This is a genomic window from Exiguobacterium sp. s133 (assembly GCF_018618595.1).
Taxonomy (GTDB): Bacteria; Bacillota; Bacilli; order Exiguobacteriales; family Exiguobacteriaceae; genus Exiguobacterium_A; species Exiguobacterium_A oxidotolerans.
Map to the genome: position 1 here is coordinate 57,672 of NZ_JACSMK010000009.1, position 57,671 is coordinate 115,342.

General features: G+C 41.4%; 58 protein-coding genes and 3 pseudogenes (2 of these 61 cut by a window edge). 23 read left to right on the plus strand and 38 right to left on the minus strand.

Features of this window, described 5'->3' with window-relative positions; genetic code table 11:
* From KNP96_RS12130 to KNP96_RS12155, 6 genes are all read left to right on the plus strand, one after another.
* Positions 1-416: the 3' portion of a lecithin retinol acyltransferase family protein gene (locus KNP96_RS12130; protein ID WP_214770759.1), read on the plus strand. The gene continues 157 nt to the left of window position 1, outside the view; only the last 416 of its 573 coding nucleotides appear in the window; its start codon lies beyond the left edge, outside the window; it ends in the stop codon at positions 414-416.
* Between the two features lie 206 nt (positions 417-622).
* Positions 623-1,309 (plus strand): hypothetical protein, encoded by a 687-nt coding sequence (locus KNP96_RS12135; RefSeq protein WP_214770761.1) that lies wholly within the window; start codon positions 623-625, stop codon positions 1,307-1,309.
* A gap of 766 nt (positions 1,310-2,075) precedes the next feature.
* On the plus strand, positions 2,076-2,273 hold the full coding sequence (locus KNP96_RS12140; RefSeq protein WP_214770763.1) for a hypothetical protein: 198 nt from the start codon (positions 2,076-2,078) through the stop codon (positions 2,271-2,273).
* 270 nt (positions 2,274-2,543) lie between these two features.
* Positions 2,544-3,137: a hypothetical protein gene (locus tag KNP96_RS12145; protein ID WP_214770765.1), complete on the plus strand. Its 594-nt coding sequence runs from the start codon at positions 2,544-2,546 to the stop codon at positions 3,135-3,137.
* A 1,088-nt stretch (positions 3,138-4,225) separates the two neighbouring features.
* Positions 4,226-4,693, plus strand: coding sequence for an HNH endonuclease (locus KNP96_RS12150; RefSeq protein WP_214770767.1), 468 nt, complete (start codon positions 4,226-4,228; stop codon positions 4,691-4,693).
* Between the two features lie 16 nt (positions 4,694-4,709).
* Positions 4,710-5,930, plus strand: coding sequence for a DGQHR domain-containing protein (locus KNP96_RS12155; protein WP_214770769.1), 1,221 nt, complete (start codon positions 4,710-4,712; stop codon positions 5,928-5,930).
* Positions 5,931-6,419: 489 nt separating this feature from the next.
* Here KNP96_RS12155 and KNP96_RS12160 read toward each other — a convergent pair whose 3' ends face one another.
* Positions 6,420-7,067, minus strand: a complete 648-nt coding sequence (locus KNP96_RS12160; protein ID WP_214770772.1) for a hypothetical protein — start codon at positions 7,065-7,067, stop codon at positions 6,420-6,422.
* Positions 7,068-7,487: 420 nt separating this feature from the next.
* Between KNP96_RS12160 and KNP96_RS12165 the strand changes: the two genes are divergently transcribed.
* The 8 genes and pseudogenes from KNP96_RS12165 (at position 7,488) to KNP96_RS12200 (ending at position 14,005) form a co-directional block, all read left to right on the plus strand.
* Positions 7,488-7,715, plus strand: coding sequence for an MBL fold metallo-hydrolase (locus KNP96_RS12165; protein ID WP_285801458.1), 228 nt, complete (start codon positions 7,488-7,490; stop codon positions 7,713-7,715).
* Positions 7,716-8,217: 502 nt separating this feature from the next.
* Positions 8,218-8,859 (plus strand): hypothetical protein, encoded by a 642-nt coding sequence (locus tag KNP96_RS12170; protein ID WP_214770776.1) that lies wholly within the window; start codon positions 8,218-8,220, stop codon positions 8,857-8,859.
* A 502-nt stretch (positions 8,860-9,361) separates the two neighbouring features.
* Positions 9,362-10,206: pseudogene (locus KNP96_RS12175) on the plus strand (ComEC/Rec2 family competence protein).
* Entirely contained in the window at positions 10,203-10,427 is a 225-nt protein-coding gene (locus KNP96_RS12180; RefSeq protein ID WP_214770778.1) for a DUF3006 domain-containing protein, read from the plus strand. The pseudogene KNP96_RS12175 and the gene KNP96_RS12180 overlap by 4 nt, the downstream one beginning before the upstream one ends.
* Positions 10,428-10,448: 21 nt before the next feature.
* Positions 10,449-11,009 carry a DUF5067 domain-containing protein gene (locus KNP96_RS12185; RefSeq protein ID WP_214770780.1) on the plus strand — a complete coding sequence of 187 codons (561 nt, stop codon included), beginning with the start codon at positions 10,449-10,451 and terminating at the stop codon, positions 11,007-11,009.
* Between the two features lie 206 nt (positions 11,010-11,215).
* Positions 11,216-12,010 carry a hypothetical protein gene (locus KNP96_RS12190; protein WP_214770782.1) on the plus strand — a complete coding sequence of 265 codons (795 nt, stop codon included), beginning with the start codon at positions 11,216-11,218 and terminating at the stop codon, positions 12,008-12,010.
* Between the two features lie 20 nt (positions 12,011-12,030).
* On the plus strand, positions 12,031-13,503 hold the full coding sequence (locus KNP96_RS12195) for an SIR2 family protein (protein ID WP_214770786.1): 1,473 nt from the start codon (positions 12,031-12,033) through the stop codon (positions 13,501-13,503).
* Positions 13,504-13,525: 22 nt separating this feature from the next.
* The gene (locus KNP96_RS12200) at positions 13,526-14,005 is read left to right on the plus strand and encodes a TIR domain-containing protein (protein ID WP_214770788.1); all 480 of its coding nucleotides are present in this window, start codon (positions 13,526-13,528) and stop codon (positions 14,003-14,005) included.
* Positions 14,006-14,085: 80 nt separating this feature from the next.
* Here KNP96_RS12200 and KNP96_RS12205 read toward each other — a convergent pair whose 3' ends face one another.
* From KNP96_RS12205 to KNP96_RS12230, 6 genes are all read right to left on the minus strand, one after another.
* Positions 14,086-14,247, minus strand: a complete 162-nt coding sequence (locus KNP96_RS12205) for a hypothetical protein (RefSeq protein ID WP_214770790.1) — start codon at positions 14,245-14,247, stop codon at positions 14,086-14,088.
* 84 nt (positions 14,248-14,331) lie between these two features.
* Positions 14,332-15,795: an ArdC-like ssDNA-binding domain-containing protein gene (locus KNP96_RS12210; protein ID WP_214770792.1), complete on the minus strand. Its 1,464-nt coding sequence runs from the start codon at positions 15,793-15,795 to the stop codon at positions 14,332-14,334.
* Positions 15,796-15,800: 5 nt separating this feature from the next.
* The gene (locus KNP96_RS12215) at positions 15,801-16,079 is read right to left on the minus strand and encodes a hypothetical protein (protein ID WP_214770794.1); all 279 of its coding nucleotides are present in this window, start codon (positions 16,077-16,079) and stop codon (positions 15,801-15,803) included.
* Positions 16,076-16,531 (minus strand): hypothetical protein, encoded by a 456-nt coding sequence (locus KNP96_RS12220; RefSeq protein WP_214770796.1) that lies wholly within the window; start codon positions 16,529-16,531, stop codon positions 16,076-16,078. Before KNP96_RS12220 ends, KNP96_RS12215 begins: the two co-directional genes overlap by 4 nt.
* 11 nt (positions 16,532-16,542) lie before the next feature.
* On the minus strand, positions 16,543-17,703 hold the full coding sequence (gene mobP2, locus KNP96_RS12225) for a MobP2 family relaxase (protein ID WP_214770799.1): 1,161 nt from the start codon (positions 17,701-17,703) through the stop codon (positions 16,543-16,545).
* Positions 17,696-17,947 (minus strand): hypothetical protein, encoded by a 252-nt coding sequence (locus tag KNP96_RS12230; RefSeq protein WP_214770802.1) that lies wholly within the window; start codon positions 17,945-17,947, stop codon positions 17,696-17,698. Before KNP96_RS12230 ends, mobP2 begins: the two co-directional genes overlap by 8 nt.
* Before the next feature lie 136 nt (positions 17,948-18,083).
* Between KNP96_RS12230 and KNP96_RS12235 the strand changes: the two genes are divergently transcribed.
* A complete protein-coding gene (locus KNP96_RS12235; RefSeq protein ID WP_214770805.1) occupies positions 18,084-18,230 on the plus strand; it encodes a hypothetical protein in 147 nt (48 codons plus the stop codon).
* Between the two features lie 221 nt (positions 18,231-18,451).
* On the opposite strand, the gene KNP96_RS12240 is transcribed toward KNP96_RS12235, so the two are convergent.
* The 15 genes and pseudogenes from KNP96_RS12240 to KNP96_RS12310 all read right to left on the minus strand — a co-directional run bounded on the left by KNP96_RS12240 (position 18,452) and on the right by KNP96_RS12310 (position 32,601).
* Positions 18,452-19,291, minus strand: coding sequence for a hypothetical protein (locus KNP96_RS12240; RefSeq protein WP_214770808.1), 840 nt, complete (start codon positions 19,289-19,291; stop codon positions 18,452-18,454).
* The gene (locus KNP96_RS12245) at positions 19,292-19,849 is read right to left on the minus strand and encodes a hypothetical protein (protein WP_214770811.1); all 558 of its coding nucleotides are present in this window, start codon (positions 19,847-19,849) and stop codon (positions 19,292-19,294) included.
* Between the two features lie 13 nt (positions 19,850-19,862).
* A complete protein-coding gene (locus KNP96_RS12250) occupies positions 19,863-20,969 on the minus strand; it encodes a lysozyme family protein (RefSeq protein WP_251135783.1) in 1,107 nt (368 codons plus the stop codon).
* Positions 20,969-22,912, minus strand: a complete 1,944-nt coding sequence (locus tag KNP96_RS12255; RefSeq protein WP_214770813.1) for a VirB4 family type IV secretion system protein — start codon at positions 22,910-22,912, stop codon at positions 20,969-20,971. Before KNP96_RS12255 ends, KNP96_RS12250 begins: the two co-directional genes overlap by 1 nt.
* Before the next feature lie 7 nt (positions 22,913-22,919).
* A complete protein-coding gene (locus tag KNP96_RS12260; RefSeq protein ID WP_214770815.1) occupies positions 22,920-23,555 on the minus strand; it encodes a hypothetical protein in 636 nt (211 codons plus the stop codon).
* Between the two features lie 4 nt (positions 23,556-23,559).
* A complete protein-coding gene (locus KNP96_RS12265) occupies positions 23,560-23,871 on the minus strand; it encodes a DUF5592 family protein (RefSeq protein WP_026831506.1) in 312 nt (103 codons plus the stop codon).
* Positions 23,872-23,875: 4 nt separating this feature from the next.
* Complete coding sequence (locus KNP96_RS12270) at positions 23,876-25,804, minus strand: pLS20_p028 family conjugation system transmembrane protein (RefSeq protein WP_214770817.1); 1,929 nt, start codon at positions 25,802-25,804, stop codon at positions 23,876-23,878.
* Positions 25,805-25,819: 15 nt separating this feature from the next.
* On the minus strand, positions 25,820-26,248 hold the full coding sequence (locus KNP96_RS12275) for a hypothetical protein (RefSeq protein WP_214770819.1): 429 nt from the start codon (positions 26,246-26,248) through the stop codon (positions 25,820-25,822).
* A 16-nt stretch (positions 26,249-26,264) separates the two neighbouring features.
* Complete coding sequence (locus tag KNP96_RS12280) at positions 26,265-26,519, minus strand: hypothetical protein (protein WP_214770821.1); 255 nt, start codon at positions 26,517-26,519, stop codon at positions 26,265-26,267.
* Positions 26,520-26,531: 12 nt separating this feature from the next.
* The gene (locus tag KNP96_RS12285) at positions 26,532-28,901 is read right to left on the minus strand and encodes a VirD4-like conjugal transfer protein, CD1115 family (RefSeq protein WP_214770823.1); all 2,370 of its coding nucleotides are present in this window, start codon (positions 28,899-28,901) and stop codon (positions 26,532-26,534) included.
* 22 nt (positions 28,902-28,923) lie between these two features.
* On the minus strand, positions 28,924-30,015 hold the full coding sequence (locus KNP96_RS12290) for a hypothetical protein (RefSeq protein WP_214770826.1): 1,092 nt from the start codon (positions 30,013-30,015) through the stop codon (positions 28,924-28,926).
* A 92-nt stretch (positions 30,016-30,107) separates the two neighbouring features.
* Complete coding sequence (locus KNP96_RS12295; RefSeq protein ID WP_050678812.1) at positions 30,108-30,332, minus strand: hypothetical protein; 225 nt, start codon at positions 30,330-30,332, stop codon at positions 30,108-30,110.
* A gap of 14 nt (positions 30,333-30,346) precedes the next feature.
* A complete protein-coding gene (locus KNP96_RS12300) occupies positions 30,347-30,535 on the minus strand; it encodes a hypothetical protein (RefSeq protein ID WP_214770828.1) in 189 nt (62 codons plus the stop codon).
* 351 nt (positions 30,536-30,886) lie between these two features.
* Positions 30,887-31,375 carry a helix-turn-helix domain-containing protein gene (locus tag KNP96_RS12305; RefSeq protein ID WP_214770831.1) on the minus strand — a complete coding sequence of 163 codons (489 nt, stop codon included), beginning with the start codon at positions 31,373-31,375 and terminating at the stop codon, positions 30,887-30,889.
* Positions 31,376-31,662: 287 nt separating this feature from the next.
* A pseudogene (locus KNP96_RS12310) lies at positions 31,663-32,601 on the minus strand (IS30 family transposase).
* 449 nt (positions 32,602-33,050) lie between these two features.
* Here KNP96_RS12310 and KNP96_RS12315 point away from each other — a divergent pair.
* Entirely contained in the window at positions 33,051-33,455 is a 405-nt protein-coding gene (locus KNP96_RS12315) for a hypothetical protein (protein ID WP_214770834.1), read from the plus strand.
* 1,037 nt (positions 33,456-34,492) lie between these two features.
* Here KNP96_RS12315 and KNP96_RS12320 read toward each other — a convergent pair.
* A complete protein-coding gene (locus KNP96_RS12320; RefSeq protein WP_214770837.1) occupies positions 34,493-34,780 on the minus strand; it encodes a hypothetical protein in 288 nt (95 codons plus the stop codon).
* Between the two features lie 902 nt (positions 34,781-35,682).
* Between KNP96_RS12320 and KNP96_RS12325 the strand changes: the two genes are divergently transcribed.
* From KNP96_RS12325 to KNP96_RS12335, 3 genes are all read left to right on the plus strand, one after another.
* Positions 35,683-36,702, plus strand: a complete 1,020-nt coding sequence (locus KNP96_RS12325) for a tyrosine-type recombinase/integrase (protein ID WP_214770840.1) — start codon at positions 35,683-35,685, stop codon at positions 36,700-36,702.
* A gap of 167 nt (positions 36,703-36,869) precedes the next feature.
* The gene (locus tag KNP96_RS12330) at positions 36,870-38,339 is read left to right on the plus strand and encodes an ISL3 family transposase (protein ID WP_251135792.1); all 1,470 of its coding nucleotides are present in this window, start codon (positions 36,870-36,872) and stop codon (positions 38,337-38,339) included.
* A gap of 320 nt (positions 38,340-38,659) precedes the next feature.
* Positions 38,660-39,214: a hypothetical protein gene (locus tag KNP96_RS12335; protein WP_214770844.1), complete on the plus strand. Its 555-nt coding sequence runs from the start codon at positions 38,660-38,662 to the stop codon at positions 39,212-39,214.
* A 100-nt stretch (positions 39,215-39,314) separates the two neighbouring features.
* On the opposite strand, the gene KNP96_RS12340 is transcribed toward KNP96_RS12335, so the two are convergent.
* From KNP96_RS12340 to KNP96_RS12355, 4 genes and pseudogenes are all read right to left on the minus strand, one after another.
* Positions 39,315-40,064 (minus strand): adenylate/guanylate cyclase domain-containing protein, encoded by a 750-nt coding sequence (locus tag KNP96_RS12340; protein ID WP_251135784.1) that lies wholly within the window; start codon positions 40,062-40,064, stop codon positions 39,315-39,317.
* Positions 40,064-40,641 (minus strand): annotated as a pseudogene (locus KNP96_RS12345) (Pycsar system effector family protein). Before KNP96_RS12345 ends, KNP96_RS12340 begins: the two are co-directional and overlap by 1 nt.
* A 132-nt stretch (positions 40,642-40,773) precedes the next feature.
* On the minus strand, positions 40,774-41,064 hold the full coding sequence (locus KNP96_RS12350; RefSeq protein ID WP_214770846.1) for a type II toxin-antitoxin system RelE family toxin: 291 nt from the start codon (positions 41,062-41,064) through the stop codon (positions 40,774-40,776).
* A gap of 3 nt (positions 41,065-41,067) precedes the next feature.
* The gene (locus KNP96_RS12355) at positions 41,068-41,388 is read right to left on the minus strand and encodes a hypothetical protein (RefSeq protein WP_214770848.1); all 321 of its coding nucleotides are present in this window, start codon (positions 41,386-41,388) and stop codon (positions 41,068-41,070) included.
* Positions 41,389-42,447: 1,059 nt separating this feature from the next.
* Here KNP96_RS12355 and KNP96_RS12360 point away from each other — a divergent pair.
* Positions 42,448-43,314, plus strand: coding sequence for an IS3 family transposase (locus KNP96_RS12360; RefSeq protein WP_214770850.1), 867 nt, complete (start codon positions 42,448-42,450; stop codon positions 43,312-43,314).
* A gap of 125 nt (positions 43,315-43,439) precedes the next feature.
* Here the strand turns inward: KNP96_RS12360 and KNP96_RS12365 are convergent, their stop codons facing one another.
* The 4 genes from KNP96_RS12365 to KNP96_RS12380 all read right to left on the minus strand — a co-directional run bounded on the left by KNP96_RS12365 (position 43,440) and on the right by KNP96_RS12380 (position 47,995).
* A complete protein-coding gene (locus tag KNP96_RS12365; RefSeq protein WP_214770852.1) occupies positions 43,440-44,021 on the minus strand; it encodes a VanZ family protein in 582 nt (193 codons plus the stop codon).
* 39 nt (positions 44,022-44,060) lie between these two features.
* Positions 44,061-44,453 carry a hypothetical protein gene (locus tag KNP96_RS12370; protein ID WP_214770855.1) on the minus strand — a complete coding sequence of 131 codons (393 nt, stop codon included), beginning with the start codon at positions 44,451-44,453 and terminating at the stop codon, positions 44,061-44,063.
* Positions 44,454-45,035: 582 nt separating this feature from the next.
* Positions 45,036-47,495, minus strand: a complete 2,460-nt coding sequence (locus tag KNP96_RS12375; protein ID WP_483297869.1) for a heavy metal translocating P-type ATPase — start codon at positions 47,493-47,495, stop codon at positions 45,036-45,038.
* 164 nt (positions 47,496-47,659) lie between these two features.
* Positions 47,660-47,995 (minus strand): ArsR/SmtB family transcription factor, encoded by a 336-nt coding sequence (locus KNP96_RS12380; RefSeq protein WP_251135787.1) that lies wholly within the window; start codon positions 47,993-47,995, stop codon positions 47,660-47,662.
* A gap of 150 nt (positions 47,996-48,145) precedes the next feature.
* Between KNP96_RS12380 and KNP96_RS12385 the strand changes: the two genes are divergently transcribed.
* Positions 48,146-48,691, plus strand: a complete 546-nt coding sequence (locus KNP96_RS12385) for a copper resistance CopC family protein (protein ID WP_214770861.1) — start codon at positions 48,146-48,148, stop codon at positions 48,689-48,691.
* A 179-nt stretch (positions 48,692-48,870) separates the two neighbouring features.
* Entirely contained in the window at positions 48,871-49,785 is a 915-nt protein-coding gene (locus KNP96_RS12390; RefSeq protein WP_214770863.1) for a copper resistance D family protein, read from the plus strand.
* A 313-nt stretch (positions 49,786-50,098) separates the two neighbouring features.
* On the opposite strand, the gene KNP96_RS12395 is transcribed toward KNP96_RS12390, so the two are convergent.
* From KNP96_RS12395 to KNP96_RS12410, 4 genes are all read right to left on the minus strand, one after another.
* A complete protein-coding gene (locus KNP96_RS12395; protein ID WP_214770865.1) occupies positions 50,099-50,521 on the minus strand; it encodes a disulfide oxidoreductase in 423 nt (140 codons plus the stop codon).
* The gene (locus KNP96_RS12400) at positions 50,514-51,131 is read right to left on the minus strand and encodes a DsbA family protein (RefSeq protein ID WP_251135788.1); all 618 of its coding nucleotides are present in this window, start codon (positions 51,129-51,131) and stop codon (positions 50,514-50,516) included. Before KNP96_RS12400 ends, KNP96_RS12395 begins: the two co-directional genes overlap by 8 nt.
* Before the next feature lie 157 nt (positions 51,132-51,288).
* On the minus strand, positions 51,289-52,203 hold the full coding sequence (locus KNP96_RS12405) for a cation diffusion facilitator family transporter (RefSeq protein ID WP_214770869.1): 915 nt from the start codon (positions 52,201-52,203) through the stop codon (positions 51,289-51,291).
* A gap of 557 nt (positions 52,204-52,760) precedes the next feature.
* The gene (locus tag KNP96_RS12410; protein WP_214770871.1) at positions 52,761-54,767 is read right to left on the minus strand and encodes a heavy metal translocating P-type ATPase; all 2,007 of its coding nucleotides are present in this window, start codon (positions 54,765-54,767) and stop codon (positions 52,761-52,763) included.
* Between the two features lie 413 nt (positions 54,768-55,180).
* Here KNP96_RS12410 and KNP96_RS12415 point away from each other — a divergent pair, with 413 nt between their 5' ends.
* The gene (locus tag KNP96_RS12415) at positions 55,181-55,684 is read left to right on the plus strand and encodes a PCYCGC motif-containing (lipo)protein (RefSeq protein WP_064506587.1); all 504 of its coding nucleotides are present in this window, start codon (positions 55,181-55,183) and stop codon (positions 55,682-55,684) included.
* A 37-nt stretch (positions 55,685-55,721) separates the two neighbouring features.
* Here the strand turns inward: KNP96_RS12415 and KNP96_RS12420 are convergent, their stop codons facing one another.
* The 3 genes from KNP96_RS12420 to KNP96_RS12430 form a co-directional block, all read right to left on the minus strand.
* The gene (locus KNP96_RS12420) at positions 55,722-56,402 is read right to left on the minus strand and encodes a response regulator transcription factor (protein ID WP_047392207.1); all 681 of its coding nucleotides are present in this window, start codon (positions 56,400-56,402) and stop codon (positions 55,722-55,724) included.
* A 319-nt stretch (positions 56,403-56,721) separates the two neighbouring features.
* A complete protein-coding gene (locus tag KNP96_RS12425; RefSeq protein ID WP_353048358.1) occupies positions 56,722-57,072 on the minus strand; it encodes a four-helix bundle copper-binding protein in 351 nt (116 codons plus the stop codon).
* A 70-nt stretch (positions 57,073-57,142) separates the two neighbouring features.
* Positions 57,143-57,671, minus strand: partial view of a multicopper oxidase family protein gene (locus tag KNP96_RS12430; RefSeq protein WP_064506586.1) — the 3' end only. 986 nt of this gene lie beyond the right edge of the window; only the last 529 of its 1,515 coding nucleotides appear in the window; the start codon falls outside the window, past its right edge; the stop codon is at positions 57,143-57,145.

Consider the following 57,671-nt stretch of genomic DNA (forward strand, 5'->3'; position numbering starts at 1 on the left):
CTGTCGGAGCTGTTATCTATTGTCAATTAGCGACCGCCGAACATTCGGGTATATACATAGGTAATGGAAGCGTTATTGAACTGGATGGTAGAGGACATATTAAAACAGTTAGTTTAAAAGAGTTTACTGGTAATTTGTTTAGTACGGATAAAGATATCTTTATTCCAGTGATTAAACATACGATGTTACCAATAGGAGATCCAGATGTAGCGGAAGAAGCGATCAAAAATTTATCTCAAAGAAGAAAATATAACCTTTTAGATGATAACTGTCATCAGTTTGTGACTGGATGTATGATAGGAAATCTTGAAAATGATTGTAACTTCTTATTCATGGTTAAAGAAGAATTTGCAAACTACTTTTTCTTAGAAGAATCTGATATTGTTTGGGTCCGTTGGAAATGGTACTTAGATTGATCTTGCATAAGGATGAGAGAGAAACCCGCTCTTTTTAAAGAAAAAAGATCATAATTCATACGTTCTGATGAGATTAGATTTGAACGTATGACGTTTCCAATCATCTAAATCGACGACGAAAAATATGATGTCTTTTACTAATAAGATAATTTTAAGCTCCTTATTTAGGATGAAATATCTAATTACATTAGAAAGGTGAGGATAAGATGAATAACATTACAAATAGCCACTCACCACTACTGATAAAAGTGTTGATATTGACGTTGTTATTATCAGTAACATTAATATTACCAAAATCAGCAAACGCAGCATCAAAGGAATATGAAGTTTACAAGAAGATAAAGACTGGGATGACAGTAGTTGAAGTAGCTAAATTAATTTACGGTAAGACCTACAAATCCCATCTGAAAAAAGAGTATGGAGCTACAATCTTTGATAAGAGACCTTTTTATCGCGACATTTCTGATAAGAGTAAAAATTACGAATTTGGATTTTATGCTCATGATAAGAATAGCAACAGTATGTATTCTCATAAAATTGGATTAGGTTTGTTTACTAAAAAAGATAATGAAGCATTATATGTAGGATGGAAAAGCTACTCTCCAGAAAATCCTTCCATGAAAAAGTTCTATGAGAATAAAAAACCTAATTATGGTATGACCATCAATCAAGTAGATAAGATTCTATCAGGTAAAGGACTAGGTGTGTTTGATCATCTATACACATCAGACTTAACGAAGTTTGGTTATGTAGACAAGAATAATAAAAATCTGTTTCCTAACAAAGAATCTTGGATATACTATAAAGCTCGAAGCTACAGTGGGAATACTGATTATTATCTATTTTTCAACTATGATTATAAAAAGAAGACATATATTTATGAAAAACAGTAAATCAAAGCACTGACCTTCGGGTTGGTGCCTTTTAGTTTTTCGAAAAGTACTCGAATGAAGGGGAAGATATATCATTTTTGATTGTTATAATTTCTATGTGCATATGGAGGAAAAATGGCTCCGTTTTTCTTTGAAACATGTACAAGCGGACACGGAATCGATTTGTGTCAAATCCAAGTGAGGAAAGAAACAAACCTGCAGGGGACGAATCCACAGCGGTCCAGAGAGATTTCGTAATAGGTGTTGAGAAGTTGTCACAGAAGAGTAGTAGAATCGCTGTGGGGAGGTCTATACACTTCTTAGATCATTGATTGAATCCTCAGATGTACGTTGCCATCTAATCTGTCTGTGTTAGTGAAGATAATTAAAGAGATTTCAGGCTCATGCGTCAGTCTATATGCTACATGACAGCAACACCCTCCTCGTCACTGCCTTCCTGATGAATCGATAAAGAGAGCTTCCATCACTAGCATGAAGCATCTCTTTGTTCCCGATCCTTGCGACGAAAGGCACGCAGCGTGGTAAGACCAGAAAAGTAAGTTTAGGAGTCTTAAACTGATTTAATCTGCACGTACCAGTTATTATGGAAATTCCTGTTCTGAACGATTCATTGTTTTCTAAAGGATGAAGTGGAAATAGTCCTAGATTTGTTTTTAACTCCTTCGTTGATTCAGCTATCGCCGTGCTTATCTCGACTAAACTGATTCGTACGATGTTCTTAACGACTGTATGCTGTATTCAAGCAAACTAAAGAGGAGTGACGAAAATGAGTACAACTTTGAAAAATGAGGAATCGAAGAAATGGATCGATATGATGGATCAGCCACAAAAGGTGACCGTCATCGATGCGCAAGTTCGATTAGTGCGAGAGGTAGATGGTTCTATCGAGCATGTGACCTGGTTCGTTAATATTGATGTACTGACCTCGTTTGTTCAGAAACATTATTTGGAACAGACCCATTAAAGGTCTGTTTTTTTATGGATTTTTTGTTAAAAGATATGACCTGTTAAAAAAAGTGTGGGAGGAAAATATGACCAACTTTATCCTGTTATTCACTGTATAATAAAGATAACTTACGAACAGATAATAGATAGACAAAGATAAAACGAAACTTGGACTTAAAGAATTTAATTTAATCGCTTATAGATTGAGAACACTAAATTCTTAGTGGTAAAAGTTGGTAATATGTAATATAATGTTTAACTAAATTTGACGAGTCGATGGTGAAATAACATGGATAATATGCTCGAAGAATCAAAATGGTTATATAAAAATTTACTTAATGAAAAGCAAAGGCAAATGATTGATAAAACTATTTTAAAGTTACAAGATGGTGATGAAGAACATTTATTATCTCCCCTTTGGGAAATAGATAAGGAAATCGGAGGGATAGGAGGGTACAATATGCCTAAAAATCCATTAGATAATCCTTTTCCTGGAGGTATTGAAAGAGAATTCTTTAGACCTTTGCAGTACGCAGCATGCGAATTAGAAAGAGGTATTACCTACGGTTGTCGTTACGTCGTACAATATTCAGGTATGCATTTAGAAGCTGTATCGAGACAATACATTATTAATCAACAAACACTAGGAACACTTCGTAACTTTAATTCTACTTTAGGAAAAGTAACTCACAAAATATCTTCATTAAGAAAATTAGATCCGATGGTGATCGAAGGTATGTTTAAGTTTGTTACGTTATACAATTTTTCAAAACACGATGTAAACCAAGACGATTCTAGAAAAAGACTTTTTTATCCAGAGGATGCCTTAGTAGCATACATTGCTGCTCGAAAAATCGGAAGGTATCTGTTTTCTAACACATGATTAAGAAAAGGGTAGGTAATACTTTATCGAACACAAAAAGCGAGGTTAACACGGCGAAGGCAAGTTGTTGAAGATTAAGAAGAAGGTCAAGGACTTCACGAACAGTGATTGGATTAATGGGTGCTTCATGCTGCACATGTCTTCTGTAAGAAAAATACATTTCTATTCACGGGAGACGCAGAGCTGAAGTTAAAGCGAAGACATCTACGAATGTGAAGTTGCTCAAGTACACGTCAACACCATTCGGAAAAATATTTATGAATATTCAACGACGGAAATTGTGAAAAAACTAAAACAGGTCAAGTCAAGTCAACGCTGCTACGAACAGATGAGAGTGGAGCGAAATTAATATATTAGTGGAGGAGCTATATGGAAAGACTTATACAAGAAGCTGGAGAGAAAGCTCTTCCGGTAAAGATTGGATTAGTTTTTTCTGGTGGAGGAGGAAAGGACGTATACCATGTTAGTGTACGGAAAGCATTGAAGGAGTATGATTTACATCTACTTCCATAACGGAAGTCGCTAAAGTATGGTCAGCAATTTCTCCAAATAAGATTCTATTGTTTAATGTATCAGGAATAAATCGGCTATTTGCAAACATAGTTTCGACTTACCGTTTCAAATCATAGAGATATTTAGGTATATTTTCGAGGAATGTCCATCCTTTATACATAATTCGTGAAACGTTCTTGATATATTTGATCGTCTTGAGCGGAAAAGCTTCACGTTCAAGTATTTTCTACTACTCGAGTGAAGTGTAAATTTTAATGAGAATTTGGATCTTTTCTGCGATAATGCTCTATTACTCTTCTTCACACCAAAACGGGCTTCATAATTTTTAGCGTTCTGCTCAAGATTCAAAGAGATGAAAGATGGAGGACGTATGAAAATCGTGAACTCATTAATTTACATAAAGAATTACTATTTAGTTTTATAGATAAATACATGATTTACTGTATAAAATGTTTATCAAATCTATACTTGAGGTAAATAACCTCAAGAGTCAAACCTCAAAAGACAAACCTCAAAATGATGATCTCAATCTAAGGGCCTCAGCAATCAAATCGTTTAGTTTTAGGAGGCATATCATGCATGAATTAACTTCATTTTTATCGAAATTCGACATTGATCAGGAAAAATTATTCATGAAAGTGTTTCCGGTAGTACAAGAATACGTGATTGATTCTATTCGACCGACTGAGGAACAATTGAGAAAATGGCGGAATTCTCCAAACGGACGAGAAGAATTCAGGGTCTATATGACATCGAAGTTCACCGTTCCCCCCACTCCTAGTGAGGTTCGGGTATTGTGGAATATTTACAACGGAAGAAAGCAGACATCACGCGACAAGAAATTGATCAGATGCTATATCGAAGCACAGAGAGAGGCAGTTTTTTGTGCACATTGTGGTCGAAAAGATGGAAGTTTTCATGTCGATCATATCGTCCCGTTATCGAGAGGTGGCACGGACGAATTGAAGAATCTTCAGCTCCTTTGCGCTCAATGTAACCTAAAGAAGTCTAATGGTTATGATGCTCGAAAGTCTTTTATCTAAGAATGGAGGGAAAATCGTGGCAAAAACGTATTCCATTACCCGTGATGATTTACTTGAGTTGTTAAGAAACCTCAAGTCGAGCTACGGAAATACATTCAAGTTAATGCTCGTCGAACTAAACCAAAAAAATGCCTATAAAATGAGAACAGGTAAGCTTCCTGTTAGTGCTACTCACGCTTTACTACGTCGCATTCCTCGAGACTATGATAACCCAGAAGGAATCCAGCGAGCATTGAAGGATTCGAAAGTGAGTAATATCGAAAAAATCGTAAAAGAAGACGAGTCTAAATACTCTTCGCCTAATGCAGTCGTCCTTAGTTTGGTGACTAGTCATGAGTACGTATCTTTGGAAACAGATCATACAAATAAAGAAATATCTTACTTCATCATTGATCTAGAAGGGTTTGAGAACGTAGTCACCGAAGCAGAGGTCGATGCTGATGGATATCTTTGTGATGAGAATATTTTTCCGGGTACTATGATTGATGGGCATCATAGAACGGCAGGTTTTTATCGAGCCACAAAACATGATATGGAACTCCCTGTCACTGTCTATGTGGACCTTCCATCTAAGGATATGGCCAAAGTGTTCGCAGACATCAATATCTATCAAGAGAAACCAAGTACTGTTCATTCTTTGGCTATGAAAGCTTTATCGGGTACTCTCAGTAGTGATGAAGAGATATCTCATAATATCGTGACGATGTTGAATCAAGAGGATTGGTCAATCTTGTACCGACGTATCAAAGATATCGATGGCCCGAGACCTAAGGATTATCCAAAATCGTATGTCACTAACAGTACGCTTGTTAAACTCGTCGAGGATCATGTTCTTAACGCGGTACCAGTAGGCCTTGCGGCGCATCGGATTGCAGAACTTCTAAATGACTATTTTGAGGCAGTAAGCAAAGTTTATCCGATTGCTTGGTCTGACGAGAAAAGTCACGTTCTGGTTAAGTCTATGGGGTTCCAAATAATGTTGCGGATATTCGATAAGGTATTCACAATGGTATACAAAGAAAGCATTCCGTCCAAGCAGGACTTCGAAAACTTCTTCGAGAGCTATATGAACCCTGCCAATGAATTGATTGTCCACGATAAAGCATTGGACCTAGATTGGAATAGCAAAGATTATGGAGGGTATTCGAGCGGAAAGGGTATCAACGACATTACCGCAGCGGTGCAAAGACATATCGTCAGCATCCATCACGAGATGACAGAGCAATCATCACGTTGATTCGAAATGTTTTTTCTGTTATATGACTGACTTGATACGCATATTAGATAAGTAAGTAGTTTCTAACCCTTTTTGATCGATCTATTAAATTTAAAAAATCAATCTTTCTTGGTGGTGAATTGTTATTCATCAATTAGACGGGCAAAATAATAAAAAAATCTTAAACGGCTTAAGTCCTGAATCCTAATGGACTTAAGCTGTTTAGTCGTTCTTGGTACTATTTTTCATTATAGAATCAGATGTATTGTTGAATCACATAACGGAGTTCGTTGTTATTCGAATGACCGACGCCATACTTCAGTTTCGTAACATCGGTTACCTATTTTTGATTCGGTCCTACCACTTGAAAATCACGATTTAAGATATTCTTTACCGTTTGCTGCGGAAGACTTCGGACATATTTTGATCGTTTTCGGCGGATCACCCAGTAGATTCGCATCAATCGACGGACACTTTTATTATTTCAACTACCTAATCCCAAAGGAAATATCACAGCCTAACTTTTTCTAAAAAATTAATACATTTACTTTTTAATATTAAAATCGATCCTACACTCCAATCTTCAAAAATTGCCGATTTAAATACAAGCTCAGGAGTAACTTGAGTATCATCGTATTCTTGCTCTCCGGCATTAATACGTCGTTCATATTCGTTTAAAATCCAATTTACTTTAGAGATAAAGTCCTCGCTTACATATATAGCATCGAAAAATTCTGAAGTGATTTCAAAATCTATATATAGTTGTTTTTCAAAACTTTTAGGAACATCACCAGAAACCTGGATGGTTCTTAAAGGTATAGATGAAGTTTTGAACCCGTTCTCATCGAAGGTTATATTGATATCTTCAAAAGATTTTATAATTAAAACTTCTGAATCTTCCTTTAAATTAAAAAATGTTGATTTGTTATTAAACTTACTTTCAAAATATTTTGGGTTCAAGGTTTCAATTATATATTTGTGCCATGCTGAATGGTAATCATTCATGTAATATTTTTCCGATCCCCAAAACCCTCCTTTTAAAGGCTTAGAAGGAAGATTTATTAAACTATTGAACTGACGAAAATTAACTGGTGTACAAAACTTATTTTCACTGTAATCAATTCCAAAAGATATAAATACTCTATTAAAATCAAACATAAATAACCTCCTACAATAGTCCATATTTTAGATAAAGCGCTTAGAAGAACTATTTCTTGTCTTGACGTTGTTTATGTACCTGTGATCCTCTTACGATATGTTGATATAAATTAAGTTTTCTCGATAAGGATGGAACTCGTTCTTCGTCAGCTTGATACCGTTCATTGTATCGTAGTGCCTGCTTATCGTAAATTGCTTCAGCGTAATACTTTTTGTGTATACTATTCTGTCATTCTTAAATAGTTTATCCACTAAGACAGACTACCGTGTGATACCAGTAATATTTGATCTTCGTTTTGATAATTCATTATTCCTTCTTTTTTATATTGTTATGTAATTTTTTTGTATTTATCAAAGAATGGATGACTAATCGCCATGGACAGTGGCAACAAAGCGAAGGGCGATTAGTTCGTCGTCTATCTGAAAAAACAGAAGGTCGGCGACATCGAGATGTTGATGTCGACGCATCAGGATGCCGATCACATCGGTGGACTCGATGAAGTCCTCGATTCATTCAATGTCAAGAGTTGTATATGCGCCGAAGGTCAAACATACGACGCAAAAAGCTTATGGGAACTTCCTGATGGCCGTCAAGCACGAGAATCTGAAAACCAAGACACCGAAGGCGTGAGTCTTGCTTCCTGTTAAAGATGTTAAGACGCAGTCCATAGCGCGGGTCAATGACTACGCGAACAGTAATCTAAACAACTAGAGTGCCGTGCTACGCGTCCGCCCATAAGAAGAATACTTTCCTGTTCACAAGAGACGCGGAACTGAAGTCGGAGCAGGGTATAATCGCGAAGAAGAAAACGTTGCGTATGGACGTTATGAAAGTCGGGCATCATGGTCAAAGCGACGCTTCTCAATTACACGTCAAACCGAAGTATGCCGTCATCATTGTTGGTAAAAACGCTTACGGACACTCTATGAACAAATTCGTGTAGTGAAGGCGACGATGCTACGGATGGATAAGAGCGGGACAATCGTCTTTGAAGGCACCGAATTATCATATACGGTCAAGAATTCAAAATAAGTAAACAAAAGAAATCATCGATTTAATAAAAGGGTTAATTGATTTGAAAAGTTATATAATTAATTCTCTAATACTTTATTTATTTTTAACAGTTAAATGAACTAAGGAGAATCGGTGATGTTTTTATTGAGAAACATAATGCTATTTTTTATTATTCTTATTAAATTCGAAAGTTATCTTATGAGAAAAAACAAAATAGGAATTAAAAATTTCGCAATTGTTTTTTTCATTTGGCTTTTAATTACTGCGATATTTAAACTTATCACAGGTAATATATTTAAATTTAATTTGGTTATTTTATCTTTTATAGCTCTAATAATTATTTTATTATTTATTTTTAATTTCGAAATTATGTCGACTAATTTAAAAAAAATATTTAATTCGTTTACAATAAAGTCTTATGTTGTTTGCCTTGGATTTATGAGCATTATATTTATTTTTATTATTCAAAGCTTGTTTTTTATATTAGATATAAATTTAAAAGAAGAACTATCAGAAAAAGAGAGTTTTTTTATAATCTATTTTTGTATTTTTATTGAATCTCTTACTTGGTTTACATATCATCTAGTGTATAAAAAAGTTGATATTCAAGAAATAAAGATTAAATTAGCAGCATATTCTGCTGTATTAGCTACGATTTTACTTATAATGGAATACTTTAAAGGCGATAATTTAAAGATACCTTTGAGCTTTATTGCTCTCAGTTACCTTTGGATTACGTATTTAATAGAACTTGAATCTAAAGAAAGAATAGATTAAGAAAATATTTAGAGGAATATTGTAATCATAGTTTTGACTGGCGTAGCTAATATTTGGACGAAAAATGAGGTCATTGTTCTACCGGTCAAGCCCAAAAGGTTAAACGAATGAAGAATAAAGGTACTCATGAGAGAATCATTTCGCTCAAGCTAATTTTAATGTTGCTTTGTTTCTATTGATGAAAAGTACTTTTTGTTGATGCAGTAATCATTATGATGGGAAAAAAGACCAACATCATAATAATTCCTCCTCTTCCAAATATTTATGCTAGTTTTATACCCGGAAGCGTGAAAGAAAAAGCGGTTCTTCTCAATCAAAAGAAAAAACGCTACTTTGTCTTCAGTCTGAACAGACCTCTTGAAGGTCTGTTTTTTTATGGGCTTCTTCGTTAAAATACTGCACCTAGTAACAAAAAGCAGTAGGTGGGAAATATCCCCAACTTTATCCTGATGTTCACTGTATAATGAAAATAACTTACGAATAGAGAATGGAGCGATGCAAGATGAAGAGAAAATGGATGGGCGCCAGCCTAGTACTCGCAAGTGTGGGCTTATTGGTAGGACCGTTACAGGGTGCGGAGGCCGCGACGCCGAAAATCAAAGTCCATTACATCGATGTTGGACAAGGTGATGCGATCTACATCAAGATGCCGAGTGGTGAGGATATCGTCATGGACGGCGGGAACAAGGGGAAAGGCGATGCACTCGTCGCTTATCTGAAGAAACAGAAGGTCGGCGACATCGAGATGCTGATCTCGACGCATCCGGATGCCGATCATATTGGTGGACTCGATGAAGTCCTCGACTCGTTCAAGGTCAAGAGTGTCTATGCCCCGAAGGTCAAACACACGACGCAAGCCTATAAGGATTTCTTGCTGGCCGTCAAACGCGAGAAGCTGACGATCAAGACGGCGAAAGCAGGAGTCTCGCTTCCTGTTAAAGGCGTGAAGGCGCAATTCGCGGACCAATCAAGGACTACGCGAATAGTGATTTAAATAACTGGAGTGCCGTGTTACACGTTGCCTATAAGAAGAATACGTTCTTGTTCACGGGAGACGCGGAACTGAAGTCGGAACAAGACATGATTGCGAAGAAGAAGACGCTTCGTGCGGATGTCCTCAAGGTCGGGCATCATGGGGCGAAGACCTCGACGAGTGCGACGTTCCTCAAATACGTCAAACCGAAATATGCCGTCATCAGTGTCGGCAAGAACGCATACGGACATCCGACGAACGAAGTCGTAACGAACCTGAAGCGGGCGAAGGCGACGATGTTGCGGACGGATAAGAATGGGACAATCGTCTTTGAAGGGAACGGATCGTCCTACACGATCAAGAAGTCGAAATGAGTAAGCGTAAAGGGATCATCTATCGCATTGAAGGAAAGTGGGTCGTCGTCGAGTTCGACGACGGGATGCGGGACATCCTTATTTCTCGCTTTCCGATGACGGTTGAATCCGGTGATGTCATCTGGATCGATGAGTACGGTCATATCGAGAAGGATGACCAAGAGCGGCAACGACTCTCCAACGAAATCGATGAGTTGATGGAAGAACTATGGGAAGACTAAAAAGGAAATGAGCTGAAGCAGATGAATAAGTTAGGACAAGCGGTCGTCATCGTTGGGCTAGGGTTATCACTCGTTGGATGTGGGACAGAAGAAGCAGCACAAGATTCACCTAAGAAGACGGCAAATCCGACCGAAAAAGTCGAGATAGTGGAAACGAAAAAAGAGGATGTTTATTTCAAGGATGATACTCTGAAAATCGATATGGCGACAGTCAAGATCCTTTCGACAGAAGTGCTTGAGCCAAGTAAAGAATACTTCCGCGAGAAGCCACAACTCGTCTTCACATACGAGACGACAAATGATAGTAAGGAACCATTGAATGGAATGACCACGTGGATTGCCTGCTTCGAAGCGACACAGGAAGGAACCGATACGATCAATAAGTTAGAGGTAGGCATGACGCCACAAGAAGAGAAGTATGCCTCTTATTTAGAACATCAACTCGATGACATCAAACCAGGTGGTACCGCGAAGGGAATCATGGCTTACGACATCGATGATCCACAAGAGGTCGTCACATTGAAAGCGACTCAAGGAATGGCTGGAAAAGAGCTAGGCGAAAAGGAGATTGAATTGCAATAGAAAAATAGTTACGACATCTGAATTAAAAATAAGTAGTTTTAAAATAACTTCTTTATTAATTTAATTCATTTAAATAATCAATTTGCTATTTAGGAACTAACGTTCTATTATTTAGTAAATCATCTTTAATCTTTTTTGTATTTAAATACATGATTTTATCTTTTAAATGACTTCAAAAATAGAAAATTCGTTGCGGAGGTAAAAAAATGTACTTGGCTTTTAATTTAAAAACAGCAGAGAAGTATAGACATTGGTTCACTCGCGGTAAACGGATATATGACAATCAGAAAATAACAATAAAAAATAACTTATCAAATTATCTATACAACGGAACTAACACTATAAATGGAAATAGTTTAGAAAGTGATTGGTTCCCACAACTTAATGATATAGATGTTTTCTTATCGCATTCACATAGAGATGAAGAAGATGTTATTGCTTTTGCTGGATGGTTAAATGATGTGTTCGGACTGACGGTCTTTATTGATTCCTGTATCTGGGGAAATTCTGAAGAATTATTGAAATTAATTGATGATAGATACTGTTTCGACGATAAAAGAGGATTTTATGATTACAATTTACGAAATTATTCGACAAGCCACGTTCATATGATGCTTTCAATGGCTCTTACAAAAATGATTGATCGATCAGAAATAGTTATTTTTTTTGAGTCTGAAAATTCTGTACAAAGAATTTCTAAAGAATCTTTTGATGTTACTAAATCTCCGTGGATTTACAGTGAGTTAGTCATGACGAATTTAATTAGACGAAAAAAACCAAATAGAAGTCACAGTACATTAATAGAGAAACGTGCATATGTTGAGGCAAATAGCCTGGATATTGCATACGATGTAACTGAATACCTGAATAAATTACTTCCTTTAAAAAAAGAAAATTTAGATTTATGGATAAAACAAGAAATGGAATTCGGGAAAAGAATCCATTCTTTAGATCTTTTATACGCACAGTACCGTAATTCAGATGAAGTATTGTTGGGCTGATAAGGAAGGCGGAGGTTAATATGCTTTTTTATAATGAAAAAGAAATTGACAACTTTATAAATGATTTTACCGATGAAATCGAGTATGGAAATGCAGCAATATTCGCAGGAGCTGGATTATCAGTAGGTGCTGGAGCAGTTAGTTGGAAAGATTTGCTGAGAGAGGCTGCTGAAAAGATTCAAATAGATGTAGATAAAGAGTACGACTTAGTATCTGTAGCACAGTATATTTATAATCAGTCTAATTCGCGAAATCAAATAACACGTTTAATAAAAAAACATATTAATACTCAAGGTGAAGTTACTAAAAATCACAAAATATTATCTGGTTTACCAATCAAGAATTATTGGACAACAAATTATGACGAATATATTGAAGAGAGCTTAAAGCTTGCAAATAAAAAGTATGATTCTAAGAAAAGTGTTCATGACTTATCTATCGATGTACAAAGATCAGATGTAAAAGTTTTTAAAATGCATGGAGACATAAATCGTGCTCATGAAGCTGTGCTGATAAAAGATGATTATGAAATATACGACAAAAAAAACGAACTTTTTACTTTAGCTTTGAAAAACGATTTAATTTCAAAAACTTTTTTGTTTATTGGATTTAGTTTTGACGACCCGAATCTTGAGACTATCTTATCGAAAGTCAGAATCATGTTGGAGGGTAATTTTAGAACACATTATTGCTTTTTTAAATTAATAAAAGAAAGCGATCCTGAATTTAAAGAAGAAAGAAATGAAGATATAAAGCGTGAAAAAGTAGCATATTCGCAGAATAAGCAATACTTACGTATTAAGGATTTAGAGAGATATGGAATAAAATCTATATTAGTAGATAGTTACGACCAAATAACTGAAATACTATTAAAAATCCAGAAAAAACATATGGCGAAAAATGTTTTTATTTCAGGAAGTCACAGCGATTTACTTAATAAAGAATGGAATATTATCCAAAGTCCTAGTGATTTTATTAGTGATCTTGCACTGCAATTAAATTTATCGGGATATCGAATTACAACTGGCTTAGGATTGTACGTTGGAAACGAAGTACTAAGTGGTGTGTTGTCAGGTATGGAAATCACACAAAACAATGACATAGATTCTGCTATAAAAATTCGTCCTTTCTCTCAAAAAGAGCATAGACATAAAAAAAAGAAATGGCATGAATACAGAAAAAATATTATGAAGGACTGCGGTGTCGTTATATTTATAATGGGTAACAAACTTGAAAAAGATAAGATTATTTATGCTGATGGAATAAAAAAAGAATTTAAAATAGCAAAAAAACGGAATAAAATTTTGATACCAGTCGGAGCTACTGGTTACCAAAGTAAACAATTATGGAAGAAGATAAATTCTAATATTGATGAATATTATCCTAATTCTACGAGTGAATTAAAAAAACTATTTAAGAAGTTGGACTCGAGCCATAATGATTCAACAAAAATTATTGATACTATCCTAGAAATTATTAAATATCATCAATAATGAAGAAAGAGAGTGAAGAATAATGTATAAAAAAGTTTTTTTTAGCTTTCATTATGAAAATGATGTAAGAAGAGCAAATGTCGTAAGGAATTCTGGTGTGTTTAGAAGTATTCAAGAAGCCGGATTTATTGATAAAGCAGAATTTGAAAAGATAAAACGAACTGGAGAAAACGCAGTGAAAAGGTGGATTGACCAACAGCTGAAAGGTACGTCAGTTACCGTTGTTTTGTTGGGAGAGGAGACTTTGAACAGGCCATATGTCAGGTATGAAATAGAAGAAAGTTATAGAAAAGGTAATACTATTATTGGTGTGAAAATAGGAAATATTAGAGATATGGTTACAGGATTGAAATCTATAAATCCAAGTACAGTAAAGATAATAGGTACAAATGTCCTTGGTGAAAGTTTAAGTTTCAATGAAATCGTTTCTGGAGTGTACGATTATATTAACGATGATGGATATAATAATCTTGGAAAATGGATTGCTAAAGCTTCTGTATAAAAAAATAGATATTTATTTTAATAACAAATATAGCAATAACAAAAAGACGAATCATTAGTGTTGATGATTCATCTTTTTGTTTATTTGTTAAGGATGGATCCAGCTTTTTTCTCAGCCGTTTTTTCATCCGTCCAATCCATCTCAGACAGCATACTGGCTTGCACTTTTTCGATTTGTTCACGTGTGTAGCCGAGCTGCTCCATCGCGATGATAGCATAAGCAATCGCTTGATTATTATTCAAATTACATCCTCCTCTTCATCCGTATTGTCAGTATTATCCTGCTCTTTCATATTACTTGAATTCGACTAAAAGAAGGAAGTGATTTTAGCGACTACGGAAATCTTGTTCCGGCACATTGAAGTGACGCGTCACAATTTGTCGTACCTTTTCTAAGTCGCGGTCTTCTGTCGAAACCATCTCGTCATACCACGCTTTCTCAAGTACTTGCTCTGTCTCTTTGCTGACGATCTCCGTCTTCAGGATATGATGTAACGGACTACTTGCTTCCTCAAGACCCTGGAAGTGTTGACTGATCGGTTCTTCTCCAGGAATAACCAATGTATAGGCAATCGTCTCGTGTTCGTCGAAGTCGCGGTCGTTGGCTTTCGCGAAGGGTTCGAAGAAGTCTGTCGCTCCATGGACGAGCATCATCGGCTCATCGAACGTCGAGAGATCCTGCTGCGTGTCTTGATTAGCGATACTCGTCAGGTAAGCTCCGACGTCTTCCGGGGTGTGTTGCATGATCCGCTCGAGCCGTTCGGCTAATGGCATCCCCTGATCCGTAATGTATGACTTGTTCTCGATATGTTCGATCATCTTGAGAGGCGATGCTTCCCGTTCAAGTACTTGCTCCTGCTCGAGCGAAGCATGGATCTCACGGATGAAATGACCGGATGTCTGATGGACTTCATGCAACAATTCTTCTTTATCGCGCAAGTCTCTCCCTTGTGTCCAGCTGGCGAGGTACGATAATGAAAACTCGTCTGTCGGAAAATCGAAATGAGCCGCAACCGTGTAGGCGACCATCTCCGCCTGGAATTCCTTCTCGTGCGGATTCAACTCGATTCCGCGCTCTTCGTTTCGTTCTGTGTTATGCAAATTCGCATGCGCGAGTTCATGGATCAGGACGATGACGTTCTCAATGTCCGAGTTCCGCGGATTCAGGGCAATCGCGTTCAGCTCTGGATAGAAGCACCCTTTCGCGGTCCCTAGTTCATGAATCGGCTGATCGAGTAACATCACGCCTTGTGTCTCAGCGATCCCGTTCAACGCACGACGAAATGACTGTGCTTCACGGATTGATCCATTTCGATGATACGAAGCAAACAGTTCAGAGACTTCGAGCCCCTTCTCACGAGCATCGGTTTGCGTGTACTCGAAGACGTGACCAATCTTATAGTACATCGCTTTCCACGTCGGAAGAGCACCTTCCTTGGCGCGCTTTTGTTCTGTCTTCGTTGCGTCCTTCCATGCTATCCAATCCGTATCTCGCTTAATGAAAGTAACGGGGGAGGGAACAAAAATCTTGATGCCTTTCTCTCCTTTTTGGACCTGGACGCCTTGCTTCTCCCAGTACGCATAGGAACCGACGGCACGGGCGCCTTGGAACTGTTCCTCGATTAATAGCATGTTCCGAGTCGAGTAGCGGTGGAATCGGCTCATGAAGTCTAGATGTTCCTTGATGCTCTCCTGACTGACGAAGTGAGAAGCGAGCTGCGTCTCCATCTTGTCGGTCAATGCTTGTACTTCCTTCTGATAATCCTCACGTGTTTTCTTCTTGTATGCCATGTGTCTCACGCTCCTTCATACGAAACGGGCGAATCAGCAGCACCTTCGAAATCTTCTAGTTCCTGCAGGGCAATCGGATCGGCAGCGAGTTGATCCAGTAGTAGATGACGACGATCACGTGATACCGGTAGCAACAACAGAGGATCTTCTTGCAAGATCTCAAGGAACGAATATTCGTCATATGAGACAGGGATGTCGTATCGCGCTTGATGAATCAAGACTGTGACGTAGGTCGGTTGCAGTTCGAGAAACGTTGCGAGTGTGAAAGCTTCCAGTTGTCTCATTTGTGGGTCATCCTTTCCTCATCCGAATGCTTATGCTGCTTTCGTTGGTCGATCCGTGATTTGACGGCCGTCTCCGCTGTCTCAAGGAACGAAGGACGGTATTCTGTCGTCGGGATGATATCCTCGATGCTTTCCGTCTGCATTAAGGCTTGCACCAGTTCAATCAATACCTGTGTTTGAAGGTCTGTCTGTTGGACGCTCTTTCGTAACGGAGAGAGACTCTTTGTGATTTGTTCTTCCCAGAACATGGTCAACTCTTGTTCGATCTGTTTTGATACGGAACGACTGATATAGTTCAAATCCCATTGCTTCTTGATCATCTCTTGATAGTCACGGATGATGTGATCGATTGCCGGACCAATCCCGGACAGTCGTTCCCGCTCGCGATACTCCTCTAAAAATTCAGCGGTCACGGCACTCATTCGGACTCGGACTTGCTTCGTCTCTTCCATTCCGGTTCACCTTACCTTTCGTATTGAACTTCCTGTTCGAGTTGTTCAAACGCGCGCTGATTCTTGATGTGGTCCCATTCATCGTTCATGTGTCGTCCGATTCGATAGAGCGTCTCTTGCATGATCCGTTCACGTCGAAACGTCGCTTGAATTCGTTGTTTGGGCGAAGATGCAACTTTCTTCGCAAGCTTCTGAGTTGGCTTGGACGACTCACGTATCTCGGACAGGACGGCGTTTCCCATTCGCTTGTAGAGATCCTCTTCTTTCGTCTTACGATAAGTTGATGCTTGGGATGCCGATCCATAACTCCGCTCGTAGAACGCGACCTCTGTATCGAGTTGTTGTTTAAATTCGCTGTGCTCTTTTTCGAAGTAGGTCGCAAGATACATGTCAGTAAATTGATTGAGTGAAGGACGCAGTTCCTTCATACCGTTCATGCTGTAATACCATTGCCGCTTGTCGTTCGGTAGTTGTTTCTGAATCGTTTTGTACTGCCGAACGAGTTCCGGGTGCAAGATTCGATTTGAAAGAGACTCTGTTGAGCGATTGTGCTTGTGCGCCAAAACCTCATCGCGGATGAAGGTATTCAGTTTTTCTTGTTCACGTGTCCGGTCGGCAAGCGTATGGACGACTTGTGCCCTCATCTTTTCAATCGTTTTTGGTTTCCGTTTACCGCGTTCGCGTGGATGGATCGTCTCGACTGTCGCGACATGGATATGGATGTTGTCCGTGTTGTAATGGATGGCGGCGGTCCATGTCGCGTGTAGCATCTGTTCCTTTTCGATCATCAGTGCAGTTGCGTTCCGTGTCGCCTGCATCAAAAGTTGCTCATCGATGTAGCGATTTTCTTTGACGCCGACTTCTTGTAACCACGCTTCGTCGAACGAGATGATATCTTGCCAGAGGATGCTGCCGTTCTCCTGCGCCCGTCGAAAGACTTCACGCAATTGCTCTCGTTCAGTCGCATTCAATCGATTTTGCGTCGCTGTGAACAGACCGCTCGATTTCAGTTCATCCTCCATATAATCGTGATAGTTCTCAAACTGTTGCGACCGAGCTTTCGTTTCCGGTCGATCGATGTAACTAAGGTACGTCGTATAGCGACGCGCACGTCGGGTTGCTTGAGGGAGTTTGAACTTCGACTTGATGATGACACCGGGCACCTTAGTCATCCTGCATCACCTCACGGAAGAGTTTAGTCAATACTTCGAGTTCGGTTGCGCTCCGCTTCAGGTGTAAGGTGTTCGCTTCGAGCTGTCGTTCGAGGCGTGCTACTTGCGTCGACTGGACGCCGTCCGCGCACCAGGTCGTTAGCAATCCTTTTAATAATTCTTGTCGGGAACACATCTGTTTCTCCGCTTGTTCGTCGAGTTGTTTGACGAGGACGGGGTCGATGTCGCGAATCAAGAGATTCATCTGTCTTCCTCCTTCCATCACGAAAGTGAGTCTCTACTTTCAAAGAAATGAAATTCTTTCCGAACAATTCATTCGTTCCTCCTGTCATTAGAAGTGAGAAAGCTGCTACCGCTCAGACAAGGAATGGAGGAAACATATGCAATCAATCATGGAACACAGTTATGCACTTGGAGAAGCCTTGAGCGTCTCCTTGATCGTCGAACTTCTGAAACATATCTGGTCGAAGATGCAACATCATGAGACAAAAAGGTTCGAAAAAAGTGACGTAATTGAATCGAGTTAAGCGTTGATAAAGATCAATAGGATTGTTAATAGTATGCTGGGTTTTTAAAAGGTTAAAACACAAAAACAGTTCAAAATCGTGAAAAAGAGCATAAGGGGAAACTGCTATCACTCAGCGTGCTAGCCTAGGCGGAGCCTATTGTTTCCCTGATATCATCAAAATCGCTAAAAGGTCACACCCTGTGCCACTAAAAATGGCATTTTGGCACGGTGTGTGCCACCTTACCATTTCAGTTCACGTGCTTTAATGCGCAACTGATCTTGTCGTTTCTCTTCTTGGCTGAGTTGTTTTTTCAGTTCCGTTTGTCGTAGAAGTGCTTCTTCTTTGTCCTGCTTCAGATTGAAGATTTCATCCTCACGTTCGACTGCTTCGTCGAGTGTCAGGTCAGGTAACGTGGCTTGTTTCGTCTCGATGTCCTGTTCGATTTGTTGGATGAGCGAAGCTTGTTCCATCTGTTCGTGCTTGATTGTTTCGATCTTTTTTTGACTTTGTGTGTGTTCGTCAGTGAGAAAAAGTTGCGCATAATCGTCCGCTTGTTGAGTAGGCAGTGACTTATTTGAGACACGACGCTGATCCATATAGAGTGATTCGACTAGCGCATCTTCTCGCTTCGTAGCACTCAGCTTCTCGAGTGACTGTTGTGGTTCAATGACATACAAGCGGAGTGCTAGCTGATCAAAGTCGCGCGGTACATCTTCGATTTCGAAGACGTAGTGTTGGTCCTGGTGATAGACGACGCGGACGCGCTGCTCATCCGTCGGTCGTTCCTTGTAAGCGATGCGAGTGACAAGTTTTGTCGCGTAGTCTTGGGGTTGATCGAACTGGAGGCGGACGCGCATTTGCTTCCGTTTCGCGTCATGCGACCAGTCGAGAAGCGTGACATTCTGTCCATTCTTCAACCGCTTTTCTTCACCAATCGGTGTCGCATTGATCTGTTGTTCCTCAGCAAAGAAGAGGGAGGAGAAACCAAAAAACAGAAAACCAATCAAGAAGAATAGGCCTGTTCCGAGATACAATCGCGACCAGTCACGGGTCAACGTCTTTCGCTTTCCTGGATGCATTTAGACACCTCCTGACGTGTGAAGACTCTTCATCTGATCGACGATGTAACGTCCGTCATGATGTGTAAAAGTCAGTTCAACCAGCTCATCCGACGTCTCTTCGTAACCGTTGGCATCAATCGTCAAGGTCCGTTGGAAGCGGACGAGGCAATGCTCCGGATCGTCATGGTTCGGAAAGACTTCGATGTCCGAGACGGAGGCGTTGAACTTGCCATCACTTCCGCTACTCGCGAATAACGTCCGTTTGATGGACTCCGACATATACTGGGCGGCTTGTCGTTTACGCGTGGGATAGGTCCCGTCTTCCCACGTGAAAGCAAACGTGATGAAGCGTTCCGCGCTCTTAGAGATGGTCGAATCGTGCTCTTGCTCCTGTCCGTCAGTGGGAACAGGAGAGTCCATCGTGGTCGTCTCTGGTTGCGAATCTTTTCTGTTTTTCTCTGTTGTCATGTGCGGTCTCTCTGATGCCGACGAACGGTATTGATAGACGTTGGCACTGACAGACAGTAACAGACAGAACAGCACGAGTCCTAAAAGATGACGACTCGTCAATGCCATGTTGCATCCCTCCTTATAGAGAAAAGAGTGGTGCCGGATCAATGTGTCCGGACCAATCACTCGTCTTGAATTCGATGTGCAGGTGGTTCCCGGTCGAACGTCCAGTCGAACCGCACATCCCGATTGCTTGTCCGGCTTCGATCTTCTGACCCGCCTTGACTTGGCGTGCGGAAAGGTGGGCGTAAGCGGTGATCCATTCTCCTTGTTTGATCTGGATGAGCTGCCCATAAGGTCCGCGTAAGCCGCTATACGTGACGGTACCGGAGCGGACGGCGTGGACGGTATCGGTATCGTGACAACTGAAGTCGATGCCCTTATGAACGTCCGTCTTTCCGAAAACGATTCGTGATCCGAATCCCGACGTCATCTGAAGCGGGATGTCGAGGGGCGCATGGAGTTTCCCTTTGATGGGTCCTGTCTTGCCTTCCGCCAGTACCGTCGGCGTCAGATACCGGAGGACGGCATCGACATATTCGATGTCACCGTAACAGGCTTGGTGCTCGATCGCGCTCGGACGATGGCACTGATAGATACCACTCTTCTTGACGTGTTGGTACATCATCTGTGAAAAGGAAATTGCGAGTTGCTTCGTGTAGCGTCCACCGTTTTCTTGGACATAATCGATGAAGCCACCCCCGAAGTTGTAGCTTTGGAGCGTCAACTTGACGTCTTTGTTCGCTTGTCGGAAGACCGATGCGAAGTGTTTCACCCCATAACGAATGCTCTCATCGGAAGAAGTGATGCAACCAATCCGTCCGCATTTGGATTCACTCGCTTGCATCGGATCGTTCCCGCGTCCGCCGCTCTCCTGCATCATCAACGCAAGGACGACGTTCGTCTGTCCCTCGAGTTGTTCCTTCTTTAATTCACGCGCAATCGCCTCGCGGTACTGTAAGACATCATCACTAACCTGTAAGCTGGTGTCCGAGTAAGCAATCGGTGTCTCCGTCGCCTGCTCATTCTCGATCCCGGTCAACGTATCGAGAATGCCTGCGACGATAATGATGAGCAGGAGGAGAAGGAGCGCGATACCGAGGGCAATCAGACGATACTTTAAGGTCAGGAGTCGCCATTTCATCCGGACGGCGACACGTGCCGATTGCCGGACTGTACTCCACATCAGGCACCACCTCCGAACAAGGTCAGCTCCTCGGGCGAGACATCGACATCGAAGATTAAGGTCTTCACGCCGGAGACACTAAGGACGATGCGTCCCGTCTCGAGCGATGGGATCAACCGCATCTCACTCTCAGTCAACTGGCCATCGAAGACGGTCTGGATCGTCGGGATGCTCTCTGCATCCTGCTCGCCGACGAACTTATACTGCGTCAGTTGGAACAACGTCTTGACGTTCTCGGCGTTCTCCGACTTCGAGCCGGTCGGGACGAAGTCCGTGATCAAGTGCGAGGCGAAGAAGATACCACCGAAGTATTTCCTTGCTTCCCGCATGAACTGTTGCAGGTATAGAATCGCCGGTTGGGCGATATCGCGCGTGTTGATCAGATGATGTGCCTCATCGATGACAATCAGATACTTGAAGGCGTCCTCAATCAATAGCTCGCCCTGGTTGTAGCTGCGCAGTTGCCCGGCACCATTGAGGATCATCCCGTCCCAGAGCATATTCATCAGGTTGAAGACCTGTGCCTGAAAGATTTCATCCTTCAGGTTAGTCAAGTTTCGTAGCGGAAACGAAACGATCGCTTCTTCGTCGAACCGCTCGATCGAGGAATGTCCATCGAAGATGTTGCCGTAGTTATGGACAAGATTCGTGATGGCGAGTTCGATGTTCTCTAGCCGTCTGACACGGTTCGTGCTGATGGTCTCGCGGATCGATGTCCGTGCTGCATCGGCATATAATTCGGAACGAACAAGCGTCAAAAAATCGGAGAAGACGGGGTAGGTGTTTGCTTGATGCGTCGTGATTGGGGCGTCACCGTCCTCGTTCCATAGCCCCTTCTCAAGATAGAGTTGCCGGAGCAGAATCTCGAACTCGTTTGATTCTTCCTGGGAGGCTGCCGGATTGATGTAGTGATAGAAGACCGCGATCTTCGACAAATGTTGCATGAACGATAGTGCTTCGTCCGCAGAACCGTCGGCGTGCGTCACCGTCTTATAGACATGGAGCGGATTGATCCGACCAGCGGAGCCGTCGAGCGCGATTTCCTTTCCACCAAGCTGTCGTACGAGATCGGAGAACTCGCCCGTTACGTCCAAGATGCGAACGTGATTGCCTTTGATTGCTTGATCGAGGACCGTCTTTTTGAGCAACGTCGACTTCCCGGAACCCATCTTCCCAATCATCAGCGCGTTGTAAAACTTCCGTTGTTTATCCTTATGGAACAAGTCGAAGATGACACTCCCGTTCGTGTCGGTCGTCCCGTAATAGGTACCGGTCGGATCCTGTAGCGATGTGAAGTGGAACGGATAACCACCCCCAATCGACAGTGATGGAATCTCTTTCCCGCGACGACGGTTCGGTAATTTTTGTTGTTGCTCATAGCTCAAGAACAGGCTCTGCCATTCCCACTCCTGTTCGTTGAGGAAGACGGCAGCACGGAAGTTCCGCGCTTCCAGTTCTTCCATTACGTCCTGGACCTGGCGTTCAAGTGCTTCGAGCGTTTTTGCTTTGACGTAGAGTCGGAGATGCAAGTACTTCATCGTCTCGCCTTGCGTGATCTGTTCATAGAGTTCGTTCAGTTCCTTATATGTCTCACGCGCATCAATCCGGTCGACATTATCTTTCGCATTCTCGAAGCGGGTGTTCTGCTCGGCCATCGACTTATTGATCGTCCGGATCATCTCTCGCTTGTCCGCTGTCCCGATGTCGAGCGTCGTCAGGACACCTGGCAGGTTAAGGATTGGCTCAAGCCAGAAATCATAGACGGTCGACTGATACTTATAGACATGGAGGCAGGCGAGATAACCGTCACCGGTCCGGACATAGTTCGGTTCGAAGCGGAGTCCGCCTTGCGGCTGGATCGCTTGGACGAATGTCGGATTGTAGCCGTCCTGTTGTTTAAGTGTCTCAGGATCCTGCTTTCGTAGAAAACGTGTACGCCACATGACGTCATCACTCCTTTCCGTCCTGGGTTGGTTTCGTATTCGGGTTGTGCAGTTGGAACAACACATGGATTTTCTGCTCGATCGTCAGTTCGACCATCGGGTTGCTGCGCCGAAGGAGTTTCGTTAATTGATGCTTCCGTTCCCGGAGCATTGCCTCGTCCGGAGCATAAAAAAAGAGGAGATAATCGCGATTCGTGCGATGCTCCTCAAGGTAGATCAGTTCTTGTTTCTTCTTTTGGAGGAAGGGACGATAGGCGGCAATCTGATTCTGCCGCAGCTGTCGTTCGATCCGTTGTTTCTGTTTTTCTAGATTAAGCGGTGTATTGAGCGGAATCACCTTCAATGGATGGACATACGCTTGTAAGAGATAGGCGAGGGAGAAGATGTCGTGGTCCTTCTCCGTCTCAGATAGTCCGTAAATATCCTTTGAAGTCAGTTGAATGATGTCGCAAAACGTCCCGTCCTGCATCTCGAACACATCGAGCGCTGTTGAGTCGATAATCGGCAAAATGGAGACGACTGACGGCGGGATGCGGACACGTTTTTCCTTGCGTGTTGGTGGTGTCGTCAACTCAACCTCGTCGAGCCAGGTAATATCGGTCATAGGACTTGTTTTCAATCGTGTATCTTCCGATAAACTCATCTGATCACGCTCCTTTCGAAGATTCATTCCGGTCGGCCAACGCGATATAGGTGTCTTTCTTCTTGATCAGTGCGTAATAGAGCACGTGGACCATCCGTTTCTCCGGGTTCGTCGTCGGTCGGATAACGAGAAAGAGTCCGAAGCCAACGAGGAAGCACGTGAACGGGAGATGCAAGACGTCCGGGATGAACGGAAGGGCAATCAACCGGACGATGATTAAGGCGACGAGAAACAGTAAATCATAGAGGTAGAGCATCTTATTGATTTTCAGTTCGGTCGTGACTTCGTTCGGAATCCGGTATTGGCGCTGTTGCATGTTCTCACTCCTTTTTCGGGTCTAGACGCGGAACATCCGTCGAGTACATTCGGGATGATTCCTGCGTCACACGTGTCTGGGCTTGTTCGACATGCTTGAGTTCTTTTTGTGTCGTGGTCTCGAGTGTCTGATAGATTGATTTTCGCTGACGCTGCGTTCCGGATGACGTCTCCTGCGAATCACTGGTTGACGGTGAGCTGCTGGAAGAGCTAGACGATGTGATGTTCGGAGACACATTCTCTGTTGTTTCTACAGAATGAGCGGACGTACTAGCATTCGTTTTGTCGAATGGTGTCGAATCCACTGAAGACGTAACAGGATTGCGATTTACTTCGGAAGTCTGTGGAGACTGTGTGACCTGATGAGATGTCATAGGCGTTTCAGGTGGCAAAGTAACCTGTTGTTCATTCGACGACACATTAGACATCTTCGGTTGCGTAGCAGGTATTGTCGATTGAGAAGTCGATGGCAGCACAGGTGTTGATTGTGTGACAGAGTCCGGACGATGTGGAACAGATTCGGGTGATGCTGCTGCAGCCTGAGCCTCTTGCACCGTACCATGCATTGGCATCTCAACCAACTCGCTTTGTTGGTTCTCTGGTCCTGCTGGACGAGATGTCCGCTCTTGTGCTTGTGATGGATTCTGAACACTCTCAGGCGAACGATCTGGACGACTCGCGGGTGTACCGCCATTCGGTGGCGGGTTCGGTGGCAATTTCGTACTCGCTGCTTCCGAGACAGAAGGAGTGGCAGGGCGTGATGTCATCTTAATCGTCTGACCGGCGACACGAGCGCCCACTTTCGCTGTTCCTTTCCCGACAGCATACGCACCGAGTGCGACACCCCAACCGCGCTTCAGACCGGCATCAATCCCGAAGAGACGTTCGACCATGTTTGGTCCATCAATTAAAGCTGCAGAGAAGGCAATCAATGCAATCAAATAGGCGAGTCCGTCCAGTGTATCGGCCAGGTATGCCGTTCCAATCGTATAGAGTTTGATCGAAACGAAGATCAGAATGATGACGAGAAAGGTGTTCAAGATGCTTTGGATGACATTCTTCGTCTTTTGTCCGCTGTGTAGATCAGCGGGTGCTATCAAAATCGCCAAGACATAATTAAAAGCCAACTCGAACGAGAGTCGAGCCAGCTTGTAGGCAATTGAGAAGAGGGTGAAACCCATCACCCCAAGCGTGACGAGGATTGTCAGCCAGTTCGGGTGATACCGATAGTAATATTGGTTGTTCCATTCAACGCCACTTTGATCGAGTTCGCCTAATACAGCTTCTTTTCCATCCCACATCACAAAACTCTCGGAAAGTTTAATACCTGTATCAGAAAGCGCAAAATCATTTTGATTGAAGACTTCGTTGACTCTCAGATTTTTAACTAATGATTCAGGGATGTTATTCATTTTTTCTTTTTGTCCAGGTACTTTAAAATCTTTTTTATCGTAGAGTACTAAATCATGGATGTTCTGAAGTAATATCTTATTTGAAATCGTAGAGTCATTGTCGTCATACAAATTGCTCGAATTAGTTTGTGCAATCGCTTCATCTGAAAAATCATTTACTTTTATCATCGTAGGGGAAAGTAGCCCTAGGACTAAAAGAGTGATAAACACGTTGATTAAGAAGCCTTCCCGATCAAACTTCTTTTGGAAGATAATCAAATAGCCTGTAAAAAGAAAGCTACCAGCTAAGATGACATATAAAAAAGGTTGAATCGTCTGAACGAATTCAACCACTTCTGGATTATTAAAGAATGTCTTTGTTAAAAGGATAGTGTTCGTTACTTCTTCTAATCCATCAATTATGACAGCAAGTCCCCGAACTAATATCCATCCAACAGTCCTTAGTGCATCATTTACAAGATTACTGAGATTAAAAACATCCTCAAGGTCTTTGAACTTTGAAATTAGCTCGGAATCTGTCATAAGATTCACTCCTTATTAACTGTTCTGATCAATAAATTTTTCGACTTCATCGTTCAGTTGAGTTCCAGTAAGAACATTAATATTTAGCTCGTCTTGTACTTCACCATCCTTAATGAAGTATAGACGCTCTCCTTTTAATTCGGATGTGTATTCAAAAGTATCCCTGTTAACTAATTCTTTTCCATCAGGTTGGAATGTATTGTACATCTTCACCGATTTGTTCTTTTCTTCAGAGATGTTTTTAATCTTATCGACGTAACTCTCAAATTCTCCATCAGTTTCTTTTACCACTAATAAGATACCGTCTTTTTTACCATTCATCATCTTATCAACTTCAGAATCTTGTATCTGAGCTAATGTATTTTTCGACGTTTCTTCACTACAACCGACTAAAAGTAACGCAGAGGAAATCAATAGTCCGGAGAGTACTCGTTTCGCTTGCATGCCTCCACCCCTTTTCCTATGATGACACCTGTTCCGGATCCGTCAGGTCACCATTGCTGACATGGACCCGGAAATCGAATGTGTCTATAAGCGTAACAGTTTTTCGGTCGCCTGAGTCTGGGTCTTCTTCCTCAAATACGATTAAAAAGCCATCTTGGGTTTGGATGTTTAATACTTCACCACGACGGAGGCGCTTCTTGTTCTCCTTGATGATGGTCGCGATGACCCGGAGTTCGCGCTGGACGCGTTCGGTGCGTGTCAGTTCTGTCATATGATGCCCTCCTTAGACGCCATGACGAAGTTTCTCGAGTCGTTTACTGATGATCGTCTTCAAAAAGTGGCGCTGGTTGTCCGTCACAGGAATCGTTTTATCGGTGATTCCTTGCTCGAACGCTGTGATAGGTAGCGTGTCGTATTCTGTTGTCTCGAAGATGGAGCGGAGGATTTTCGGTTGCAGGACCTCACAGACACGCCATTCTGTTGCATCAGATGTCTCCTCCTTCGTCTCAATGTTCTTCGATGCAACTGAGGGACCGATTTGGAACGGGATTCGGAGCGTATTCAGGTCGAGATGGGCATGCGCGCATGGAATCACGAGATCGTTGATGGAACGTTCTGTATTAAAGTCATCCGCTAAGTATTCATAGCGGTATTTCATCGCCGTCCGTCCAGTCAGGAAGAGCGGGTAGGACTGGATCCGTTTCTGTTGTTTATCTTGTCGTTTGATGACACGGATGATCAGCATCTCTCCTTCCTTCAATCCCATCACTTCTGTTGCTGTCAGCAAGCGCCGGCCATCAACGCTTTCCGTCTTCGATTTCGAAAGCGAGAAGGTCTGTCCGGAACGCGACTTCGTGACAATCGTCTGTTCGCCGAGCTTCTTCGAGATCAATTCCGCCGTCGACTCGTCTGCCGTCAACAAGTAGTGCGTATTCCCACAGTTCCCATCGATCGTTTTCCAATCCTCCCCGTAGAGGTTCTCGAGTTGGGCGTAGGACTGGATGACGAGGTTGAAGCGGATATTCCGACCAAGACAGACGGTGATGATGTTCGCCATCCCTTCGATCGCCGGCATGTTCCCGAATTCGTCGAGGAGAAAGATGACCTGGCGTTCACACCGTCCACTCGTCGCTTGTGAGGCGACACGGGCTAGTGAGGTGTAGACTTGTTTGACGTACAGTGAGGCGATGACGTTCAACGTCGGATCATAATCCGGGACGATCAGGAAGACGGCAACCGGACGCGGGTGCTGGCGAATCTCCCGGATGTCGATCGGGGCATCGGTCGTACCGTCGAAGATCCCATTCGTTTTGTCTTTCCAACCTGAGAGCGTTATGGTGTACGTTTGTTTATCGATTTTTACTGTGATGGTAGATCCGACATCGAGTGTTTCTTCGTGATGTAGCACGAAACTCCCGTCGTCATCCGTCGTCAAGGCGAGATGTTTTCCGCTCGGGAAGTGGAATGTCAGCCGCGACAAGGGGAGCGCACGTCCGCGGATCCAACGGTTGAAGCCGATCAGTTTCATGTCGAGCGAGTTTTGTGCCGTCAATCGTGCCGTCGCATCAAGGGTGAAGATCCCAAGCTTGGCATTCGTATTCGCCAGGATACTGGCGCGGGTCTGGCCACCGGAGAAATGAAGCGTCGCATACTGCATACGTGCCGGATGATTCTCTGGAAACGCAGAGAAGAAAGCGTCGAGTGCCGATTGTTCTTGTCCCATGTCATCGGTGACCGTTCGCGAGCCGAGATCAGACAGCATCAAGGCGACGTTATACATCGTAATCTTCGCCGGTTCGTGTTTCGCCTGTTCACAAAGTCCAAGAATTAAAGCGGTACAGAGGTCCGTTGAAGAGTTGCTCCAAAACGGGTCTTTCGTTTTCGGATCATGGTAGAGCATATAGGCGACCGAGCGGGCATACTGTTGGGCGAGGGAGTAGTTCTCGTCCAAATAGGCATCGATTGTCAGTTGCAACAGGTTATAGGACATCGATTGGGACGGGTTCATCAGGTTTAGCACTTCGACTTGATACCCACGCGCCTCGAGCGTTTCTTTGGAGGCGGCGAACAGCTCGCCTTTTGGATCATTGATGATCAGGCTCGCTTGACGTTCGGCACGGCTGTAGAGATCGATTGTCGAGAAGACGAACGTCTCACCTTTCCCGGACCGGGTTGTCCCGATGACGAGGTTGTTGACGGCACTGTCATCGATATACAGGCGATCGCGATAACGACCGACAGGGACGCCACCGGATCCGGTGTACGCCTCTTTGCGGTCTGGCACGTCCCGATACTGCTGTTTCAGCTCTTGGAACGTCGTGAAGCGGGCACTTCCTTTCTGTGCTGCCTTGAGATCACGGAAATTGAGCCAATACTTCAATAAGAGAAACCCTCCCAGTAGGAAGCAGACACCGAACAAAGCGAAAGCGAGGGAGGTCGACCAGGCGAGCGTCGTCCACCAACTCGGATCGTATTGAAGCGGGGAACCGGTCGTCAACTTCCCGTCCTGAAAGAGATTTTGGATTGTCTGCTGTAGGAACTGAAATGCGACATTGAGTACTAAGAACAACACAGCCGGTAAAGCGATCAAAAAGGCAAGACATCGCCAAAGCCAAGCGGAGGTAGCGAGGGAACGCAATGAGAAGTTCATCATTATTTCAGTCACCACACTTTCGTTAAAGAAGAGAAGAGGCTTGTCTTTGCTTCGCTTCGAGCGACTCATTGAGCTTCTCGAGTTCTTTTTTGTCCGTTTTCTCCGATAACTGTCGTTTTTGATCTTCAAGTGTTTGAATCTCTTCATCCAGTTGGACAAGTGTTACCACTTGCTGTTTCAGTTGTTCGTCTTGAACCAGCTTGACGCTTTCTTGTGCCTTCGTCACATCTTTCAACGCGATGTAGGCACGTGTCTTCGCCTCCTTGCGCGCGGTCGTCATCTCGACGTCCGGGATGGAGACCGCACGTTTATAGTCTTTCTCTAGGATGGCGAGATCGAAGGCACCTTCATCCGTCGGATGGACCGCTTGGAAGGCTTGCAATGTCTCTTGACGGTCTGTAGCGAATGGCTTCGACTGCATGATGATCGTCTCGACGTCGATCGGATCGTTCGTCACAGCCACCGCCTGATCGTAGTCTTCTCTTTCGACGTACTGGGTAATCAGGAACTGTTGTTGTTCGTTGCTCCATGACTTTTGTTTTTCCAGACGTTGCATCAGTGGATCGGTCTTGCCATTTAATGCTTCTTCATAAAGCGGTTGCCAATCCCCTGACGATGCGCGGACACTACTTGGTGAGTCAGGCTGTGTCAGTTGAACAATCGATAGCGAACCGAGTAGTAAAAGACTCACACCACTGACGCCATAGACGAGACGACGCTGTCCGCGACGTAAGCGGGAGACGTGTGTCGCATCCGGATGTTGTTGAATCGCTGCAGTCGTCATCGTCTTATAAGATTCCGGTGTCAAACGCTCCAAGTTCTCGAGCAACAGGATCTTCTTCGTCGCATCCTCCTTCCGGATCCGGATGCGTGGAATCCGTTCCTTCAGTTGCAAGTAAAGATTGGGATATGTCGGATCACCGAACTGAAACGATCCTTTATAGACGAGCTGATCGGCATCATCGAAGATCCGGAACTCACTCGCAAACCGTTCGTTTGCTTGTTGCGCTTCTTGATGGACTTGGGTGGATAATAAAAGCGCCTCCTCATACGGGAGACGCTCATAGTTCGGGAAGGCTTCTTTCGGTACGTCGGTGAAGCGGACAAAGAGCATAGATTCTCCTCCTTTGAAGCAAGACATCCTCTATGAAGGCAATAAAAAAGCCATCCAGTTTGGAATGACGGTCTGTTTGATCGCTTGTTAGATTAGAATTTGATATTGTCGTTGACCATCTCAGCCAGCGTGAAGGCACCCATGACGATGATCAGGCCGACGGCACCACCGACGAGCCAACCGACGGCTTTTGATCGTCCACGATCTCCCCCGAAGATGAAGTAGAAGCCACCAACTGCGAAGGCGATGGCTGCGGCGATGACGGCGAGTCCTTGAAAGAACTGCAGCAAACTAAGTCCTGTCTCATTCAAACCCATCTGTTTTCCTCCTCTCAATCCCGTGACGTAGTTACAGGCGATGTGAAATTCAGTTTCGAGTCGAGTGCTTCTAAGATGAGTTCCTGGTTCTCCTGGATGACGAGTTGATGCTGAGCGTCAAGCCACTGCTCATAGTCTTTTCCTTGGATCCGGAGTAACTTTTCCGCAAAGGTCTTGTTCTGCTTCTGTTCACGTGTCGGCATAGTGCACACTCCTTCCTTGAGATCGATGCGCAGCAGCACATCCTTAAGGACAGTCGGAGTCGAGCAAGACGGTGGGTTTCGAGCAGGTTCCCCCACGAACTCTGACATCCGATATCGGACATCTGTCTAGGGTTTTTCGATGACCCTCAACGAATACGTGACCTGTGGGCGAGTTTTAGGCGACTCTCGCCAAACCATTTCTGCGTATATCCCGCTCATCCGGTCACACATGAGGGACACGCCGGTATGTGATTGGAGTGACTGTCCTTAGCGATATGCTGCTACGGTCATCAATTCCTCTTTTTCATTGTTTCGTGTTATTTCATAAGTAGATACGTATTCAAAGATGGTTCACTGATGAACCAGTCTGCGACGTGAGACGTGAATCAACTCATCATTCGGGTGCTTCCGTTTCGCAATGACCTGATTCTCACCGACGACGGTCCGAATCCGGTAATAGATCTGCGAGATTTCTTGTGTCTCCTTGCTCTCTTGTTCGATGGCAATCCGACCATGTAGCTGATAGGTCTTGCCGTCGAACGTGCGCACAGAATCCGCGAGCGGAAGTTCTGCCAAATCGAAGCGTTCTTGCTTCAGGTTCGACCAATTCCGTTTTTTCTCCATCCTTAAGTCGAATTCATCCCAAGGGATAGATCCTAGCGTCTGCTCGCAGGCTGTCGCAAGGATTTGGACGTCTAGGATCGAGGGGAGTGAACGATTCCGCTCATAGGCGCTAATTGCTGCCTGCGAAATCTCTCCATACGTCTTTTCTGCTAATTCTACCTGACTCCAACCATGTTCTAGACGTTCACGTCGTAACCACTCTCCGAATCGGTACATAGTGCATGCTCCTTTCCTTCGAGAACCACCGTATGACAATGTTTTCCTGTTAGTAGTTAGAATATAGCAGATTATTCTGTTAATTCAATCGATATTTTGATGTTTCAAAAATGTTACAACTGTCGAATTATATTGGACTGTTCAATTATGGACATTTATAAGTCTTTCTTAAAAAAATAAATATTAGATTGTCTTTGAAATGTAAAATATTAGTTTTTACTTTTATCGATTTTAATATCGAGTCTTATTATATTTATTCTTACAATTTATTAATGTGTGACGGTTTGTCAAATTAAGCGCAACACTTCTTCGGAAAAGACCTCGTATGCAGTTTTCCAATCCAAACACTTTCTTGGTCGATTGTTGATTCTAAAAAGTGCGTGATCTAATTCTGTCTTGTTGATCATTCCGAAGTTGGTTCCCTTTGGGAAGAACTCACGGAGAAGACCATTGGCATTCTCATTGCTGCCACGTTGCCATAAAGAATAGGGATCCGCGAATTACATTGGGATACCAAGAGAGTCCTGTATCCGTTCGTGACAGCTGAACTCCTTACCGCGATCCGTCGTCATGGTTTGAAACGTTCCCAATGGAAAAGAAGAATAAAGTATTCGGATGGCATGTTCCATCGAGTGAGAAGAACGATCGACCATCGGTAGTACGATATAGAACCGACTTTTACGTTTGATGAATGTCACGACACATGCCTTTGTCTGCCCTCGTCCTGATACGACAGTATCCAACTCCCAGTGCCCGAACGTTTCTCGACCCCGGACGTCCGACGGACGTTTACTGATTGGAAGCCCGATGTTGAAGCGACCTCTTGTCTCACGTGGCTTTTGGCGCTTTCCTTTTTGTCGTAAAACGCCTAAATTGCTCTTGATGAATCCTTTATGTATCCATCGATAGATTGTACTGTACGATGGTCCCTGTTCGTGAAAGAGCCGTCCTGCGATCTGTTCGGGAGACCATGTCTCTCGCAGTTTCGAAAGGATACGTGAGCCAATCGAAGTGCTGAACAGCGTGCGTGCTCCACAATTCTTTTTTTGCATCTCATAACGCCGTCCGGCGTTGATCGCATTGTAGGAAGGATTCCGTTTGAGCTCACGTGAAATCGTGGACGGCTGTCGTCCGAGATGCTGAGCGATCTTTCGCATTGAAAATCCAAGCTCTAGATAAGTTTCTATTTTGACTCTTTCTGATGTGGTGAGATGAACATAGCTCATAACGAATCCTCCGTTGAATTTTGTGTGGTAACTCTATTCTACACGAGGTCGTTATGGTTTTTTTGTGTTTTCGGCTAGGTGTTGCACTTAGTATTACAATTCGTCTTACCAAAATAAAACTAAAAAAATTGATAAAATTTGTTGACTAAAAAAATACAAAGTGTTAATATAATGTTATGATGCTATACTTGCGCAATAAAAAAATTTATGATAAGATCAATATTGTAGTCAACAAGCGATTAATCGCTTGAACGGGAATCCGAATTGACGGATTCCCGTTTTTTGTTTATTCGAAAAGCGAAGGGAGGGTGCACGCTACAGTTCTTAAACTCTAGCGGATCGGCAATTGCCGAGACTATGACAAAGATAAGATGTCTGAATTTTCAATTTAAATTCAGAGTTGTAACAGTAAAATTATTTTTTGGGTGAATATGAGAGGAGATATGCTGATGAAGCGATTTTTGATTGAGCAGTTTGAAAAATGGAAGAATCCAGGTGAGGTGGTACGTTCTTTTTACGATCAGTGGAAGAATCCGAAGAGAGGGTTCAGAAAATGGACGGGTGTAGATTTGAACGTTGAGGAAATGAGTGAAGAGGAGCGCTTAAATATTTTGTATGTGTGGTTTGCTCGAACCACATTTACATACATCGTGATTATGCCGACTGTTGCTTGGTTATTCCCCGAAGATCTGTTATTGGATTATGTCGTGATGAACGGGAGTCTTTGGCAGGCTTACCTCGTCTTGATTATTCGGTTCTTATTGATGACCAGTATTCAGGTTGGGGCATCGCTCTCGCAAGGAGTTGGTCCAGTCATTGTGTTCGTGGTTAAAGAATGGTTTAAAAAGAGGTAACTTAGAAGCGTAATACCAAAACGACGACTTAGGTTCGTCGTTTTTTTGTTTTATCCGCATGTTTGATATGATCAGAAAAAAATAGAGGTGAAGAATGTTCAAGTTTAATAATTGATAAGGATGGTATCAATAGGGTTAAATCAGATATCCCTTTACCTTGAACTTACCCTCAATACGGAGTAGTAGCTCAGCATTTCGTTAGCAAACACTCGAAATGCAAAATCATTGTGGAGTCTAAATTTTATTCAGAAGAACACAAGAAAATGTAAGGAAATAAGCGTACCTATATCTCAAAAGGGTAAAAATCTACACGCGTTGGAACTCAAGAAAAAGGGGACGAATTCTTTATTCGTTTACCTTTAATTTACCGCATGTTTGCGCACTAATTTGTCCTGGAACGAAAAAATGATAAATGAATAGGAAAGGGTCACTCTTAACCCTCGCTTGAGAGTCCATGTGACCTATACGGCGGATGTATTGAAACACATGAACAATCATGCAGAAGCTCAGCGCGTCAAATCATTCGAAATCAGTTGTAATGACGACGTCCGAATAGCCGCGAGGATGAGGAAACATAATCTAGACTTCACTTTTTGTCATGTAACTTTAACATCCAAACGATATTTGATCGACCGCTATTCGCATCATCAATCGAGGAATCAACTGAGGAAGAGATGACAGATCGAGGCAACATAATACATCTATAGAATGGTACACCCTTTAACATTAGAGGTGTTTTTACATGGGCGAATGCGTATGTTTCAAGCGAAATAAAGTGAACATTAGTCAAGGATAATCTGAGTGGTAAGTTAACGATGTAAGAGATCATGGAGAAGTACGAAATCAAAAATGAGCCCCAATTTAAACATGGGTAAGATAGTATCGCTCTACCTAACATTTTCAATTTAATCAACCGAATAGGAAACATTACACCTATGAATACAAGAAAAACAGGCTACCTAACACCGATAAAAAATGTGTTTTGGCAACCTCATTAAGGTGTTATATATGTACTTCATATCTCTAATAGCGACGCTTCATCTTATTGGAAGCCACTCATGTAGTTTGGCCATGTTCTCATATTCAGTTAATTTTACTTTATCTTCAGTATTCAAAGTAACGGGGGACAAATTTACGTAACAGACATTTTTTTGATAATTGATCACAACTGATTGGACTTCTTGATCATCACCTGCTTTCCATATAGAGTCCTCAATAAAGTCACCTTTATGTGGAATAGTATTAGACTCAAAGAATTTCGTAAGTACTGTCGACCCCTTGTTAAAGGTTTTTAAATGGACTGTTTGATATAAAACGATCTTCATTTTTCATCACCTCCTAATCAATACATATCTTCTATGTTCGTAACTATAACCCCTTCTTAAGTTTAACTAAATCCTGAATACTCCGTTAGCGGAGATGTCTTTCTGTTAATTTTATGTATCATCGTTCTTTTATAAGCCCCTCTAGATCAAGTAGTGAATACGAAACACTTCAAAAATAGAGACTATCCGAACCGATTCAATAGAATAGACTATAAATGTTCTCACCTGAAAACGAGGAACGATTTGTCCAAGAGAAGGCTAAATAAATTTCTCTATCCAGAAGATGAGATGTATAACCCTTTTAAAGCAGTGTATTTGAAGCTAGTAAGATGATGAACCCGTATCAGTCACTTCGGCAAGCGTTACACGATACCAGTACGTTTTTTTTCGAGTCTCCCCTCTTCACTCATCGTTATCTTGAATAACAGGTGTGATCTGAACAATTGGGCACATGCTATGAGTCTTCTCTGTACATCATATGATTCGTTTACTCGTTGATTGCGATTTTGTCTACTACGTAATAGAAAATTATTACATCTCACTAAAATAAGTATGCTCATATTTATGAGATAACCTACATTTGATAGCCTATTTAGGAAAGTAGACAAGATCGCATTCGTATTCCACCTCACCGTTATTCCTGCAACAATTGAGTTATGTTAATTAAAAATTCGTTTTTAATTTACTTGTGATAATTATGTATTATCACAAGTAGTTGTTTGTTACACTAAATAAAGAGATATTATGTAATACAATAATAAATTAATTAATTTCATTATATATACATACATAAATCAACCACAATGTAATGTATTACATAAATAATCCTTTATTTGATCATTAAACAGAAAAATAAGTTGTCAAAAGAGGAAGCGTTGAGCAGATAGAGGGGAGGATGGATTATGAACGAGGAAGCAATGAACGAAGTCGTGATCAAAGAAGAAGCAGCGCTGGCATTTGCTGATAGCCGGGAGAAGTTACTGGCCGTGCTCGAGGATGATCACTTGAATATGGAGGCACTCAGCGATCTGGAGATTTTTGAGTTATTTTGGGCAACGGAATTATTTCCGATATATAGCCAAAAAAGCCCGCATACGAAGCGGGCCTACAAACAAGATCTCGATTATATTCTTCGGTTCTTTGTGACGAAGACGCAGGGCGTCAAGCAGCTGACGATCCTCAACTTGCATGAGTACTTAAAAGACGTCCATGATCAGTATGCGCCACGGACCGTTAAGCGGCGCAATGCTATGCTGCGGCGCTTTCTACGCTTCTTGCACGTCAATGACTATCACGTGCGCGACCTGTCACTGCAGGTGAAGGATCAGATGAAGCCGGAGCCGCTCCGCCGCGAGATCGATTTCGACGAGATGGAAGCGATCGCACTCGCCTTCCGTCACACGGTGAAACAGAAAAAGAATCGTGAGCTGTTGCAGTTGCGGAACGAGACGATCGGGTATCTGTTATTAACTACAGGGATGCGCGCTTCTGAATTACTATCACTTCAGTTCAGTCATGTTCATGAAACATCTTCTATGAGTTATATCGAATTTAAAGGAAAGCGTGAAAAATGGCGACGTATCCCGCTATCTCCAAAATCAATCCATCTTATCAACCGTCTGAAAACATTAATGCACATTGAAGGAGTGATAAACCTTCATATTTGTTTCAATGTACGAGATGAGAATACTCCTATTTCGTATGAAGCATTGAGACTAATCACTCAAGCAGCTTCTGCCCACTTAACGTCACAAACCAATTCGCCTCATTGGTTCCGACGCTCTTTCATCACAAAGCTGTTAGCGAATGGCATTCCTTTATATGAAGTCATGAACCTTTCTGGTCACGAGTCCATTACGACTACTAATACGTATCTCCAACAATTAAAAAAAGCTAATTTAAATGTGCTACCATATGATTAATGTATTTTGCAATAGGTTTGTGGTTCTTACGCAATGTTAGTGAGGTAATGTTTTCAATACTATGGGAATAGAGTTAAAAAGGACTGATTCCTATGTACGAGATCGAAGAACTAGATCCGCGTATTCGCATAATGACGATGGAGAAGAATGATCACGAGACACACCTTATGGCGCATCTTGTTTCATCCACTAGCCACTGTCCGGACTGCGGTGCACGTTGTGACAGAAGGCATGGTTTCACTTGGAGAAGGACTGGTGACCTGTTCAGAATACAGCATTGTATCCGACTCACACTCCGAGTTCCGAAATGGTTTTGCGATAACCCGAATTGTGAACGCATCATTTTTACTGAACGCCTCGCGTGGGCGGTACCCTATTCTAGACGGACCAATCGGACCGATCATGTATTGACGACGTTGATGCTTGCCATGAATGCTAAGGAAGCGGCACGTGTTTGCCCGACGATTGGTATACGGATTAGTCACGATACACTTCTCAAGATTTTGAGACGCGTCCCTGTTCCTGCTGAACAGCCAGATATCATCGGGATTGACGACTTCGCCTTCAAAAAAGGACGTCGTTATGGGACAATCATCTGCAATGCACAGACCCATCGTCCAATCGAATTATTCCGTTCACGGAATCCAGACGAGCTGATCGCATGGATGAATCGACTAATCGAAAAGCCTGTTCGAGCTTCTTCAGACAGATTCCCAAGATACCAGGAAACACTTCAGAAAAAAGGCGTCATAGTAGTGAGTGATCGTTTCCACCTGATTCACAATCTGTGGGAATTGCTCGTTACCGTTTGTAGACGTGTGCTACCTGGTCGCCTACCTATCCCTAAGAAACAGTCTGTGGTAGAGGAACTTCCTTCCTCTACCACAGACTTCTTGCCCATCGATTCTAATCGTCAAATACTTGTCTCTTCTGTTCAAGCCATGTATCGAAAGGGCATGTCCCTGAATGCAATCGCTCGTTCTCTTCACCTGAATTGGCGAACTGTCAAGAAGTATAGTGAGCTTGATTATTACCCCTCGTCACTACAACGGAAACGTTCCCACTCAATTGATCGCTATATGGATCATTTAAGAGAGTACGTCATGAACCATTTGACATTGAAGGAAATCGAACGGCTGCTCAGAGGTCTAGGGTATAAGGGATCTTACGGGGCTATCCGTTATCGGGCTCGAGATATTCGTAGGGGGCTGCTTCTAGAAAATCCGCTCTTTCTATCGCGTAAAGATGCTTGTCGACTACTCTGGAAATGGCCGAAAAAGAATGAGAAAGACATCGCAGATGTTTCAGATTTGTTATGCGAATATCCGGATCTTTCAATCCCATTCTGCTTCATCCAAGGATTCCGAGAAGCAATACGTGTGCGAGATAGTGATGAACTGCTTCGTTTGATTATGAATCCGAAAGTCACGGCACATCCGAGACTCGCTCGTTTTGTGCGTCGCCTCAAAAAAGACCTTTCGGTCATTTTGGCAGCCTGTCAGTACGAAGAAAATAATGGCTACGTGGAGGGCAATGTCAATCGATTGAAAATGATCAAACGTCTCATGTATGGGCCTGCTAACTTCGATCTACTCCGTATTCGAGTGCTCTGTCGCAATTCAGATCCGAAGTATTAATATTGTAAGAAAATGATAGTATTTAGTTGGGAATATACTCGTAAACATTCACTAACATTGCGTAAGAACCACTCCTATTCTGCATTACACAGATTAAGCGACTTTTTATATAAAACGTCAAATCTCATTAATAAATAGATATTGATTAATATACGAGAGAATATAACATTTTTTTTGATCATTCTACTAAGTTTACCGGCATATCGGATTTTTATATTAAACGACCGTTTTATATAATCATTTTTAATTTTCGAATTTATAGAAACTTAGTCCTTTGAACTTCGTAAATTAGTTTATAAAATTTGAAAGGAATAACTTTTATGAAATCATCGGCAATAATTGCATTAATTATTTCATTACCAGCAGTAATCATTTCTGGAATATCTCTTTTATCAAAAACCAATTTTGAAAGTATTTTTTTAACTCATGATCAGCTATTAAAGAAACGTTACTTAAGTATGGGAGAAGCAGCTTTTTATATAGCATATCTGGCAACTATTATTTATATACTATGGATGATATTTGTAACTAAATTAAATTATGAATCCATAGATAAGACGAATACTATTGTCATAGCCTTGATTCTCTTTTTTACTTTTTGGGTTCTTTTAATATTGTATAGCAAATTATTAACTAATCTTTTAGTTAATAATAAAACTATGTATAAAGTATCTATAGAAGGTCTAGGAGACGTATATATCCTCAAGATGTTAAATCATGAAACATGTATTTGTTCTAAGGACGCTCATGCTAATCTAGATGATCTGAATCATCAAATACACCTAGTAAGAATCGAAGATTTAATTAAATTACCTATCACAAAAGAAGTAGTTACACTTCCATCACAAAGCTTCTATCAGAAATTATTCAATTGACCTATAACGCCAACAACTTTCATACGAGTATTCTGTTTGAGAATGTTTGGCTTATAAAAAAGGGGAGAAACGTTCTTTAAGCGTTTTCTCCCCTTTTCCGTTATTCTTTCATTCCGCCGACAATCCAATCATTAAAATCAGTAATTATACGGTTAGCATGATAATATGTACCATGATTTGAATCGAATTCCTCAGTCCAGTTTTTTTCTTCATTATTCCCCTTTGCTTTTACATAATTAAAATGAAAAATTGAAGATAAGACAATTGGATTGACACTATTTTTGTTACCAAGATCTGCGAGTTTTGAGGCGATTGATACGGATTCACCAATCCAAACTAAGTTATTGATCCCAGAACTTTTTCTACCTGCTTTAACAGTTAGAGTACGACCTATATTTAAACCAATTCCCGCTTTAATTGTCGGGAGTTGTCTATCAGTTAGCAATTTGTTCAACATCTTAAGGTATGTGTTGATGTATAAAGCCCTTTTAGTTATATCGATTGTATCTTTTTGAAAAGGCGTTGAGTAAATTGCATATACACAATCACCCCTGATCCCGATTTCCTTTAAATCTTCTTGATCAGTGTCCTTTTTTAAGATTTCAATTATTTCGGAAGTGAATCCTCTAATCACTTTAGAAATTTCTACATCATCATGCTCAGTAAATAGAGTTGTAGAGTCTCTTAAATCTACGAAAATAGCTGATGCCCAGGCTTTGTATCCATTTGTATAGGTGAAATCTTCGTTTCTTGGAAATCTCTTCACTTCTTTTATTTCACCTGTATTATCTAGTATGTCTTCGACTTCTTTTTTTCTATTTTTATAATCATAGTCTGTAAATTCCAACATCATATTCCCCCTAGTTTCAATACTATTATTCCAATTACATAGAGTATTAATATTCCTGCAATCCCAATGAAGGTGTGACTTATTCCCTTTTTATAAAATTTGTACTTAGAAGAACATATTTTCGCATTTATGTAAATTTGAGATAATAGGTCCTCAACTTCTTCTTCCTCAGTTTCTTCAAGCATTTTTTCTTAAATTCAAAATACTTTTTATCGTCTACTGATGACTCAAAATAATATAACGAATCCTCTCGAGTTCCTTCTTTAAACAGAAGTAAATCATTTTTCATCATTGGTATTAGAACTCTTATTAAATAATAAGCGCCGTATGTAAATCTTCCCCAGCAATATAAAAAAGCAGCTAAGTATATAAAATTACTAAAGTTCATATTTTGTAGAGTTTTAGAAAGAATCTGATTTAATATAGATATCGAATGTTCTGCAGTGAATATGCTTAGAAATACGCCAGCACCCGCAATGACGATTGATGCCTTTGTGTCACAACTTTTAATCCAATCTAAGTGCCTATCTAAACGTTGTGTTAAATCTTCTTTTTTTAATTTCTTTAAATCTTCCAAGTGATTTCCCCCATTTGTTGATCATTTTTCAAATTTTCTATGTGGCTTAGGCCAAAGCATTCTTTTACACAGTCAAAAAGGATCAGCATATTGATACTTTAAAAGTAACTACATGTGATCCTCTTCAAAAACTTAATCCAAACGCTTTTCAGCAATTTTATAAATTTCATCTTTATCTCTTTTACCGATAGCAACAATCTGAATGATTTGGAGTTTACCTTCTACTTCTCTAAAGACAACACGTAAACCCATCTTCCTGTTTTTCAACTTATTACAATGAGACAGGTTTCCATTAAGTGGCTGTCCTGCCTCCATTCCTTTGGAAATGATTCGTTCTAGTGCCTTATCCACGAATATCTTTTGGCTACCATCGAGATCATCGTAGTCTCCCTTTGAATACTGCGTCCACTCAAGCTGATACAATCATCATTCCCACCCATCCATTTCATCAATAGTCGATGGGTGATTGACTCGTGCTCCACGAACTTCTGAATCAGAATATGTGCGGACATTTTTATTGGATAGTCGCATCTCAACTGTCAAATCATCTAATCGGCTGTACAATTCTTCAATTTCTTTATTTAGTGACTCGTATTGCTGCTGGGTAAGCATGACACCAGCAACTTTTTCACGGTTAAAGACATAGACACCAGCTGCTTCACGATCAGCTCTTTGGAATGCTTCCATAGGCGACCGTTTGACATCAGAAATTGAAGTGGTTGGAATATCGAGTGTTCTCATCCCCATAATCATACCCTCCTTTTTATTCACTTCATTATACACCCTTTAAAAAACTTTTAAAAGACTTTTAAAGGTTTTTTAGAAGTGCATCCAGACAATTCTACAGTTCTGTAGATGCGAAAATGTACAGAAATACAAATTTGTAGTCCTTCTAAAAAATATGTATGGGGACAGAAGCCCCCTGTTTTTAATGAATGAGGTTTAAAGCGTAGTAGACTGCACCTAAGAAATGATGAAGGAATGCTATCAGTGCCACTAACCCAGTGAGTAGAAAAGAGAATATCTTCATCATTCGCTTAAAGAAATTTGATTTCTTCATAAGGTAATCACTCTCCTTTCAGTAGTTTTGCTATATCCTACTAAAGGCAAATGGAGAATAATCGGACTAGAACGCTTTAATCTATTCTAAAGATTGTTTACGTATAGAACGAAAGGCAAAGTTTAATATTAAATCATCAGTACCCTATCGTTCATAAAATCTAGAAAACATAATCTACTTTCAATCCGATGCCTAAATTAAGTATTTAGCACTTCTTATCCTTAAAAAAAGCAGCAGAATTATCCGCTGCGACCATTTAAGATACGTTTCTGTCTATGCTATTGTCGTCGTTGGACAATAAATAAACACCTAGTCAAGACTAGTGACGCTCTGTAAAGTCCTGCTGATTTATTAATCTCTTGAGAAGTGTTGTCTTATTTGAATCGCCACAGAAATCCACCATTTTAAAATATAGGCAAACAGAAGTATACAGAACCAGGCCCATACTTTAAGTGACATCAAACCATCAAAAAAATACTCAAATTCTGTAACCATGTCTAGATAAAAAGAATTCCAAAGAAATACTAAAAACAGTGTAGGAGTTATGAACAATCGGTCCCCCCATAAGATCAAGCATTTCCATGTAAAGACCACGATAGTCAATCTTCTTGTCGTGACGGTCGTGAACACGTTTTAGAAGAAGGTAGTCCGCATAGTCGCGTTCTTCCCGAAGGGAGTCACTGTCCGTACGCGCAAGCCATGCGTAATAACCACTGCGACTCACCTCAGCGAGCGTGCAGAGATCTGTGACGAACCGGATCAAGGCACAAGTAATCGATGAATTGCGATCAATCTATCCCGTTCCGGGACTCCTCTGCGTGCTCGGTATGGCACGGAGCGTTTATTACTATTGGCGGACGCGCCTGACGGGCGAAGACAAGTATGCGGAAGTGAAGGTAGCCATCCATACCCTCTTTCACGAACACGAGGGACGATGTGGCTATCGTCGCATCCACGCACTTCTCGAACGCCAGGGCTTCCGGCACGATCCGAAGACCGTGCGCCGTCTTATGAACGAGCTTGGTCTCAAATGTCTCGTCCGCATGAAGCGATACCGCTCCTATAAAGGACGGGTCGGAGAGGTCGCACCGAATCTTCTCCAACGTGACTTCAAGGCAACCGGTTTGAACCAGAAATGGGTGACTCACGTCACTGAATTTCACCTGTTCGGGGAGAAGCTCTACCTTTCTCCGATGATGGACTTGGGAAACCGTGAGATTATCGCCTATACCATATCGGACCGCCCTACATATCGATTCGTTGGCGAAATGTTAGATCAGGCAATCGGGAAGCTTGACGGAGAGGCACGTCCAATCCTTCATTCCGATCAAGGGTGGCATTATCAATACAGAGCGTTCACTGGTACGCTCCACGACCATGGCATCACGCAAAGCATGTCCCGTAAGGGCAACTGTCTCGACAACGCAACCATTGAAAGCTTCTTCGCTGTGCTCAAGTCAGAGCTCCTGTATCTCAAGGAGTTCGATGACATGGACCACTTCAAATGTGAGCTCGAGCATTATATCGAGTACTATAATCATCGTCGTATCAAGAGACGACTAAAAAACCTGAGCCCGGTGGAATACCGGACTCAGGTCCTCGAGGTCGCCTGACAAATTATTTATTGTCTAACTTTTTTGGTTCAGTTCAAGCTGGGTGTTTATGCCCGGCTTTTGTAGGGAGTGTTTATAAAAAAATATTTCATTGATATTTATAGCTTCCAAAACTGATTTTTTTCTTATGCTTTTATAGTAACTTTTTTATTTTCTAACAAATCAGCTTTTCTTAAAAATTTACTTAATATTATAAACATTAACACACCAACTGCAGTACCTAAAGTATTTAAAATTAGATCATCTACATCGAAACTACGATAATTATAACCAATATAAAGCCCTCCAAGTAGTTGGAGCGTTTCAATTGTTAAACTTACCATAAAACCTATAAAAACAATGCTTATTTTTTTTATTCTCACAAAAAATATTGGTAATATAAACCCTAATGGTAGAAACAATAAAATATTTTGGACTAAATGAGTTAAAGCCTCACGATTAATAGGTGTAGAAAAGGATTCTACAAAGGCTTTAAAAGGTGTGAAATTGTTAACTTCTCCATAATTCTCCTCTATCACATCATTAATTAATTCCTGTTGATATGGAAACGGAAACAATGTAAGAGAAATAAGCGATGCAATATAAACCGAAAAAACTATACCATAGAAAAAATAAAGCTTACTAATTTTATCTTTTTTTAATTTAATGCTAAAAAAGACTGCTCCAATAATTATAATCAGTATGCTAGGAAACAAAAAAGTCACCATACTTAACTACGTTCCTTCCTATTTCAAAAACTTAATTATTTAGTAACTTAGAGAACCTGTTCCAACAATAGTTTTACCATTTTGAGTTTTCCATATTTCATAACCATATGTATGACCTGTAGTCACATTAGAATTAGAAGAAGTATACGGAGAACCTTCAGATGACTTGTAAAATGTCATTTTTCCTTTGTACGTTACATTACCAAATCCTCTTTCGTAAATTTTAATAGCAAAATTATCATCGCCACCCCAGCTACTCATCGAAACTTTGGCAGTGACGGTGCCTTTAGTGGATTTAAAACTTCCGATAGATAATTGATGTGCCATTTTAAAGGAAAAAGCGTAACTAGCAGCACTTGCAATAACAGGTAACATCATTGTAGTTGTCATTACAAGAAGTCCTGCAGTTTGTTTTATCGTTTTTCTTTTCATTTTTTTTACCGCCCTCAATTTTTTATTAATATGCGCATATCAGATTGTAAATATAACAAATAAATCCTAAATAATAAACATTTATTTTCTTTTTTTTATTTAAAAATGTAATTTTAGTCCTTTCACACTATAAAAATTGTAAATTTTCATAGTGATGGACGAATTGTGATATTAACTGCACTCCCTAGGAGAAAACAAAAAATAACGACCGTTTTATATAACACTTTTTAAAATTCAATAGAATACAACTTAAATATTCACTCGATATACTATTTTATATATCGAAAATAAAATCCGTATTAAAAATACATATCATGAATACATAGTAATAATAATAATTTTTGTGTTTTTACATCGTATCCATAAAATCATTAATAAAGTTAATCATCTGCAGTGGATTTACATTCTATGTGAGATGTGAATCTAAAAAAAACACTAATACAGTATATCGATATCCTTAAACACAAAAGACCCCGAATGGGGTCTTTTATCAAGTGTCCACCATTCAAGGTTCAATTCAGTAATTTAGAGATTCGGGTGCTCCATATTTTTTCTTTTTCAGAATGGCGGGTTACCTGACCATCAAAGTGTTCGCTTTTTTAATAATCGAAGGGCATTCAATGTCACGAGTACCGCTGCCCCTGTATCGCTAAGGACAGCCATCCACAACGTCAGCCATCCAGGGAAGACGAGCATCAATGCGATCAGTTTAATGAGAATCGAAAAAATAACGTTCTGTTTGATGATGGTCAACGTGGCTTTACTTAGGTCCAACGTATAGGGTAACTTGTTTAGGTTGTCTGCCATCAACACGATATCCGCTGTTTCAAGTGCCGTATCCGTCCCGGCTCCTCCCATCGCAATGCTGACGTCCGCTGTGACGAAAGCAGGTGCATCATTGATACCGTCACCGACTATTGCCGTTTGAAACGATTGTCTTCTCATGTCTTCGACGATACGGACCTTTTCTTGAGGCAAAAGGTTAGCATGCACTTCATCCAAACTCAGTTTTTTTCCAATACGTGCTGCTGCACCTGCATTATCACCAGTCAACATGACTAATTTTTTAATTTTGATTTTTTCCTTCAACTTGCGTATAGCGTCGACGCTCTCGTCGCGTACTTCGTCTGAAAGTATAAAAAGTCCAAGTAGATCGGCGTCACTTCCAAGAAGAACGACGGTCTGCCCTTGCTTTTCAGCATGTTCAATAGTTGAATCAAGCATTCCCAGCGCATAACCCATTTCACGAAACCATTTCACGCCTCCAATATGATACAGGATGTGTTCAAATTCACCCGACACACCGTTCCCGACACGATTTATGACAGTGTTCGATTCAAGTGGATATACGCCTTCTTGGACCGTATGTTCTGCGATTGCTTTTGCCAAGGGATGACTGGAATGCCGTTCGAGTGAGTGCGCGATGCGTAAAGTATGTTCACGATCGTCTGATAGCAACATGAACTGCTGAACAATGGGTGTACCTTTTGTTAGTGTTCCTGTTTTGTCGAAGGCGATGGCGTCTATCTTTCCTGCCTTCTCTAAAAAGACACCGCCTTTGATCAATACACCATTTCGTGCAGCATTCCCGATTGCCGTCACGATTGCGACCGGTGTCGAGATGACGAGTGCACATGGACAGGCGATGACAATCAGTTCCAAGCCCTTATAGAACCACTCCCCCCAACTACCGAGTTGAAGTAATGGTGGGACGATCATGAGTAACAATGCGCCTAAGAAGACGAATGGTGTATAGACTTTTGCGAAACGGTCGATGAAGGCTTCGCTTGGTGCTTTATTATCCTGTGCTTCTTCCACCAATTCGATGATGTGAGCAAGCGTCGTCTCCTGATATGTTTTTTCGACGATCATGTCGAACGAACGATCCATGTTTAGCGTCCCGGCGAACACTTGATCCCCTTCACTTTTGTCGACCGGAATCGATTCTCCAGTAATCGGCGCTTGATTGATCGTCGTCGTCCCTTTCAAAATCATTCCGTCCAACGCGACCTGATCACCTGGTCGAATCCGAATCTTCTCTCCGATTCGTACCGCTTCTACTGATTTCCGTATAACGCCCTCTTCTGTCAGCACGAATGCTTCCTTCGGAGAAAGTTCGATGAGTTTCTGAATCGAATGACGCGTCCGGGCAAGTGAATGATTTTGGAGTAGGTTCCCGATGGCAAAGAGGAAGACGACAGTCGCCCCTTCCAGCCATTCACCAATGAGTGCTGCACCGATAGCCGCCACACTCATCAATACGTTCATGTCGAGCGATCGGGCGCGAACCGCATAAAATGCGCTCCGGAAAGCTTTCCATCCACTTAGGATCAACGCGATTCCGAACAGCGCGTTCGGGAGATAAAGAACCTCTACTGTTTGGAGGAATAACCCTAATCCAATCAGGATACCGGATAAGATCAATGGTATCCCCTCGAATGAACGTGTTGAAGATTCGGAAGACTCTTCTCCCTTGACGTGTCCATCAAAGCCAATCTTATTTAACTCATTTTTTACCTGGTGCGGATCAAGATGATGTTCAATCTCCATTTCTCCACGAGCAAAAGATACCGTGACAGTCTGCACATCATCTATTTTTTGGAAATGCTGCTCAATCGTTTTAGCACAACTACTACAATCCATCCCCGAAACCGCATACGTCTGAATATGTTTTTCCTCTTTATTTGGAACAATAAGTTGAAATCCTAACTTCTTCACTTCGTTTTGAAGCCGACGATCATCCAGTTCTGATTCGCTCTCGATTTTCAAACGGGCCGCACCGTAGTTGACGGACACTTTCTGGTACTCCGCTATCGTCACTAATCCCTTCTCAAGAGTCACTGCACAGGATGGGCAATCCATCCCTTCTATTCGGTAGGTATGAGTTGTATGATCAGGCTGAATCACATCCGAAGAAGCATTACCCGAAGAACAACAGGTATCTGTTTCTGAATTTTTTGCCTCTGTCTTTGATATCGTGCTACAGCAAGTATCCTCTTCCTTAGGAAGGGAAGATTCGGTTTGTATGCTCGTACCGGCTATCTCGGATGTCGATTTCGAACAGCAACTCGATTGTATATCCTTTGTTTGGAGTCGATCGTCCTCATTCGAGGCACAGCACGTTGTTGTGATGGATGTAGAAACATCCTTTGGTTCACTTGCTTCGTTTTCCTTTGTAGAGCTGTTGTTACAACAGGAACTGGCCATCATTCCGCCTCCTCGATGTGATGTTCACAACAAGCCGATTCCTGTCCGATTTCGAGCGTCAGTGTCCCGAATAGTCGTAACAGTTCCCTGACTGTCTCGTTGCGTAGGGAGTAATAGCCATACTTTCCTTGCGTCCGTTTTTGAATCAATCCGCATCCTTTTAGACAGGCCAGATGCTGTGAAACGTTGGACTGATTCCCTTGGACCGCCTCGACGATTTCTGTCACGGTCTTTTCACCATCATAGATACACTCTAGGATTTGAAGTCGTGTTTTATTAGAAAAACCATGAACGACCCTCACCTTTAAGTCCAATGGTTCCAGTAATTGTTCCAAAATGTTCACTCCTTTTTCATATTCGATTTCATTAATATGTTATCATCATATTAGCATTTACTAATGTAAGCGTCAAAAAAATATTGAGGATGTCTGTTTCTATACTTTATGATTTTGACCGTACACAACAAACTTAAAGGAGTTGATAAGATGCCTCGAATAAATTATCTAGTGTTACTGCTATCAGGAATCCTCTTGTGGTGTCCTGTACAAGTCTCGGCTCACACCGGGCTCGAGTCTTCCACACCCCAGGCAGATGAGACTGTTCTGCCTACAAAAACCATCACGTTGGACTTCGAGACGAACATCGAAGCCGGTGGCAGTATTCAAGTATTTGATTCCACGTCTTCGGATGCACTGAAGGGGACTTTTACACAAGAAAGGCGACGTATGACGTTCCAGCTCGATCGAGAACTGACATCAGGTCGATATCGCGTCGAATGGAAGATCGTCGGTACAGACGGACATCCTATCGAAGGAACCTACCTGTTCAATATTGAAACCCAAACGACAGCGAGCGAAACGAGCGATCAGAAGAAACCCATTCAACAGAAAGACGCCGACACGGAAACCGTGAAGACGACAACGTCCCCCGCTGAAGAAACTGATTTCTTTCCATTTCTAGTCGCCGGTGGATTACTTATCATGTTACTGTTCTTCCTGTATCAGATTGTTTTGAAGGGGCGAACAAAATGACTTTTCTCTATATTCTGGGAGATACATTGCTGTACGCCTGTTTTGCACTGTTAATTGGTCATTTCTCGTTACAGCTCATTCCCCAGACTTATCGACCTGATATACCGTTCCCGATAAGATGGATACGACTTCTCATCGTATTAATTCCTGTCTTCTTTTCATTGTCGGTCATACGTATCGTGCTTTACTTGCAAGAAGACATCGGACTATGGTTGACAGTACGGTCCGTTCTGCTCACATTCGAAGCTGGTAATGCCTTGATCTTGATGACAATCTGGTGCGTCTTACTTTTTCTGGTCATTAGGACTACGCCGCTCCATTCCGGACGCTTAAAGGTTGCTCTTTTTTTGTTACTTGCGATGATCGTTACACTCGCATGGTCCGGCCATGCCTCTAGCATTACAGGTGCAGAAGGGTTCCTCATACATACCGCCCATGCTTTATCTGTCTTCATTTGGACAGGCGGGTTACTCGTATTAGGCTTTTCTAGTACAACGAATCCCCGTTGGAACGACGTGTTGGAATGGTTCAGACCACTCGTGACGCTATGCTTTTTGATCATTCTCGGCTCAGGTATCTATTTGATGTCCGTCGTCGTGAAGGTAGACGACTATCCGAATTCATGGATTTTGCCGTATGGTCAAGCTCTACTCTGGAAACATGTCTTGATTCTCCCTGTGCTGATCATCGGTTTCATGAATGGGAAGTGGAGTTATGCCTCTTCCAAACAAACGCTTAAAGTCAAGCAGATGAGAATGCGTATGGAAGGCGCACTGATCCTCTTCATCTTCGCAGCAACTGCATTGCTTGGTCAGCAAGAGCCACCTCACTCCGTAGAGGATACGCTCAAATCAAGTGGGGCCGGACAACTGTCTGCTTTCGTCTTCCCTGATCTACGCTTCGCATATTCAAACATCGCGTTTGAACCAGGAGTGACATCCGCCTTGTTCCTGGTGATTGGTCTTCTCTTCGGGGGATTGCTCGTATTCCTTCTGAGAAAAACGAATGAATCGATCAAGACACTTTTTTTAGGATTAGGAATGTCTATTTCCTTATTTTTAGCTTTCTTGTATAGTATTTCTTTGACGTTTTGATTAAAAAATTCAACTTAGTATCCTCTTGATCAAGAATTTTAACGTCGTATGAAAAAAAAGAAAAAATCTCAATCAAATTCCAGATGCTCTTTTCAAAGAATTACCAACATAAAAAAGACAACGTCTCATTTCGAAAGTGAAATGAGACGTTGTCTTTTTTGCTATGATTGATTTTCCTTGTCCCGTCGATTCAATCAGAGAATGAGCTATAAATTAAAAAAGAAACTTTTATGTTTTGCCTCCTTATGTTCTAGTCGTACTCCTGACATGAAGAAAATCGCTAGATCAGATGAAGGGACTCTCTCTTGTTAACTTAATTTTTAAACGCTTGTCGAACTCCAATCATAATCAGCGTAATTAGCAAAAATGCCGTCAGGGCAAGGAAGGGAATCGTTATGAAACCTAACCAATTGATGTATTGTATGTTGCAAGGGACACCTTGAAGACATGGCTTGATCTCAGCAAACCCCGGAACCTTTTGAACCATGTAATGGTATACAGAAATTCCTCCACCGATAAGAGTAAGTGGCAAAGCATATCGCACTACACCTGAATCATTATGAAATACAGCGATGCCGAGGATGATACTGAGCGGATACATGAAAATCCGTTGTGACCAACAGAGCTCACACGGTACGAACCCACGAATTTCACTGAAGTAAAGGCTACCGAGTGTCGCAGCGAGTGCAATGATCCACGCTATATAGATACCATGACGTCGTATCTGTTCATTCATCGGCCGTTACCTGTTCTTCAATCACACGGGAAATCGTCTTGTAATCAAATGGATCTTCGAGTTTGACACCATTGATCATGATTGTCGGTGTGAGCTCGACACCGTGTTTTTTAACGAGTGCATCGTCCTTCGACACTTCATCAAGGATGTCCGTATTATTTCTTAAATCAGATGTAAGTTTTTCCTCGTCGATTTTTGGTACTGATTTTTCAGCAATTTTTAACAAAGATTCTTCAGTCACCCATGGATCATCATGCTGTTCAACTCTCGGTTGTGCCTCATAAATTGCCTTATGGAATGTCCAAAACGCCTTCTTGTCTTGGCGATAAACAGATTCTGATGCCTTAGCAGCCAAAATGGATTCTTCCCCATGGAATAAAACGTTGATATAGCTGAACTGCACCTTACCAGTGTCGATAAACTCCTTCTTCAACTTCGGATAAACTGTTTCGCCCCATTGTTTACAAGACGGACACTTATAGTCTCCGAATTCGACGACTGAAACAGGAGCAGATTTTTCGCCTTGTGTCGGTTGACCGTCTATATCTACCGCCTCATTTAGGACCGTACTCTTTTTTTCTTGAACGGCATTGTTCTTAATCAAAAACATGGAAATAACTACTAAAAAAACGATAAGCAACGTTATAACAACTAAACCTTTCTTTTGTTTCATAACATGATTCGACCTTCCCACTGTCTGATGCCCATCAGAAAAGGAAAAGGTCAACACCTCCTTTTATTTGGCTAAAGTATTTTATAACGTTCATTTATCCATGAGCGTGACTCTCATGTAACGCATGCGAACATTCATCAATCCCTGTACGTTCAATCTGAATCGTCAGATTTTGTAAACCGAACTGATCATGAATCAACGCACGGGCATGTCTAAGTACATCTGTTCGCGCTTCATCCGATTTGACTACTACATGGCAACTTAGTACATGATAGTCAGATGTAATAGACCATAGATGAAAGTCGTGCACTTCTTCTACCTCCTCGATGGCGAGTAACGCCCTTTTGATTTCACTGGCATTCCAATTCAACGGGACACCTTCCATCAAAATATGCCATGAATCCTTTGTTACACGCAGACCACTGATAAAGACAAGAATCGCGACTACTATGCTCGCAATCGGATCGGCTATCGTCCAACCGAAGAATATGATCAGCACTGCCGCAATAATGGCACCAATTGAGCCCAGCAGATCTCCGATCACATGTAAAAAGGCACTTCTGACGTTCAAATTTTTGTCTTTGTCCGCACGCATGAGGATGAAGGCGACAACAATATTAACTAGCAAGCCGATAGTTGAAATGATCAGCATGCCTGAGCTGAGAACTGCCGGGGGTTCAAGGAGACGTCGATATGCTTCATAGAAAATATAGAGTGCGATAGCAATCAACGTGATTCCATTCAAGAAGGCCGCTAAAATTTCAAAACGCTTGTATCCGAACGTCTTGTGATCCGTAGCCTTCCGTTGTCCGAACATTAATGCTGTTAGACTGAGTCCGAGTGCAGCTGCATCACTTAGCATGTGTCCGGCATCTGAAAGTAAAGCCAGACTATTGGTCCAGACACCTCCAATAACTTCGATAATCATGAAAGAAAAAATCAGTATAAAGGACAATCTCAGTGCCTTTATATTTACGTTATTATGACTGTGGTCATGATCGTGTGCCAACAGAATCGCCTCCTCTTAACTTTTAATTTCTAACATAACTATAGCACAACAACCACTATATTCAAACGTTCATTTGAATATAGTGGTTCGAATTTTGGTGCTGCATAAAATACATTTGGGAGTGACAACCAGCATTACAGCATGACCAAAAAACTGGCATGTACGATTTTCGACTCTACATCCTTTCAGATGGTAAAGAAGCACTCGTTTTTACTTTTTTGAAATTTCGAAAATACAAATCGAAACAAACGAAAACTTAGAAAGAACAGGAGGAGATTTTATAGCTTCTAGTTTACTTACATGATTGAAAAGCTACTTTATTTAAAACAATAGATCGCTATAAAAAAGTATTCGATCTCAATTTAATATTTTGTATGTAAAACGACTGTTTTATATAATGATTGCAATAAAAATTTGTTCTCTATATAAATCATCATTATATATTCTAATAAAATTAAAATCGCGTGTAAAAAGTCTTCGAATACTCATAGACTTTTTACACGCGATTAAATCCAGTGCTTGGCCACTAATAAGTTCTGAAATCACTTCAAATGATTTCATATTTTTAACATTCTAGCATTTACAGCAACAATGACGGTGCTAAGACTCATTAGTACTGCCCCAATGGCTGGGGATAAGATCACACCATAGGGAGCTAGAACGCCGGCTGCTAGTGGTATTGTTATAATATTATAGCCAGCTGCCCACCATAGGTTTTGAATCATTTTGTTATAAGTGCTTCGGGAAAGTTCAAGGATAGCGAGAACATCCTTCGGATTACTTCTGACCAGTACGATATCAGCGGTTTCAACTGCCACGTCGGTTCCACTACCAATCGCAATCCCTACGTCAGCTTGTGCCAGTGCGGGTGCATCATTAATGCCATCACCGACCATGGCTACTTTCCTACCTTCCGATTGAATGTTCTTTACTTGTCTTGATTTATCATCAGGTAAAACTTCTGCATGAACTTCGTCAATACCTAACTGTTTGGCAACCCAATGTGCGACCTTTTTATTGTCACCGGTGAGCATGATTGAATTTATGCCTTTATTTTTAAGAGCAGTCACAGTCTCTTTTGCTTCTTCTCTTACTAAATCAGCAAGTGCAATCATTCCTAGTAATTGCTTGTTTTTCAATACAAATATGACAGTCTTTCCTTCTTCAGATAATTTTTCAAAAGCGAGCTCATCAACCGTTATTTTTTCTTGACGAATATATCGAGGACTCACTACACGAATTAATGTACCCTCTACTTTCCCTTCCAATCCGACTCCTGTAATAGAGATAAAATCTTCAATCGATGGAAGTGATAGTTGTAGCTCTTCTGCTCTTTTCACTACACCTTTAGCAAGAGGATGTTGGGATGAACGTTCGACTCCAGCTGCTAGACGAAGTAGTTCTTTTGAGGAAATTTTATCAGCCGGCATCAAATCCGTCACACCAAAATTACCTTGCGTCAAAGTACCTGTCTTATCAAAAATAATGGCGTCTAATTTCCGCGCCTCTTCAAACTGTGTCCGATTTCGAATCAATAACCCTTTCTTAGCAGACAGGGCCGTCGAGACAGAGACGACCAATGGCGCTGCAAGTCCTAGTGCATGGGGACACGAAATAACCATGACAGTCACCATACGCTCGACAGCAATACTGAGCGGATATCCTAATGCAAGCCAAATGATGAATGTCAACACACCAGCAAAAACAGCGACATAGAAGAGGATTTTTGCTGCACGATTCGCTAAATTTTGTGTTTTAGATTTAGATGCCTGCGCTTCGCTGACTAATTCGATCACTTTCGATAGATACGTGCCTTCACCTGTATTTTTCGTTTCAACGGTCAAGCTTCCTTCTTGATTAATGGAGCCAGCAATTACGTTGTCATCCATTTTCTTTTCGATGGGAAGAGATTCACCTGTCAGCATCGATTCATCAACTGTTGTTGCTCCTTTTATTATCTTACCGTCAACTGGAACTTGCTCCCCAGGTTTGATCAGAATCACGTCACCAGTCTGTAATTCCGACACCGCAATATCTTCTATTTTTTCATCATCAATTCGATGCGCAATACTGGGTAACAATTTGACTAATTCTTGTAGCGCGTTAGACGCGCCCATGATTGACTTCATTTCAATCCAATGTCCTAAAAGCATAATATCTATGAGCGTTGCTAACTCCCAGAAAAAGTCATGTCCCTCTCCTAGACCTAAGATGATGCCCACACTATAAAAGTATGCAACACTAATCGCTAAAGCGATCAACATCATCATCCCCGGATTTTTTTGTTTCATTTCGTCCAAGCTACCTTTTAAGAACGGCCATCCACCGTAGAAGTAGACAATTGTGGATAGAAAAAGCAAAACAACGTCGTCATATGGAAAGCTAATGTTGATACCCGACCATTCTTGAATCATTTTGGAAAGTAGCAGGATTGGAACAGTCAATATTAACGATACGAGAAATCTTTTCTTGAAGTCTCCAATCATTCCTTCATGTTCATGATGTGAAGCACCCATTTGTTGGTCTTCATGCTGAGTATGTTCGTGATTGATATGGTGATCCATAAGAAAACCCCCTTTTACGTACTATATACCTGTATGGTGTATATATAGAGTGACATATCGTTTTTTCTTTAAATTATATTTATATATAAAATGTATTTTGACACACTAAAAATTAAAAACTATCATACAAGTAGGGTATATCTTTTAAAATGAGACCCTTTGTTTAAAGAAGACTATTTAGAGTGAAAAACACAAGTACTGGAACTTTAAAAGGAATTGAAGGACAAGTTCGAGGTATACATCAGACGATTGATGACGATTCATGAATTAACTGAATCAATGAAAACTATGATCAAATGAATGAATAGGTATTATCGTGAACAGAAAAAAGAGCTACTAGAAAATACGAAAAATGTTAATTCACACGCTTTGTTTTTTGCGACTACAAAATTATCTCGAGGGAGAATCGAATCGTGAAACTTAACATACTCTTAAAAAGTGTAAGCCTTATTAGCCTGTCCTTGATCGCGGTCGGCTGTGCTCAAGACACGACGAAGTCTTCTACTCCCAATCATTCAAAGGAAGCCGATCATGCGAAACATATGAGCGGTGACAAGATTGAAGAAACATCATCATCGGTGATACTTCCTACATTTTTAAAAAATCAACCTGAAGATGTACGAAATGTTTATCAAGCTGTAGCGAAAAATCGTAAACTACTAGAGAAAATGCCTTGTTATTGTGGCTGTGGTGAAACAGTCAATCACAAAAATAATTATGATTGCTTCATAGAAGAAAATACGACGGATGGGTCGGTGAAATGGACAAGCCACGGAACAACATGCAGCACATGTCTTGAGATTGCTGTAAAGTCTATTTTGAAACAACGGGATGGAGAATCGATTAAAGATATTCGTTCTGAAATCGATTCTTCGTATAAAGATGGCTACTCGAAACCGACACCCACTCCTTTATGATTTTTATAATGACACTTTTACTTGTATAGCAAAGGTGTCATTTTGTTTCATCCTCGCTCCAACGATATCCTCTCCCCCAAATTGTTTTCAGGTGGCTATCAATTGGATAATCTAACTCTCTTAACTTCTCTCTGATCATTTTAATATGAGAGTCCACTGTCCTTGGATCCGATTCTGATGTATAAGACCAAACGAATTCATAAAGCTCCAATCTGTTGAATAGCCTTCCAGGATGTTGAAGAAATAATCTCAGTAACGCATGTGCTTTGGGTGTGAAATCAATCGACTTACCATCTAACACAATTAAATCGTTGCTCTCATCAAACGTAAGTCCGTGGTATATAACGGGTTCTTTTGCTTTCCTTCTCATGACAGACCGAACTCTTGCTAAAAGTACGTCCCCGTTAAACGGCTTTGTGACATAATCTGTAGCTCCAGCATCTAGTCCTTTGACGATGGATTCAGCATCATTTAGAGCCGTTATCATGATGATTGGGACTTCCGGGTGAGAATCCGTTATTTTCTTACATACTTCGAATCCATCGTACATTGGCATCATGACGTCCAATAAAATCAAATCAAAAGTTTCTTTTTTCACTTTCTCCAAAGCTTCGATCCCATCATTCGCCATACTACATTCATATCCTATTGGTTCTAGATAAAGTCTTAATAATTGCCTCATTCTTATTTCATCATCAACAATTAATATTTTATCCATCCTAGCCACCACCTCTTACATTAGAATTTTTTAATAATAAATGATTGTCAATCTATTTCCTCATTAATTTCACGAACTTTCTATATAATCAACTCAAACTATAGGATGGAGTTGATTTTCATGAAAGCATTTATGAAGAGTTTAATCGTTACTCTCTATGTATCCTTCTTTTTTCTCACCATACTACTGGTCTATAAAGGTTATGAAATTTTTCATAACTAAGTACCGTAGTTTTTATAGATAAAGGAGCATCAGATTTTTAGCTCACACTTTTTTGGCATGGCGGCTCTAGATGCTCCTTCATTTTTAACTCTGCACTTTAAACAATTAATTTACGACAGACTGTTGCACATTCATTACAAGCCTCAGCACACTTCTTACAATGATCATGATCATGTTTCGAACATTCGTCGGCACATCTTTCACAAATTTCAACACAGCTTCTAGCAAGAACACCGATATTGCTGCTGTTTCGAGAAATAGCTTGTACTAAAAGACTACAAATTTCAGAACAATCTCTATCTAGACGTATGCACTCTACCATCGAAGAAACATGATGTTCACTCAAACACGCATCAAAGCATTCATTACAAGTCACTATACAGTTCTGTAGGGCGTTTAAGACTTCTTTTTGTCCAGTATTCATTTTAAAAAACCTCCGTTTTTTCATCTTTATTTGACTTACACAAAGCCTATTTCCTTAATTTGTGAAGAAAAGATGAAAACAGCTACTCGTTTTTTTAATCTACTCTCAACTGCCCCATCATTCCGTTCTCTTCATGTTCAAGGATATGGCAATGGTACATAAATACCCCTTTTTCTTTGAAAGTCATCTGAATCTTAACTCGTTCGCCTGGTTTTATGGCGATAGTATCTTTTAGACCTGTTTCTTGATTATCCAGTTTCTGATTGTTTCGTTCTAATACCTTGAATTGGACTCCATGAATGTGGAAGGGGTGAGTCATTCCGCCCATCATGTCTTTTTTATTATAGATTTCCCAGACTTCCGTTTCGCCTTTTTTTGCTTTAATATCGAATCTCGTCTCATCAAACTTCTTTCCATTGATTTCAACATTTTTGCCCATTCCGAAGAGAGTTAACTTCTGATTCACTTTAGACGAGGTCTTGAGCAGATTTTCATTTACACTTTTCGGTGCCAATGCACTTAGACTCGTCCCTTGTTTTTCCTTCAGCTTGAAGTTAACGACTTTCACTCCATTTGTCTCAAATGCAACAGTCTCACCAATTTTTCTTTTTGAAAAGTCTACC

Coding starts and splice junctions, on each gene's coding strand:
- KNP96_RS12135 (WP_214770761.1), top strand. CDS start 623: ATGAATAACATTACAAATAGCCACTCACCACTACTGATAAAAGTGTTG.
- KNP96_RS12140 (WP_214770763.1), top strand. CDS start 2,076: ATGAGTACAACTTTGAAAAATGAGGAATCGAAGAAATGGATCGATATG.
- KNP96_RS12145 (WP_214770765.1), top strand. CDS start 2,544: ATGGATAATATGCTCGAAGAATCAAAATGGTTATATAAAAATTTACTT.
- KNP96_RS12150 (WP_214770767.1), top strand. CDS start 4,226: ATGCATGAATTAACTTCATTTTTATCGAAATTCGACATTGATCAGGAA.
- KNP96_RS12160 (WP_214770772.1), bottom strand. CDS start 7,067: ATGTTTGATTTTAATAGAGTATTTATATCTTTTGGAATTGATTACAGT.
- KNP96_RS12170 (WP_214770776.1), top strand. CDS start 8,218: ATGTTTTTATTGAGAAACATAATGCTATTTTTTATTATTCTTATTAAA.
- KNP96_RS12180 (WP_214770778.1), top strand. CDS start 10,203: ATGAGTAAGCGTAAAGGGATCATCTATCGCATTGAAGGAAAGTGGGTC.
- KNP96_RS12185 (WP_214770780.1), top strand. CDS start 10,449: ATGAATAAGTTAGGACAAGCGGTCGTCATCGTTGGGCTAGGGTTATCA.
- KNP96_RS12190 (WP_214770782.1), top strand. CDS start 11,216: ATGTACTTGGCTTTTAATTTAAAAACAGCAGAGAAGTATAGACATTGG.
- KNP96_RS12195 (WP_214770786.1), top strand. CDS start 12,031: ATGCTTTTTTATAATGAAAAAGAAATTGACAACTTTATAAATGATTTT.
- KNP96_RS12200 (WP_214770788.1), top strand. CDS start 13,526: ATGTATAAAAAAGTTTTTTTTAGCTTTCATTATGAAAATGATGTAAGA.
- KNP96_RS12210 (WP_214770792.1), bottom strand. CDS start 15,795: ATGGCATACAAGAAGAAAACACGTGAGGATTATCAGAAGGAAGTACAA.
- KNP96_RS12215 (WP_214770794.1), bottom strand. CDS start 16,079: ATGAGACAACTGGAAGCTTTCACACTCGCAACGTTTCTCGAACTGCAA.
- KNP96_RS12220 (WP_214770796.1), bottom strand. CDS start 16,531: ATGGAAGAGACGAAGCAAGTCCGAGTCCGAATGAGTGCCGTGACCGCT.
- mobP2 (WP_214770799.1), bottom strand. CDS start 17,703: ATGACTAAGGTGCCCGGTGTCATCATCAAGTCGAAGTTCAAACTCCCT.
- KNP96_RS12230 (WP_214770802.1), bottom strand. CDS start 17,947: ATGAATCTCTTGATTCGCGACATCGACCCCGTCCTCGTCAAACAACTC.
- KNP96_RS12235 (WP_214770805.1), top strand. CDS start 18,084: ATGCAATCAATCATGGAACACAGTTATGCACTTGGAGAAGCCTTGAGC.
- KNP96_RS12240 (WP_214770808.1), bottom strand. CDS start 19,291: ATGCATCCAGGAAAGCGAAAGACGTTGACCCGTGACTGGTCGCGATTG.
- KNP96_RS12245 (WP_214770811.1), bottom strand. CDS start 19,849: ATGGCATTGACGAGTCGTCATCTTTTAGGACTCGTGCTGTTCTGTCTG.
- KNP96_RS12250 (WP_251135783.1), bottom strand. CDS start 20,969: ATGTGGAGTACAGTCCGGCAATCGGCACGTGTCGCCGTCCGGATGAAA.
- KNP96_RS12255 (WP_214770813.1), bottom strand. CDS start 22,912: ATGTGGCGTACACGTTTTCTACGAAAGCAGGATCCTGAGACACTTAAA.
- KNP96_RS12260 (WP_214770815.1), bottom strand. CDS start 23,555: ATGAGTTTATCGGAAGATACACGATTGAAAACAAGTCCTATGACCGAT.
- KNP96_RS12265 (WP_026831506.1), bottom strand. CDS start 23,871: ATGCAACAGCGCCAATACCGGATTCCGAACGAAGTCACGACCGAACTG.
- KNP96_RS12270 (WP_214770817.1), bottom strand. CDS start 25,804: ATGACAGATTCCGAGCTAATTTCAAAGTTCAAAGACCTTGAGGATGTT.
- KNP96_RS12275 (WP_214770819.1), bottom strand. CDS start 26,248: ATGCAAGCGAAACGAGTACTCTCCGGACTATTGATTTCCTCTGCGTTA.
- KNP96_RS12280 (WP_214770821.1), bottom strand. CDS start 26,519: ATGACAGAACTGACACGCACCGAACGCGTCCAGCGCGAACTCCGGGTC.
- KNP96_RS12285 (WP_214770823.1), bottom strand. CDS start 28,901: ATGATGAACTTCTCATTGCGTTCCCTCGCTACCTCCGCTTGGCTTTGG.
- KNP96_RS12290 (WP_214770826.1), bottom strand. CDS start 30,015: ATGCTCTTTGTCCGCTTCACCGACGTACCGAAAGAAGCCTTCCCGAAC.
- KNP96_RS12295 (WP_050678812.1), bottom strand. CDS start 30,332: ATGGGTTTGAATGAGACAGGACTTAGTTTGCTGCAGTTCTTTCAAGGA.
- KNP96_RS12300 (WP_214770828.1), bottom strand. CDS start 30,535: ATGCCGACACGTGAACAGAAGCAGAACAAGACCTTTGCGGAAAAGTTA.
- KNP96_RS12305 (WP_214770831.1), bottom strand. CDS start 31,375: ATGTACCGATTCGGAGAGTGGTTACGACGTGAACGTCTAGAACATGGT.
- KNP96_RS12315 (WP_214770834.1), top strand. CDS start 33,051: ATGAAGCGATTTTTGATTGAGCAGTTTGAAAAATGGAAGAATCCAGGT.
- KNP96_RS12320 (WP_214770837.1), bottom strand. CDS start 34,780: ATGAAGATCGTTTTATATCAAACAGTCCATTTAAAAACCTTTAACAAG.
- KNP96_RS12325 (WP_214770840.1), top strand. CDS start 35,683: ATGAACGAGGAAGCAATGAACGAAGTCGTGATCAAAGAAGAAGCAGCG.
- KNP96_RS12330 (WP_251135792.1), top strand. CDS start 36,870: ATGGCGCATCTTGTTTCATCCACTAGCCACTGTCCGGACTGCGGTGCA.
- KNP96_RS12335 (WP_214770844.1), top strand. CDS start 38,660: ATGAAATCATCGGCAATAATTGCATTAATTATTTCATTACCAGCAGTA.
- KNP96_RS12340 (WP_251135784.1), bottom strand. CDS start 40,064: ATGTTGGAATTTACAGACTATGATTATAAAAATAGAAAAAAAGAAGTC.
- KNP96_RS12355 (WP_214770848.1), bottom strand. CDS start 41,388: ATGGGGATGAGAACACTCGATATTCCAACCACTTCAATTTCTGATGTC.
- KNP96_RS12365 (WP_214770852.1), bottom strand. CDS start 44,021: ATGGTGACTTTTTTGTTTCCTAGCATACTGATTATAATTATTGGAGCA.
- KNP96_RS12370 (WP_214770855.1), bottom strand. CDS start 44,453: ATGAAAAGAAAAACGATAAAACAAACTGCAGGACTTCTTGTAATGACA.
- KNP96_RS12385 (WP_214770861.1), top strand. CDS start 48,146: ATGCCTCGAATAAATTATCTAGTGTTACTGCTATCAGGAATCCTCTTG.
- KNP96_RS12395 (WP_214770865.1), bottom strand. CDS start 50,521: ATGAATGAACAGATACGACGTCATGGTATCTATATAGCGTGGATCATT.
- KNP96_RS12400 (WP_251135788.1), bottom strand. CDS start 51,131: ATGTTTTTGATTAAGAACAATGCCGTTCAAGAAAAAAAGAGTACGGTC.
- KNP96_RS12410 (WP_214770871.1), bottom strand. CDS start 54,767: ATGGATCACCATATCAATCACGAACATACTCAGCATGAAGACCAACAA.
- KNP96_RS12420 (WP_047392207.1), bottom strand. CDS start 56,402: ATGGATAAAATATTAATTGTTGATGATGAAATAAGAATGAGGCAATTA.
- KNP96_RS12425 (WP_353048358.1), bottom strand. CDS start 57,072: ATGAAAAAACGGAGGTTTTTTAAAATGAATACTGGACAAAAAGAAGTC.